51 protein-coding genes (1 of these 51 running past the window's edge) are annotated in these 57,671 nt (G+C 51.6%); 37 read left to right on the top strand and 14 right to left on the bottom strand.

Going from position 1 to position 57,671, the window contains the following annotated elements; translation table 11 throughout:
* From dsbD to OH31_RS06835, 7 genes are all read left to right on the top strand, one after another.
* Positions 1–1,680 carry the 3' portion of a protein-disulfide reductase DsbD gene (dsbD, locus tag OH31_RS06870; protein WP_024930144.1) on the top strand. 144 nt of this gene lie to the left of the window's left edge, so the window shows 1,680 of its 1,824 coding nt (coding positions 145–1,824); its start codon lies beyond the left edge, outside the window; it ends in the stop codon at positions 1,678–1,680.
* On the top strand, positions 1,673–2,206 hold the full coding sequence (locus OH31_RS06865; protein ID WP_024930143.1) for a TlpA disulfide reductase family protein: 534 nt from the start codon (positions 1,673–1,675) through the stop codon (positions 2,204–2,206). The genes dsbD and OH31_RS06865 overlap by 8 nt, the downstream gene beginning before the upstream one ends.
* Before the next feature lie 194 nt (positions 2,207–2,400).
* Positions 2,401–2,838 (top strand): type II 3-dehydroquinate dehydratase, encoded by a 438-nt coding sequence (gene aroQ, locus OH31_RS06860; protein ID WP_019880679.1) that lies wholly within the window; start codon positions 2,401–2,403, stop codon positions 2,836–2,838.
* A gap of 31 nt (positions 2,839–2,869) precedes the next feature.
* A complete protein-coding gene (accB, locus tag OH31_RS06855) occupies positions 2,870–3,322 on the top strand; it encodes an acetyl-CoA carboxylase biotin carboxyl carrier protein (protein ID WP_024930142.1) in 453 nt (150 codons plus the stop codon).
* A 125-nt stretch (positions 3,323–3,447) separates the two neighbouring features.
* Complete coding sequence (accC, locus tag OH31_RS06845) at positions 3,448–4,797, top strand: acetyl-CoA carboxylase biotin carboxylase subunit (protein WP_019880676.1); 1,350 nt, start codon at positions 3,448–3,450, stop codon at positions 4,795–4,797.
* 2 nt (positions 4,798–4,799) lie between these two features.
* Positions 4,800–5,702 carry a 50S ribosomal protein L11 methyltransferase gene (gene prmA / locus OH31_RS06840; RefSeq protein ID WP_024930141.1) on the top strand — a complete coding sequence of 301 codons (903 nt, stop codon included), beginning with the start codon at positions 4,800–4,802 and terminating at the stop codon, positions 5,700–5,702.
* Positions 5,693–6,562: a DUF3426 domain-containing protein gene (locus OH31_RS06835; protein ID WP_024930140.1), complete on the top strand. Its 870-nt coding sequence runs from the start codon at positions 5,693–5,695 to the stop codon at positions 6,560–6,562. Before prmA ends, OH31_RS06835 begins: the two co-directional genes overlap by 10 nt.
* A 12-nt stretch (positions 6,563–6,574) precedes the next feature.
* Here OH31_RS06835 and OH31_RS06830 read toward each other — a convergent pair whose 3' ends face one another.
* On the bottom strand, positions 6,575–7,480 hold the full coding sequence (locus OH31_RS06830; RefSeq protein ID WP_024930139.1) for a hydrogen peroxide-inducible genes activator: 906 nt from the start codon (positions 7,478–7,480) through the stop codon (positions 6,575–6,577).
* Positions 7,481–7,826: 346 nt separating this feature from the next.
* Here OH31_RS06830 and katG point away from each other — a divergent pair, with 346 nt between their 5' ends.
* The 4 genes from katG (at position 7,827) to mutY (ending at position 15,378) form a co-directional block, all read left to right on the top strand.
* The gene (gene katG / locus OH31_RS06825; protein ID WP_024930138.1) at positions 7,827–10,010 is read left to right on the top strand and encodes a catalase/peroxidase HPI; all 2,184 of its coding nucleotides are present in this window, start codon (positions 7,827–7,829) and stop codon (positions 10,008–10,010) included.
* An 814-nt stretch (positions 10,011–10,824) separates the two neighbouring features.
* The gene (locus tag OH31_RS06820; RefSeq protein ID WP_019880670.1) at positions 10,825–11,628 is read left to right on the top strand and encodes an undecaprenyl-diphosphate phosphatase; all 804 of its coding nucleotides are present in this window, start codon (positions 10,825–10,827) and stop codon (positions 11,626–11,628) included.
* A 19-nt stretch (positions 11,629–11,647) separates the two neighbouring features.
* Positions 11,648–14,338, top strand: coding sequence for an AsmA family protein (locus OH31_RS06815; RefSeq protein ID WP_024930137.1), 2,691 nt, complete (start codon positions 11,648–11,650; stop codon positions 14,336–14,338).
* 2 nt (positions 14,339–14,340) lie between these two features.
* On the top strand, positions 14,341–15,378 hold the full coding sequence (gene mutY / locus OH31_RS06810) for an A/G-specific adenine glycosylase (protein ID WP_024930136.1): 1,038 nt from the start codon (positions 14,341–14,343) through the stop codon (positions 15,376–15,378).
* Between the two features lie 8 nt (positions 15,379–15,386).
* On the opposite strand, the gene OH31_RS06805 is transcribed toward mutY, so the two are convergent.
* Positions 15,387–15,869 carry a hypothetical protein gene (locus OH31_RS06805; RefSeq protein WP_024930135.1) on the bottom strand — a complete coding sequence of 161 codons (483 nt, stop codon included), beginning with the start codon at positions 15,867–15,869 and terminating at the stop codon, positions 15,387–15,389.
* Positions 15,870–16,236: 367 nt separating this feature from the next.
* Here OH31_RS06805 and OH31_RS06800 point away from each other — a divergent pair, with 367 nt between their 5' ends.
* Positions 16,237–17,466: a porin gene (locus OH31_RS06800; RefSeq protein WP_024930134.1), complete on the top strand. Its 1,230-nt coding sequence runs from the start codon at positions 16,237–16,239 to the stop codon at positions 17,464–17,466.
* A gap of 94 nt (positions 17,467–17,560) precedes the next feature.
* Positions 17,561–18,232 carry a DUF6445 family protein gene (locus OH31_RS06795; protein ID WP_024930133.1) on the top strand — a complete coding sequence of 224 codons (672 nt, stop codon included), beginning with the start codon at positions 17,561–17,563 and terminating at the stop codon, positions 18,230–18,232.
* Here the strand turns inward: OH31_RS06795 and ntrC are convergent, their stop codons facing one another.
* The 4 genes from ntrC to glnA form a co-directional block, all read right to left on the bottom strand.
* On the bottom strand, positions 18,233–19,624 hold the full coding sequence (ntrC, locus tag OH31_RS06790) for a nitrogen regulation protein NR(I) (protein WP_024930132.1): 1,392 nt from the start codon (positions 19,622–19,624) through the stop codon (positions 18,233–18,235).
* Between the two features lie 19 nt (positions 19,625–19,643).
* Positions 19,644–20,744 (bottom strand): nitrogen regulation protein NR(II), encoded by a 1,101-nt coding sequence (gene glnL / locus OH31_RS06785; RefSeq protein ID WP_024930131.1) that lies wholly within the window; start codon positions 20,742–20,744, stop codon positions 19,644–19,646.
* Positions 20,745–20,853: 109 nt separating this feature from the next.
* Complete coding sequence (locus tag OH31_RS06780; RefSeq protein ID WP_024930130.1) at positions 20,854–21,345, bottom strand: DUF4124 domain-containing protein; 492 nt, start codon at positions 21,343–21,345, stop codon at positions 20,854–20,856.
* A 125-nt stretch (positions 21,346–21,470) separates the two neighbouring features.
* Entirely contained in the window at positions 21,471–22,880 is a 1,410-nt protein-coding gene (gene glnA / locus OH31_RS06775) for a type I glutamate--ammonia ligase (protein WP_024930129.1), read from the bottom strand.
* Between the two features lie 346 nt (positions 22,881–23,226).
* On the opposite strand from glnA, the gene OH31_RS06770 reads away from it, so the two are divergent.
* The 3 genes from OH31_RS06770 to mtgA are packed head-to-tail and all read left to right on the top strand — an operon-like array spanning position 23,227 to position 25,239.
* Positions 23,227–23,676: a rhodanese-like domain-containing protein gene (locus tag OH31_RS06770; RefSeq protein WP_024930128.1), complete on the top strand. Its 450-nt coding sequence runs from the start codon at positions 23,227–23,229 to the stop codon at positions 23,674–23,676.
* Positions 23,677–23,717: 41 nt separating this feature from the next.
* Positions 23,718–24,542: a shikimate dehydrogenase gene (gene aroE, locus OH31_RS06765; RefSeq protein WP_024930127.1), complete on the top strand. Its 825-nt coding sequence runs from the start codon at positions 23,718–23,720 to the stop codon at positions 24,540–24,542.
* A gap of 10 nt (positions 24,543–24,552) precedes the next feature.
* Entirely contained in the window at positions 24,553–25,239 is a 687-nt protein-coding gene (gene mtgA, locus OH31_RS06760) for a monofunctional biosynthetic peptidoglycan transglycosylase (RefSeq protein WP_024930126.1), read from the top strand.
* A 142-nt stretch (positions 25,240–25,381) separates the two neighbouring features.
* Here the strand turns inward: mtgA and uvrA are convergent, their stop codons facing one another.
* Positions 25,382–28,216 (bottom strand): excinuclease ABC subunit UvrA, encoded by a 2,835-nt coding sequence (gene uvrA, locus OH31_RS06755; protein ID WP_024930125.1) that lies wholly within the window; start codon positions 28,214–28,216, stop codon positions 25,382–25,384.
* 77 nt (positions 28,217–28,293) lie between these two features.
* On the opposite strand from uvrA, the gene OH31_RS06750 reads away from it, so the two are divergent.
* The 3 genes from OH31_RS06750 to OH31_RS06740 all read left to right on the top strand — a co-directional run bounded on the left by OH31_RS06750 (position 28,294) and on the right by OH31_RS06740 (position 30,910).
* Complete coding sequence (locus OH31_RS06750) at positions 28,294–29,685, top strand: MFS transporter (protein WP_024930124.1); 1,392 nt, start codon at positions 28,294–28,296, stop codon at positions 29,683–29,685.
* Positions 29,686–29,692: 7 nt separating this feature from the next.
* Positions 29,693–30,226, top strand: coding sequence for a single-stranded DNA-binding protein (locus tag OH31_RS06745; protein WP_024930123.1), 534 nt, complete (start codon positions 29,693–29,695; stop codon positions 30,224–30,226).
* 75 nt (positions 30,227–30,301) lie between these two features.
* On the top strand, positions 30,302–30,910 hold the full coding sequence (locus OH31_RS06740) for a hypothetical protein (protein WP_024930122.1): 609 nt from the start codon (positions 30,302–30,304) through the stop codon (positions 30,908–30,910).
* Here the strand turns inward: OH31_RS06740 and ribA are convergent.
* Genes ribA through OH31_RS06725 form a run of 3 tightly spaced genes read right to left on the bottom strand, consistent with a single transcriptional unit; the run spans position 30,907 to position 33,891 of the window.
* Positions 30,907–31,575 (bottom strand): GTP cyclohydrolase II, encoded by a 669-nt coding sequence (ribA, locus tag OH31_RS06735; protein ID WP_024930121.1) that lies wholly within the window; start codon positions 31,573–31,575, stop codon positions 30,907–30,909. The genes OH31_RS06740 and ribA overlap by 4 nt on opposite strands.
* Positions 31,562–32,677: a sigma-54-dependent Fis family transcriptional regulator gene (locus OH31_RS06730; RefSeq protein WP_036298856.1), complete on the bottom strand. Its 1,116-nt coding sequence runs from the start codon at positions 32,675–32,677 to the stop codon at positions 31,562–31,564. The genes ribA and OH31_RS06730 overlap by 14 nt, the downstream gene beginning before the upstream one ends.
* A gap of 5 nt (positions 32,678–32,682) precedes the next feature.
* On the bottom strand, positions 32,683–33,891 hold the full coding sequence (locus OH31_RS06725; RefSeq protein WP_019880623.1) for an acyl-CoA dehydrogenase family protein: 1,209 nt from the start codon (positions 33,889–33,891) through the stop codon (positions 32,683–32,685).
* Between the two features lie 381 nt (positions 33,892–34,272).
* Here OH31_RS06725 and ssuD point away from each other — a divergent pair, with 381 nt between their 5' ends.
* The 4 genes from ssuD to ribB are packed head-to-tail and all read left to right on the top strand — an operon-like array spanning position 34,273 to position 38,235.
* The gene (gene ssuD / locus OH31_RS06720) at positions 34,273–35,406 is read left to right on the top strand and encodes an FMNH2-dependent alkanesulfonate monooxygenase (protein WP_024930119.1); all 1,134 of its coding nucleotides are present in this window, start codon (positions 34,273–34,275) and stop codon (positions 35,404–35,406) included.
* 8 nt (positions 35,407–35,414) lie between these two features.
* Positions 35,415–36,635, top strand: coding sequence for an acyl-CoA dehydrogenase family protein (locus OH31_RS06715; protein ID WP_036298853.1), 1,221 nt, complete (start codon positions 35,415–35,417; stop codon positions 36,633–36,635).
* 19 nt (positions 36,636–36,654) lie between these two features.
* Positions 36,655–37,509, top strand: coding sequence for an amidohydrolase family protein (locus OH31_RS06710; protein ID WP_024930117.1), 855 nt, complete (start codon positions 36,655–36,657; stop codon positions 37,507–37,509).
* Between the two features lie 18 nt (positions 37,510–37,527).
* A complete protein-coding gene (gene ribB / locus OH31_RS06705) occupies positions 37,528–38,235 on the top strand; it encodes a 3,4-dihydroxy-2-butanone-4-phosphate synthase (RefSeq protein ID WP_024930116.1) in 708 nt (235 codons plus the stop codon).
* 74 nt (positions 38,236–38,309) lie between these two features.
* On the opposite strand, the gene OH31_RS06700 is transcribed toward ribB, so the two are convergent.
* Positions 38,310–39,542 carry an SfnB family sulfur acquisition oxidoreductase gene (locus OH31_RS06700; protein WP_019880616.1) on the bottom strand — a complete coding sequence of 411 codons (1,233 nt, stop codon included), beginning with the start codon at positions 39,540–39,542 and terminating at the stop codon, positions 38,310–38,312.
* A gap of 446 nt (positions 39,543–39,988) precedes the next feature.
* On the opposite strand from OH31_RS06700, the gene msuE reads away from it, so the two are divergent.
* From msuE to OH31_RS06655, 9 genes are all read left to right on the top strand, one after another.
* Positions 39,989–40,564: an FMN reductase gene (msuE, locus tag OH31_RS06695; RefSeq protein ID WP_242402219.1), complete on the top strand. Its 576-nt coding sequence runs from the start codon at positions 39,989–39,991 to the stop codon at positions 40,562–40,564.
* 40 nt (positions 40,565–40,604) lie between these two features.
* Entirely contained in the window at positions 40,605–41,693 is a 1,089-nt protein-coding gene (gene sfnG / locus OH31_RS06690; RefSeq protein ID WP_024930114.1) for a dimethylsulfone monooxygenase SfnG, read from the top strand.
* Between the two features lie 24 nt (positions 41,694–41,717).
* Entirely contained in the window at positions 41,718–42,872 is a 1,155-nt protein-coding gene (locus OH31_RS06685) for an AMP-binding protein (RefSeq protein ID WP_024930113.1), read from the top strand.
* Positions 42,869–43,657: an ABC transporter ATP-binding protein gene (locus OH31_RS06680; protein WP_024930112.1), complete on the top strand. Its 789-nt coding sequence runs from the start codon at positions 42,869–42,871 to the stop codon at positions 43,655–43,657. The genes OH31_RS06685 and OH31_RS06680 overlap by 4 nt, the downstream gene beginning before the upstream one ends.
* A 9-nt stretch (positions 43,658–43,666) precedes the next feature.
* The gene (locus OH31_RS06675) at positions 43,667–44,548 is read left to right on the top strand and encodes a branched-chain amino acid ABC transporter permease (RefSeq protein WP_019880611.1); all 882 of its coding nucleotides are present in this window, start codon (positions 43,667–43,669) and stop codon (positions 44,546–44,548) included.
* Positions 44,549–44,570: 22 nt separating this feature from the next.
* On the top strand, positions 44,571–45,638 hold the full coding sequence (locus OH31_RS06670; RefSeq protein ID WP_024930111.1) for a branched-chain amino acid ABC transporter permease: 1,068 nt from the start codon (positions 44,571–44,573) through the stop codon (positions 45,636–45,638).
* A gap of 114 nt (positions 45,639–45,752) precedes the next feature.
* On the top strand, positions 45,753–47,099 hold the full coding sequence (locus tag OH31_RS06665; protein ID WP_024930110.1) for an ABC transporter substrate-binding protein: 1,347 nt from the start codon (positions 45,753–45,755) through the stop codon (positions 47,097–47,099).
* A gap of 116 nt (positions 47,100–47,215) precedes the next feature.
* Positions 47,216–47,989 carry an ABC transporter ATP-binding protein gene (locus tag OH31_RS06660; RefSeq protein WP_036298850.1) on the top strand — a complete coding sequence of 258 codons (774 nt, stop codon included), beginning with the start codon at positions 47,216–47,218 and terminating at the stop codon, positions 47,987–47,989.
* Positions 47,990–48,138: 149 nt separating this feature from the next.
* Positions 48,139–48,705, top strand: a complete 567-nt coding sequence (locus tag OH31_RS06655; RefSeq protein WP_024930108.1) for a PEP-CTERM sorting domain-containing protein — start codon at positions 48,139–48,141, stop codon at positions 48,703–48,705.
* Between the two features lie 59 nt (positions 48,706–48,764).
* Here the strand turns inward: OH31_RS06655 and OH31_RS06650 are convergent, their stop codons facing one another.
* Positions 48,765–49,868 carry a porin gene (locus OH31_RS06650; RefSeq protein ID WP_024930107.1) on the bottom strand — a complete coding sequence of 368 codons (1,104 nt, stop codon included), beginning with the start codon at positions 49,866–49,868 and terminating at the stop codon, positions 48,765–48,767.
* Positions 49,869–50,219: 351 nt separating this feature from the next.
* On the opposite strand from OH31_RS06650, the gene OH31_RS06645 reads away from it, so the two are divergent.
* From OH31_RS06645 to OH31_RS06630, 4 genes are all read left to right on the top strand, one after another.
* Positions 50,220–51,488: an HlyD family secretion protein gene (locus OH31_RS06645; RefSeq protein ID WP_024930106.1), complete on the top strand. Its 1,269-nt coding sequence runs from the start codon at positions 50,220–50,222 to the stop codon at positions 51,486–51,488.
* A gap of 21 nt (positions 51,489–51,509) precedes the next feature.
* Positions 51,510–53,633 (top strand): peptidase domain-containing ABC transporter, encoded by a 2,124-nt coding sequence (locus OH31_RS06640; protein ID WP_024930105.1) that lies wholly within the window; start codon positions 51,510–51,512, stop codon positions 53,631–53,633.
* A complete protein-coding gene (locus tag OH31_RS06635) occupies positions 53,630–55,096 on the top strand; it encodes a TolC family protein (protein ID WP_036298847.1) in 1,467 nt (488 codons plus the stop codon). Before OH31_RS06640 ends, OH31_RS06635 begins: the two co-directional genes overlap by 4 nt.
* A 199-nt stretch (positions 55,097–55,295) precedes the next feature.
* Positions 55,296–55,529: a hypothetical protein gene (locus OH31_RS06630; RefSeq protein WP_024930103.1), complete on the top strand. Its 234-nt coding sequence runs from the start codon at positions 55,296–55,298 to the stop codon at positions 55,527–55,529.
* 67 nt (positions 55,530–55,596) lie between these two features.
* Here OH31_RS06630 and OH31_RS06625 read toward each other — a convergent pair whose 3' ends face one another.
* Both OH31_RS06625 and OH31_RS06620 read right to left on the bottom strand, forming a co-directional pair.
* A complete protein-coding gene (locus tag OH31_RS06625) occupies positions 55,597–55,959 on the bottom strand; it encodes a hypothetical protein (protein WP_019880599.1) in 363 nt (120 codons plus the stop codon).
* 72 nt (positions 55,960–56,031) lie between these two features.
* On the bottom strand, positions 56,032–56,988 hold the full coding sequence (locus tag OH31_RS06620; protein WP_036298844.1) for an L-threonylcarbamoyladenylate synthase: 957 nt from the start codon (positions 56,986–56,988) through the stop codon (positions 56,032–56,034).
* Between the two features lie 100 nt (positions 56,989–57,088).
* On the opposite strand from OH31_RS06620, the gene OH31_RS06615 reads away from it, so the two are divergent.
* Complete coding sequence (locus tag OH31_RS06615; RefSeq protein WP_019880596.1) at positions 57,089–57,412, top strand: cupin domain-containing protein; 324 nt, start codon at positions 57,089–57,091, stop codon at positions 57,410–57,412.
* Positions 57,413–57,671: the final 259 nt, after the last annotated feature.

Raw genomic sequence — 57,671 nt, 5'->3', positions numbered from 1 at the left:
GGCTTGGTAGATGCCAGCCATGCGCAGCTCAAGTTCACCGTGGCACCGGGACATTATTTATACCGTGAGCGCATACAACTGGTATTGCCTGACGGAGACACTGCCAAAATCACACTGCCTGCGGGCGAAACCAAGAATGACCCTAATTTTGGTGAGCAGCAGGTATTTCACCATGATACTTTAGCCGAGGTCACGTTTACGGGCGTCGCGCCTGATACGTTGCAGGTGCGCTATCAGGGCTGTAGTGAAAAAGGCTTGTGCTATCCACCGCAAACCAAATCACTGCCTTTGTCCAAGTCACCCTCCTTTGGAGCTGCGGTTCCCTCCGACAGCGCCACATCTGCTGCGTCAGGCGTTGCGCCTGTTGAAGAAGAGTTCTCCGGAAAACTATTATCTTCTGGCCGCTGGTGGCAGATTGTCGCGGGCTTTTTCGGGGCGGGCTTGTTGTTGGCATTGACGCCTTGTGTGTTCCCCATGATTCCTATTCTATCCGGGATTATTGTCGGTAAAAATGCGCATGTTTCGCGCGGTAAAGCCTTCACGCTGTCATTGGCCTATACCTTGGGCATGTGCCTGACTTATACGCTGGCAGGGGTTGCAGCTGGTTTGTCGGGGCAGTTATTGAGCAACGCCTTGCAAACGCCCGCCGCCTTGATCACCGGTGCGTTGATTTTTGTGGTGCTGTCCTTTTCGATGTTTGGCTTTTATGAGTTGAAGTTGCCAAGCGCGGTTGAGAATTACTTTTTTAACTGGAGCCACCGCTTTAAAGGCGGTCATTTGCTTAGCGACTTTCTGATGGGTGCTATTTCCGCACTGATTATTAGCCCGTGCGTGGCCGCGCCGTTGGCGGGTGCCTTGCTTTATATCAGCCAAACCCATGATGTCACGCTGGGCGCAGTGGCTTTGTTTTCACTTTCCTTAGGTATGGGCGTGCCATTGTTATTGATCGGCGCCTCTGCGGGCACATTATTGCCCAAAGCCGGGGAGTGGATGAATACGATTCGACGTTTGTTTGGTGTGCTAATGCTCGGTGTGGCGATCTGGGTCATCAGCCCGATTTTGCCGGTGGCGGCACAATTGGTGTTATGGGCGGCACTCTGTATTGTGCCAGCGATTTATTTGCGGGCAATTGATCCATTACCTGCCACGGCGGGCACGGTACAGCGCTTATTTAAAGGGTTTGCGGTCATCTTGCTGCTATATGGCATCGCCTTGCTCGTTGGCGCCTGGTCAGGGGCGCGCTCGCCGCTGCAACCATTGCAAGCCCTGATGGCAAGTTCGCCTGCCAGTGTGCAGCCATTGGCCTTTGAGCGCGTGCATAGCGTGCAAGCACTTGAGCAACGCTTGAAGGCTGCCCATGGCCAGCCGGTAATGCTGGATTTTTATGCTGACTGGTGTGTTTCGTGCAAAGAGTACGAGCAGTTCGTATTCAGCGATCCTGCCGTGCGGGCTGCATTGCAAGGCGTATTACTGTTGCAGGCCGATGTCACAGGCAATCGTGCCGAAGATGCGGCGTTATTGAAACAGTTTGCCTTATTCGGGCCGCCCGGCATCGTGTTTTTCAATGCCCGGGGTCAGGCCGTGCAGCCGGTCATTAAAGGCTATCAGGATGCTGAGCGCTTTGTGCGTACCGTCCGCGCGCTGAAGTTAAAGCCAGTGGAGGCTTCACCACATGCGTAATGTTGCCCGCGTGGTTATGACGGTTTTATTGATGGTGGTGCTTGGCAGCGGTTTTCGCTGGTTATATCTTAACCGCCACCAGTTTATGGCAACAGAATCCGCATTGCCGAGTGCAGCAGACATTGCGCCAGTATGGGCCACCACCCTGTTCGATCATGGCGGTAAAGCATATCCACTGGCGCAATATAAAGGCAAGCCGCTTATTTTGAACTTCTGGGCGACCTGGTGTGAGCCTTGCCGCGAAGAAATGCCGGAGATTTCTGCTTTGGCCAGTGCACATCCTCAGATTGCTGTATTGGGATTGGCGATTGATGAAGCGGCTGCCGTGCATGAGTTTATAGAAAGCACGCCAGTGAGCTATCCCCTACTGATAGCCGAGAATGAAGGCATGCCATTGGCTGAAGCATTGGGTAACCATAAAGGTGTGTTGCCTTATACGGTGGTGATCTCCGCGCAAGGTGAAGTGACGCAGATTTTCTTTGGCCGCGTCAATCGCCAAATGCTGCAAAATGCACTCAACTTGTAGTGGTTTGCTTACTTTTTTCTAGTGTACGCAGGCGGTCAAATCCCGCCTGTTCGCTGCAAAACTCCTTCAATTGTCGGCTAAATTAGCGACTTTCAATTTTCTTTAAACTGCGAATTTCTCTGGACAAAATGCAATAACTTCGGCAAACTTCGACGCCATGAAGGTTGTACTTTTCTCCATGAGAGGCGTGTGAAATGGGCACCAAATCCATCCTGGTGATTCACGGACCCAATTTAAATATGCTGGGCACCCGTGAGCCGCAGCATTATGGCAGTCAAACACTGGCAGACATTAATCAGCGTTTGCAAGATTTGGCGCGCGCTGATCAGGTGCGTCTGGATACTTTTCAAAGTAATTCTGAAGCCGAGATCATTGAGAAAATACACGCACTTTCCGTGAACCGCGTTGATTATGTCATTATCAATCCAGCGGCATTCACACATACCTCCGTTGCCATTCGTGATGCCCTTTCTGCGGTCAATGTGCCGTTTATTGAAGTGCATTTGTCGAATGTGCATGCACGCGAGTCATTCCGTCATCATTCTTATTTCAGCGATATTGCAACCGCAGTGATTTGCGGTTTGGGCGCAGAGGGATACTTCGCCGCATATCGTTACATCCAACAACTCTAATAACATTAAAACATTTACATTCGAGGCTTTTATGGATTTACGCAAACTCAAAAAACTGATTGATCTGGTAGAGGAATCGGGGATTTCCGAACTGGAACTGACCGAGGGTGAGGAAAAAGTACGTATTAGTCGCGCCATGGCGCCTGGCGTTGCGCCGGTCGCACAATATGTGGCTGCCCCCGCCCCGGTTGCGGCACCTGCTGCCGCGCCAGTTGCTGCGCCTGCCGCTGCCCCAGCTGAAGTGCTGGATGGCAAAGTGGTTAAATCACCGATGGTCGGTACTTTTTACCGCGCTTCATCCCCTGATGCCAAATCCTTTGTTGATGTTGGCAGCAGTGTGAGCACTGGCGATACTTTGTGCATTATTGAGGCGATGAAGCTGCTCAATGAAATTGAGAGCGAGTTCTCCGGCACGATTAAGAAGATTTTTGTTGAAAACGGTCAGCCAGTGGAATACGGCGAACCATTGTTCCTGATTGGTTAATCCGCTATGTTTGAAAAAAATCTGATTGCCAATCGCGGCGACCAGCTGCCTGCAGGCAGCACAGCAACGAAGTTAAATTGCGTCGTGGCTGCAAGCCACGCGGCTATTGAGACGCGGAGTTAATAATGTTTGAGAAGATACTGATTGCCAACCGCGGCGAAATAGCCTTGCGTGTGCAACGCGCCTGCCGTGAGCTGGGGATTAAAACGGTGGCGGTGCACTCTGAGGCCGACCGTGATGCTAAATATGTCAAATTGGCCGATGAGTCTGTGTGTATTGGCCCTGCGCCGTCAGCTAAAAGTTACCTGAATATTCCGGCAGTAATTAGTGCTGCAGAAGTGACTGATGCACAAGCGATTCACCCTGGTTATGGTTTTTTGTCTGAAAACGCAGACTTTGCCGAGCGTGTTGAACAAAGTGGTTTTGTGTTTATCGGCCCGCGTGCCGAAACCATCCGTTTGATGGGGGACAAGGTTTCCGCCAAAGATGCCATGAAAAAAGCGGGCGTGCCTTGTGTGCCAGGTTCTGATGGCGCCTTGAACGACGATCCGGCCGAAATCATGAAAACGGCCAAACGCATTGGCTATCCTGTCATTATTAAAGCCGCTGGTGGCGGTGGCGGTCGTGGCATGCGTGTGGTGCATACCGAAGCGGCGTTGCTGAATGCGGTGAATATGACTAAAGCCGAAGCACAAACGGCTTTTGGTAACCCCATGGTTTACATGGAAAAATTCCTCGAGAATCCGCGCCATATTGAAATCCAGATTCTGGCTGACCAGCATGGTAACGCGGTATACCTTGGTGACCGTGACTGTTCCATGCAGCGTCGTCATCAAAAAATCATCGAAGAAGCACCTTCGCCATTGTTAACGGAAAGAATCCGTGACAAGATTGGTGAGCGTTGTGCAGAGGCGTGTCGCAAGATTAAATATCGTGGCGCAGGTACTTTTGAGTTTTTGTACGAAAATGGTGAGTTCTATTTCATTGAAATGAACACACGTTTGCAGGTGGAGCATACCGTGACCGAAATGATCACGGGTATCGACCTGGTGCAACAACAGATCTTTATTGCTGCGGGTGAAAAGTTGCCGTTCCGTCAGCGCGATATTGTCTTGAATGGTCACGCCATTGAGTGCCGCATTAACGCTGAAGACCCGTACACTTTCGTGCCTTCCCCAGGCTTTATCAACCGCTTCCATATGCCTGGCGGCCCTGGCGTACGCATGGATACCCATGTCTATGGCGGTTATACCGTGCCACCACATTATGACTCCATGATCGGCAAGCTGATCACGCATGGTGCGACCCGCGAACAGGCGATTGCCAGAATGCGCGTGGCTTTGTCTGAGATGTATGTTGAAGGCATTAAAACCAATACTGCGCTGCATTCTGACCTGATGGCCGATTTGGCCTTCCAGCAAGGCGGCACCAGCATTCACTATCTGGAGCAGAAGCTGGGTATCAGCTCGAAATAATGTTGCATTGGCTGTTACTTAAAATTCAATCGACCGAGCCGCAGGCCGAGTCGCTTAGTGATGTGCTCATGGAGCATGGTGCATTGTCTGTCAGCATAGAAGATGCGCACGCCGACACGATGGCCGAGCAGGCCATTTTCGGCGAACCTGGCGACCCGCCACCGGGTATCTGGGAACAGAATATCGTCACTGCCATGCTGGATGCCGAGGCAGATGTGCAGGCGCTACTGGCGAATGTGCAGTCTGACTTGCAACTGGATGGCTTGAAGTACCAGGTGGAACAGATTGAAGAGCAGGACTGGGTGCGTGCGACACAGGCCCAGTTTGATCCGATCCGCGTGACCGATCAGTTGTGGATTGTGCCTTCATGGCATCAGGCGCCGAATGCCGATGCCATCAATATCGTGCTGGATCCAGGCCTGGCTTTTGGTACCGGTAGTCACCCAACCACGCATTTATGCCTGAGCTGGCTGGCACAATTGCCCAAGCCCTTATTGGCCAAGGCAAATGTGCTGGATTACGGCTGTGGCTCAGGCATTTTGGCCATTGCAGCTAAAAAGTTAGGCGCGCAGAGTGCCATCGGTGTTGATATTGACGGGCAAGCCGTGATTGCCAGCCGCGATAATGCGGCTAATAATCAGGTGGATGCCGTATTTTATGATTCTGCAGACTATCTGCATGAGCCATTTGATATTGTGGTGGCCAATATTCTCTCCAGTGCGCTGATGGTGTTGGCGCCAGTAATTGCCAAATCTTGCAAAAGTGGCGGCAAAGTTGCATTATCCGGCATATTGGATAGCCAGCAGGACATCTTGCTGGCACGTTACTCAGAGTGGTTTGATATGGATGCCCCCATCCAGCAAGATGGATGGGTCTTGCTGACGGGAAGCAGAAAATGTCCTTAATTACGGCCTGCCCGGCCTGCCAAACACAATTCGAAGTCACTGACGAACAATTGCAAGCCTATGCAGGCAAGGTGCGCTGTGGCGAATGCGACCATGTGTTTGATGCTGGCTCACATTTACTATCGTCATTGACGCCACTCTTACCGGCCGCCGATACGACTGAAGTGGCCAGCGATGCCGCCGTGTATTTTAAAGTGAGTGCCGAAGCGGCACAGAGCGACAATACTGCCGCAGTGCCAGATTTTTCGCTGCGACCAGACCTGCCATTAGACGATGTTTTGTCCACGCCATTGCACGCAGAGGGCGCGGATTCAGAACCTGTTATTCCGGCATTTTTACGTGATATCTCCCTTGCCGATGAGCGGCCAGTGCCCGTGGAAAGCGCTGCCAGTCAACGTGTGTTTCTCGCGCTAGCAGGCGCCCTGTTGTTACTGCTTGGCTTGCAATTAACTTATTTCTCGCGCACCAGTCTGGCGGCCACTTACCCGCAAACCAAACCGCTCTTGCTGGCATTGTGCAAGCCGCTGCATTGTGACATCAGTGTGCCGCGCGAGATTGCCCAGTTGACCATTGATGACGCTGATATTCAGGAGCATAAAGAGCGTCAGGGTGTGCTCATTTTTTCCAGTGTGCTGATGAATCATGGCAGCGTTGCGCAGGCTTACCCTACAGTAGAACTGACCCTGACCAATACCGCTGATGAGCCGGTGCTGCGTAAAACGCTCGTACCATCGGAGTATTTGCCTGCCTCGATCAAGGTTGCCGATGGACTGGCCCCGCAGCAAGAGCAAGCAGTGAAAACCTTGCTCGGCGTCGATGAAAAACTGGTCACCGGTTTCCGCGTCGCCATCGCCTACTAAGTACTCCCGTATTTAGCGGCGAGCAAGTTGCGCCTGCGTTGCACCCACTTCCATCATTACTTTTCCCAGTACCTCAATAGCGGCGGTGCGTACAAAGCTTTTACGCCAGGCCAAGGCAATGCGTCGGCTAGGCGCGGGTTTGCTAAACGGGATGACTCGAATCAGCGGATTTTGATAGCGCGATACGGTCGCCATGGCCGGTAAAACCGTGATCCCCAGGTTAGAGGCCACCATATTGCGTATGGTCTCCAGTGAATTCCCTTGTAATACCTCCCCTTTGCGGCTCAACTCCGGGCAGGCCTGCGTCACTTGGTTACTAAAACAATGGCCAGTATTCAACAATAGCACTTTCTCGTTACTTAACTCATCGGCATGAATGGTCTTGCGCGTCGCCCATGCGTGGCTCACCGGCACGACGACATTAAAATCTTCATCGTAAAGCGGGATGGTTTCAATGCCAGGCACATCAAATGGCAAAGCAATGACGGCGGCATCAATGACACCGTTTTTGAGTTGCTGCTCCAGGGTCGCGGTGATGTTTTCTTCGACTTCCAGCGGCATATGCGGCGCCGTTTTTATCAATGGCGGAATGATTTCCGGCAACAAGTAAGGCCCTACCGAGTGAATCATGCCCAGTTTAAACAGGCCATTCAGCGGGTCATTGCCATGTTTGGCCATGTCTTTGATTTTGGCCGCCTGCTCCAGCACGATATTCGCCTGTGCAATAATCTGCTCGCCGATCTCGGTGGGTGTGACCTCATTGCGGTTGCGTTCAAACAATGACACACCTAGTTCTTCTTCCAGCTTTTTAATACCCAGGCTCAGCGCGGGCTGGGTGACAAAACATTTTTCGGCTGCGCGGCGAAAATTACGTTCTTGTGCCACGGCTAACACAAACTTCAATTCAATCAGGGTCATGGCGGTGCTCTTATCAGGTGATGGCTGCTAGTGTAATTCTATTAATTTTATTAATCAATAATATCAAAACATACAATTATACAAATTAATATCGCTTGCCTAGAATGCAAGTCATGTACTCACTCGTACTTCATTCATAAGGAGAAAACATGTTGGCCTGGCTGTATACCGAACCCCCTGATTTGCAGGAAACATTGGCGGCTTACGCTGCCTGCTTTTAATCAGCAACAAGATTGCTTTGATCAATTGGACGATGAACTATTATCGCAATAATGAAGAAGTAGTATATTGATCATCTGGTCATCTCTGGAGCCTGGGTGATCATAATCAAAAAAGGAGCTTAAAAATGGAGAATAAACAACACGCGACCGGCAAGTGTCCTTTTAGCCATGGGGCAATTACCGCCAGCGGCCAATCCAATACCAATTGGTGGCCCAATGCTTTAAATCTGGATATATTGCATCAGCAAGATCGCAAGACCAATCCGCTGGGGGAAGCTTTTGATTATCGCCAGGCTGTCGCTACCCTCGATGTGGCGGCCGTGAAAAAAGACCTGCATGCGTTAATGACCGACAGCCAGGCATGGTGGCCAGCTGATTGGGGGCATTATGGTGGCTTAATGATTCGCCTGACCTGGCATGCTGCCGGGACTTATCGTGTAGCGGATGGCCGTGGCGGCGCTGGTACCGGTAACCAGCGTTTTGCGCCACTCAATAGCTGGCCGGATAACGTCAACCTCGACAAGGCGCGTCGCCTGTTATGGCCAGTGAAGAAGAAATATGGCAATAAACTGTCCTGGGCGGATTTGATTGCGCTGGCGGGCACTATTGCTTACGAGTCCATGGGCCTGAAAACGTTTGGTTTCGCTTTTGGCCGTGCCGATATCTGGCATCCGGAAAAAGATATTTACTGGGGTAACGAAAAAGAGTGGCTGGCCAAAACCGGTAGCGAAGGTAATCGTTATTCCGGCCAGCGCGATCTCGAAAACCCGCTTGCAGCGGTGATGATGGGCCTTATCTATGTCAATCCGGAAGGTGTGGATGGCAACCCTGATCCATTAAAAACAGCGCACGATATCCGTGAAACTTTTGCCCGCATGGCCATGAATGATGAAGAAACCGTGGCATTGACGGCAGGTGGTCATACGGTAGGCAAGGCACACGGCAACGGCCAGGCCAGCAATCTGGGTGCCGACCCTGAAGCCGCCGATGTGCATGAGCAAGGCCTGGGCTGGAACAACCACACGACACGTGGCATTGGCCGTGACTCAGTCACCAGTGGCATTGAAGGCGCCTGGACCACACACCCGACGCGTTGGGATAACGGCTATTTTGCCATGCTGTTTAACCACGAATGGGCGCTCAGCAAGAGCCCGGCTGGTGCATGGCAGTGGACGCCTGTGAGCATCAAGGAAGAAGACAAACCGGTCGATGTTGAAGATCCTAGCATCCGCTATAACCCGATTATGACCGATGCTGACATGGCCATGATTAAAGACCCGGCTTATCGTCAGATTTCGGAGCGTTTCCGTGATGACCAGGCATACTTTTCCGAGGTATTTGCCCGTGCCTGGTTCAAGTTGACGCACCGCGATATGGGGCCGAAAGCCCGTTATATTGGTCCAGATGTGCCGCAGGAAGACCTAATCTGGCAAGACCCGGTGCCTGCCGGCAATGCACTGAACGAGGCGGATGTCGCTGCGTTGAAAGCGCAAATCCTGGGTAGCGGCCTGACCACTGCAGAGCTGGTCGCCACCGCCTGGGACAGTGCCCGTACTTTCCGTGCGTCGGATTATCGTGGCGGTGCCAATGGGGCGCGTATTCGTCTGGCGCCGCAAAAAGACTGGGTAGGCAATGAGCCAGTCCGGTTACAGAAGGTGCTGGCTGTGCTGCAAGGGATTCAGCAAGCGTTTGGCAAACCAGTCAGTCTGGCCGACCTGATTGTACTGGCAGGCACTGCCGCAGTGGAGCAAGCAGCCAAGGCGGCAGGCATTGAGGTGAAAGTACCATTTGTTGCGGGTCGTGGCGATGCCACTGCCGAGCAGACCGATGCGGAGTCTTTTGATGTGCTGGAGCCAGTGCATGATGGTTACCGCAACTGGCTGAAAGCGGACTATGTGCCCAGCCCGGAAGATATGTTGCTCGACCGCACCCAATTGATGGGCCTGACGGCGCCAGAAATGACAGTGCTGATCGGCGGTCTGCGGGTACTGGATAGCAATTACGGCGGCAGTAAACATGGGGTATTTACCGATAGGCCAGGTGTGCTCAGTAACGACTTCTTTGTTAACCTGACTGATATGCGTTATACATGGGTGCCAACAGGGCAAAACCTGTATGAAGTACGTGACCGCAGCACGGGGGCAGTGAAGTGGACTGCGACACGTGTGGATCTGGTGTTCGGCTCCAACTCGATACTGCGTGCTTATGCAGAGCTGTATGCGCAAGACGATGCTAAACAGAAATTTGTGCAGGATTTTGTGGCTGCCTGGACCAAAGTCATGAATGCGGATCGGTTTGATCTGAAGTAATTGCTATTTTTGTAAAGCGAAAGCGCCTCGAGCAATCGAGGCGCTTTTTTATTTGCGGGAATCAGTCGGGAAAGTAATTCTTTGGGGCAGCTTTTTTTAGGAGGCAGGTTGCTTTTCGCCCTCTCGGCGACCATTCTTTCTTATGCTTGTCCATAAGAAAGAAGGCAAAGAACAAGACACCCCAGCTTCCGCTTTTTCCTTGCGCTACTCGGTTTGCCGGGCGGCAATCAAAAACTCGCTCCTTTGGAGCTCAAACAGTTGCTTGCCGAAAACTCCCGTCAACCCTGCGTTGCTCGGCGCGGCAGATGGGGACCCCGAACACCATGCGACTGCAACCATTAGCGAATTGAAGAAAAAAGAATCTGGTTTTTGAACCATCCAAACTAAATCAATGCAAGTTAGATGAGACAAATCCCATTCCATCACGCTGAGTAGCGGAGACAAAATAAGAGTAGAGGGAGCGACTGTTCGAATCCCGCGGTGGGCTGCGTAGTGTGCAGCCCGCTAGGTTGAGTTTCGTGACCGCTTATTTTGTTGAGCAACGCAAGGGAGCCGTAAGGCCGTGATGGCTGGGTGCCCTCCTCTTTGGTTACTTTCTGAGGGGCAAGCATCAGAAAGTGACTCGCCTACAGGCGAAAAGGAACCCTCCAGAAAACGAGCAACCTTTTATTCCCACCTCACTTCGTTTGGACTCCAGCCATACCGCAATAACGCAAAACGCTACATTTATGACTAAATATTTCACGGTATGACTGATCCTGCTAATTTTCCCAACACCCCGCAAGTCCTTTGCAGTGTCTGCTAGAATACAGCCATGGATATTTATTTGATGCTGAAGGCCGTGATCATGGGCCTGGTCGAAGGCGCGACCGAGTTTATTCCTGTCAGTAGTACTGGACATCTGATCATTACCGGGGAGTGGCTGGATTTTCTCTCTAAAGATAAACGCGATGTGTTTGAAATCATTATCCAGCTGGGCGCGATTCTGGCGGTCTGTGTGGAATACCGCCAGCGCCTTTGGAATACGGTGCAGCGCATTCAAACCGACACTAATGCTCAACATTTTGTACGCAACCTGATCATTGCTTTTTTACCTGCTGCGCTGATTGGCCTGGCGTTTCATCATCAGATTAAAGAACATTTGTTTTCCTCATTCACGGTGGGTATTGCGCTGGTCGTTGGCGGCGTACTAATTTTACTGATTGAAAAATTTGCGCCTGCAGGCAAAACGAGCGATGTTGACCAGATCACGGCCAAGCAAGCATTACAGATTGGTTTTGCCCAGTCGCTGGCCTTGTTCCCCGGCATGTCACGCTCAGGGGCTACCATCTTGGGTGGCATGTGTTTTGGCCTGAGTCGTCAGACCGCGACTGAGTTTTCATTCTTTCTGGCGTTGCCGATTATGTTTGCGGCGACCGGGCTGGATTTATACCAGGCGCGTGATTTGTTGTCTGCTGATGATGCGCTGATTTTCTTGATTGGCTTTGTGGTTTCGTTCCTGTCTGCGCTGGTGGTGATTCGTGCGTTGATCCGTTTCGTGGCCCAGCATTCATTTGCGGTGTTTGCCTGGTATCGCATCGTATTTGGTATTCTGATATTGGCCTTTTTTGCACATTAATCTGTTTAAGGTGTGAGTCATGAATCGTGCACTGTTTAAAAAAATTGCGTTAGGCATCGTTGCGCTGCTGGCGGTGCTGCTATTGGGGGTGGTTTACCTGGCGGTGACCTTTAATCCTAACGATTACAAGCCAACCGTGATTCAGTTGGTGAAAGACAAAAAACAGCGCACGCTGGATATCAAGGGTGACATCAAGCTCAGTTTCTGGCCAAAAATCGGTGCTGATTTAGGTGAAATCACTTTGTCCGAGCACCAGTCCGATAAACAATTTGCTGCCATTAAAAGCGCCAAAGTGGCGCTGGCGGTATTGCCCCTGCTCAAAAAAGAAATCGTGGTGGATACCGTTTACCTTGATGGTGCGCAGGTCAATGTGATTCAGCATGCCGATGGCAGCTTCAACTTTGATGATTTGCTGAGCAAGGAAGAGGAAGAGTCACAGCAGATTAATTTTGATGTGCAAGGCGTCAAAATCACTAACACCCAGGCCAGTTTTAGCAATGAAGGCACCGGGGCTAAATATAGTGTAGACCAGTTTAATCTGACCACCGGTCAGGTGGCGTTGAAAAAGCCGTTTGATGTGGCGACAGATTTTCACCTGGCGGCTAACCAGCCTGCCATCGATGCGAAAGCGGCGATCAAGGTCAATATCATGGTTGACCCGGAAGGTAAGCATTTTGTTGTTAAAGGCTTAGATGCACAATTCAAGGGTGCGCTGCTGGATGGGCAGGACGTCACAGTCACTGCGCAAGGCTCAGTGGATGTTGATGCGGCGAAAACGGCATTGGATGTATCTGGCCTGAAACTGGCCATGCAAGGGAACTTTAAAGGCGCTCAGCGCGATGTCGGCGTACAGGCGCCAGCTTTGAAAGTGAATCCAACGCTCATCAGTAGCGACAAAGTATTGCTGTCACTCAAGCAGAAAGATGCCAATGGCGATGTGGACTTGGCCGTGGTGCTGGCTGAATTAAAGGGTAATCAACAGGCAGTGGAAAGCAAAGGCATTACAGCGGATATTAATGTCAATGCGGGTGCGCGCAAAGTGGAAGGCCACTTCGCATCCCCGGTGAAAGCCAATCTGACCGACCTGATTTTTGAAGTACCTGCGTTGGCTGGCAAATTTGATATTAAAGACCCGGCTTTGCCTAATGGTGCCATGCAGGGCCAGTTCAAGCTGGCAGCTAATGCCAATGTGAAGCAAGAGCAGGTTAAAACCACGTTTGACTTGGCTCTGGCAGAAACCAAACTGAATGGTGATGTGAGTATCGCCGGTTTCAGTACGCCGCATATTGGTTTCAAGCTGCATGCTGATACTTTGAACTTGAACGCGCTGCTCGGTAATGCAGGTGGTAAAAAGGAGATTGCAGTCAGCAGCACTAAAGCCAGCACCAAAGCAGATAAACCTGCCGACCTGAGCGCGTTAAAAACCTTGTTCCTTGATGGCAGCATCAATATCGGCAAGATTTTATACAGTCCCTATACCTTGAGTGGCCTCAATGTTGGCATCAAAGCCGATGGACAAAAGCTCGCCTTGCAAGGCCTGGATGTCAAACTGGATGACACGCGTATTCAAGGCAATGTCGGGGTTAGCCAGTTCAGCAAGCCTTTATATACGTTTGACCTCAATATAGACAAGCTGGATTTGAATCGCTACTTGCCGCAATCGACGGCCAGCGCCAGTGAAAGCAAACCTGCTGAGAAAGCGGCCGATAAGGCTGAGCAACCGATTGATTTGTCTGCCTTGAAAGCACTGAATGCGCAGGGCAGTATCCGTGTGGGTTGGTTGAAATATGGCAAAACAGAAGCTAAAAACCTTAATATTGGTTTGAAAGCACAAGATGGGCTGGCGAGTCTGGATCCGCTCAATGTGGATGTCTATCAGGGCACGGTGCGCGGCGCAGTCAAGCTGGATGCCCGTGCGACCCCCGCGCTGGCGATTCAACAAAGCCTGCAAAATATCGCCGTCGGCCCGTTGTTGGTCGATACTATTAATAATGACATGCTGTCTGGCAACGGTAACTTGAATTTAAATGTGACAGCGCAAGGTAATACGGTGACGGCGCTAAAAAAGTCACTGGGCGGCTCGGTTGATTTGCGTATGGCTGAAGGCGCCGTGAAAGGCTTTGATCTGGCTGGCGCGATCCGGGACGCCAAAGGCAAGCTGAATGTGCTCAAAGGCCAGTCGGATGCCGATGCGGATAAAGGCAAAAAAACAGACTTTAGTGAGTTGACGGCAACGTTTAATATCAAAAACGGTGTTGCGCACAATGACGACCTGGCCATGAAGGCGCCGGTTTTTCGGTTGACCAAGGGCGAAAGCAAGGGCGATATCGATATTGGCAAAGAACAGATTAACTATCTGGCCAAGCCAACGCTGGTCAATTCGCTCAAAGGTCAGGGTGGTAAAGATGCCGAGCAGCTTGGTAGCGTGGGTGTGCCAGTTAAAATAACGGGCACTTTTGCCGCGCCTAAATTTGGTATCGATATGGCCGCGTTGGGGCAAGCATTGGCGAAATCCGTGGCACTGGATGCGATTACCGACAAACTTGGCGGCACGAAGGCCGACGCTTTAAAAGGATTGCTCAATGGCAAATCATCTAGCGATAGCGCGGGTGGTGATGCCTCCAAATCCGAAAGCGGGACAACAACGGAACCAGCCAAGCCTGCCGACCAGCTCAAGCAGAAGGCCTTGAAAAAGCTGTTGAACTTCTAGCTGTGAGTGAATTTGCCGAAAAACTGATTGCCTGGCAGCAGGTTCATGGTCGCCATGATTTGCCGTGGCAACAAACGCGTGATCCTTACGCCGTGTGGGTGTCTGAAATCATGCTGCAACAAACGCAGGTGTCGGCCGTCATCGGCTACTATGACCGCTTTATGCAGCGTTTTCCCACCATCGCCAGTCTGGCCGAGGCTGCGCAGGACGAGGTGATGCGTCATTGGAGTGGTTTGGGCTATTACTCCCGCGCACGTAACCTGCATCATGCTGCGCAGACTATCATGCGTGAGCATAGTGGTATTTTTCCAACAGATTTCGTTACTATCCAAACACTCAAGGGCATAGGCCGCTCAACGGCTGCCGCGATTAGTGTATTCGCTTTTAATCAGCGCCAGACCATTTTAGATGGCAATGTTAAGCGTGTGCTGGCCAGGTTGTATGCGGTAGATGGCTGGCCAGGCTTGCCCGAAGTTGAAAAAAAACTGTGGCAAATTGCTGAAGCGTTATTGCCTGATGATGGTTTGCCAGCGTATGTGCAAGGCTTAATGGACTTTGGTGCGACCTTCTGCACGCGCAGCAAGCCGCGGTGCGATGATTGCCCTATGCAGGATCAGTGTCAGGCATATCAACAACAGCGTGTGGCTCAGCTACCCGCCTCTAAACCGCGCAAAGCATTGCCAGAAAAGCAGGTCACCATGCTGATGATTGTGGATGCGGGTGAGATTTTGCTGGAGCGTCGGCCCAATCAGGGGATATGGGGAGGGTTATGGAGCCTGCCTGAATTATCTTCTACGCAAATAGCCGTGCCGCATGTGCAGGATAGCCTGGGATTGGAAACCGAAACACTCGAAGTGTTGCCAGTGTTGTGGCATACCTTTACACATTTCAAACTTGAAATTACGCCGCAACCATTACAGCTGACCGGGCGACGGCCTGCCCTCCCCCCTCATATGCAGTGGCTGACCTTCTCTGACGCGATTTCAGCGGCACTGCCAACGCCAGTGCGTACTTTAATTAAAGCGTTCAAACAGCCTTAGGCGGGTGCCTAGAGGTTTGCGAGTCGAAATACATGGGTGGCCAACTCGGCCTGATTGTTCTTGAGATGTTTTAATAAAGAAGGCGCGCTATCAGGTTTCACCAGCGCTTTTGTGTAAATCACAGGCAACTCAAAAATAGCGATTTCGCGCTCAACAATATTCAGGTTTGCATGTGCGGAGCCTTGAATCACATCCATGAGCTTGTCGTATACATTGTCCGTGACGCGGGTATAAGGGAATAAAATCCAGAAGTCAGTGCCTTCCCTGCCGACCAGGTCTGAACGTCTAAACGAACGCTGCAAATCGTGTGTCAAAGAAGAGAGCTGGCGCAATGCCTCAGGCGCGCCATAAGCCTCGCCCAGGCTGTTGTCATCCCCATAGGCAATTCTCACCAGGGCGACATTGAAGTCATCAGAGTGTCTGATCAGCACTTGGCAAATCCAGTCTAATGTATCTATAAAACGACTACATAACTGAATGTCAGAAATCATGAGAAGCCCCGGTTAGAATCATATATAAAGGTATGGACAGCAAAAGACACTGTTAAACATTGCTATCCTAGCAGAAACTTTTAGATAAATTCAGTTTGAACAGCCTAGTAAAACCGCTCCTTTTCATAACCTTGCAATTTCCAGAACTAGTCAGACTGTTGCAATTCTGCAACAAATCAAACTTGCGCTAAGCAATTTGACGTATTCACTTGCGCCAAAAGCCCTGCATTTGCAAAAATTGCTCTGACCTTGTTGGAAATGCTTTAGGTGATTCCGCAGGAGTTCTCGAGTATGAGCGTTTTTTGCGCTCATCTTAAAAAGCAATATCCTTACACAAGTTGTGAAAACAACATTTTTGGAGATTCGTATGAATACAAAATTGAACGTTGCAGTTGCAGCAGCTCTGTTCGCTGCCGCTACTGGCGCACAAGCTGGCATCACTATCCCAGCTGGTGACTGGACTCTGGACATTGGTGGCGTTGTTAACGCTTACTACACTCACACTAGCTTCAGCGGTGATGATTCAGCTGCTGGTGAATATGCAAACGGTGATAGCGTAAACAACATCACTACCGGTTTGTTGCCAAACTACCTGAGCGTTTCTGGTAAAACACGTCAGAACGACCTGGATGTTGGTTTCACAATCAGCATCAACCCAGGCGCGTCTACAACACGTGCTGGTATCCAAAACCAAGATGATGTTCGCGGTGGTAGCAACCAAGAAAACCGTCAAGCATTCTTGACATTCGGTGATGCTTCATGGGGTTCTATCAAGCTGGGTAAAGATCTGGGCATCTACGCTTCAGACGCTATCTTGAACGACCAAACTCTGTTGGGCGTTGGTTCTGCTGCTGGTTCTTTGGCTGGCAACACAACAACTTTGGGTCGTATCGGCCGTGGTTTCATCTATGCTGACTGGAAAGCACAAGTTGCTTACACATCACCAAACTGGAACGGTTTCCAATTCACAGCTGGTGTAACACAAGCTTGGAATGCATTGGCTGCTGATATCGGTACAGTTGGTTCAGCTGGTTCTAACCAACGTGGTGGTTCACAATCTGCTTACGAAGGTAAAGCTTCTTACGAGTGGACTGGTGACCTGGCAGGTAAAGTATGGGTTTCTGCAATCAGCCAAAAAGTTGCTGGCCTGAACACTGGCGTTACAACCTTTGGTGATGACCGTGCAACTGCATGGGATATCGGTACAAGCCTGAAATTTGCTGACTTCGGTCTGGTTGGTTACTACGGTCAAGGTAAAGGTATCGGCCAAACAGTTCAACTGTTGAACGGTTTCGATGCTAACGGCAAACGTCGTGATTCTGACAACTGGTACGTTCAAGGTTCATACACTATTCCTACTGTAGGTACTAAACTGGCTGCTTCTTATGGCCGTTCTACATTAGATGGCAATGGTGGCGAAGACCTGAGCGAGTTGAAAGCTAGCATGTGGACTGTTGGTGCTTACCACCCACTGACCAAGCACTTGAACTTGGTTGCTGAATACTCTGTAGCTAAAGACGATACAAGCTTCCGTACCGCTGCTGATACAGATCTGAAAGCAAAAACCATCTCTCTGGGTGCGATCCTGTTCTTCTAGTTTAATTGCAGTTTAACTGCTTAAATTAAAAGTCAGAAAAACGGCAACTTCGGTTGCCGTTTTTTATTGAGTAAATACATAGAAAGTTTTAGCTATGAAGCTTTACCCGGTGACAGTGATTTCCGATTTTTATGAGAATCCAGACGAAATCAGAAAATACGCTTTGGCGCAAAAATATACCTATTGTCATGAGATGAAAGATATCGAGTATGTTTTCCCAGGTAGTCGAACAAAAGAGCTTAGAGATTTAAGTCAGTCACTCTATGAGAAGGTGTGTAAAAAGCTCATTAGTGTGTTTCATATCCCTGAACATGATGTGATGCGTTGGCAAATAAACACCAGTTTTCAAATTGTTGAGGCGGGATATGGCCATGGCTTGATTCATCAGGATCAGAATACGGTATTTGCTGGTGTGCTTTATTTAACACCGGATGCGCCGCTTGATTCCGGAACGTCTTTATTCAGAAAGAATGCCAGCTACGATGAAGACTTATACTGGACGCAGATTAAAGAGAATGATGAGCGATTTAAACGCAAAGAGCCGATAGATTTTAGCTATCACAACATGTTTGATGAGGTTGTGCGTGTTAATAATGTCTATAACTCGTTAATTCTTTTTGAAGGTGACATTCACCACTGCGCCAATCAGTTTTTTGGAGAAACAAAACAAGATTCACGACTGGCGCAGGTGTTTTTTATTACTAAAATTGATGCAAATAAAGAAAGCTCTTTTCCATTGTTACGCGTGAAAAAGCAACCGCTTTAATTAGTCATCAATCCCGAGCTCTTGAATCTTACGCGTCAGCGTATTGCGCCCCATGCCTAACTGATTGGCTGCTTCAATGCGGCGGCCATCAGTATGCGCCAAGGCGCGGGTGATAAGGATGCGTTCAAACTCCTTGGTTTTTGCATCCAGGATATTGGTTTCACCTCGATTGAGCGCATCGGTAACTTCTTGAGCCAATGCTTCTTGCCAGGAGCCGCCTGTATTATGCTTGCCGGTGTCCTCTTTCAGTTCTGGCGGTAGATCATTCACGTCTACGTTCTGCCCAGGCGCCATGACGGTGAGCCAGTGACAGACGTTTTCCAGTTGGCGGACGTTACCGCTCCAATTCACTGACATCAGGTATTTGATGGCCGCTTGGGATAATTGTTTAGGCTCTACACCCAGCTGCTGAGCGCTGTGGGCGAGAAAATGCTTGGTCAGCAAGGGGATGTCTTCCCTGCGCTCGCGCAAGGGCGGCAGGCGCAGGCGGATGACGTTTAAACGGTGAAACAAGTCTTCACGGAACAGGCCTTGTTTAACGCGCTCTTCCAGATCCTGGTGCGTGGCCGCAATGACGCGCACATTGACCTTGATCGGCTGGTGACCGCCGACCCGGTAGAACTGGCCATCGGATAGCACGCGCAATAAACGTGTTTGCAAATCTGCAGGCATGTCACCGATTTCATCCAGAAATAAGGTGCCGTTGTCTGCCTGCTCAAAGCGCCCTCTTCTGGCCGCCGCGGCGCCGGTAAAAGCGCCGCGTTCGTGGCCAAACAATTCGGATTCCAGCAAGTCTTTAGGGATCGCTGCGGTGTTAATCGCGATAAATGGTTTGTCTGCGCGTGGGCTATGTCTATGCAATGCGCTCGCTACCAGCTCTTTACCACTGCCAGACTCACCATTGATGAGTACGGTGGAATGCGAGCGGCTCAAGCGACCAATCGCGCGGAAAACCTCTTGCATGGCTGGTGCCTGACCGATAATTTCTGGCGATGGGCCGGTGTCTTCGACGGCTTCAACCGATTGGCGCATGCTCTCTTCAACCGCACGTTTGATAATTTCAATGGCTTGGTCGACATCAAAAGGCTTGGCCAGATATTCAAAGGCGCCACCCTGAAAAGCAGCCACTGCACTTTCCAGGTCGGAGTAAGCGGTCATGATAATGACGGGAATATCCGGGAAGCGCTGTTTTACCTCTGACAGAAAGTCCAACCCGGAGCCGTTAGGCATGCGAATATCGCTGACAATCACTTGTGGTTGTTCGCGGTTTAAGGCATTCAGCGCTTCTGCAGGGGACGAGAAGGTTTTGAAATCAAAGTCTGTGCGTGCCAGTGCTTTTTCAAACACCCAGCGGATGGATTTGTCGTCGTCTAAGATCCAGATTGGTTTCATAGCTATTTCTCGTCAATTATTATGCTGATGATTTTAATTGCGTACTTTCAATCGGTAGCAATATATGAAAGGTTGTTTTGCCTGGCTGTGAATCGCAATCTATCATGCCATGGTGCTGCGTAATAAATGTTTGCGCCAGGGCAAGCCCCAGGCCTGTGCCGCCTTCGCGACCAGAAACCAGGGGGTAAAAAATACGTTCTTTAATGCCTGCCGGGATGCCGGGGCCGTTATCAATAATTTCAAGATGGATACCAACGCGGTAGCGTTTCCTGGCCAGTGTAATCTGGCGTTCTGCACGCGTGCGGAAGGTAATACTTGCGCTTTCCGTCTGGCTTTGTTGCATGGCTTGCGCGGCGTTGCGGGCGATATTCAGCACCGCCTGAATCAACTTTTCGCGGTCGCCTATCAGTTCAGGCAGGCTGGTATCGTAATCGCGAATGACGCGGATATGGTTGGGGGATTCCGCCAGCAATAAACTGCGTACGCGTTCCAATACTTCATGAATGTTGGTCGGCTCGTATTTAGGTACGCGATGGGGCGCCAGCAGTCTGTCCATCAAGCTATGCAGGCGATCAGCCTCTTTAATAATGACTTGCGTATATTCTTTCAGGCTGGCTTGTGGCAGTTCGAATTCAAGTAATTGCGCTGCGCCACGCAAACCGCCTAAGGGGTTGCGAATTTCATGTGCCAGATTGCGCAACAACTCTGAGTTGGCTTGCTGTTGAATCAGCATGCGCTCTTCGCGCGCAATGCGTAATTGCTGGTCCATTTGCACAAATTCCAGGATCAGCATGTCTTCTGGCGTTTGGTTGAACGTGGTTGAAATGGGCGTGACGGTACAAGTGACCGCCGTGGTGTGCCCGCGTTGTGTGGTCAGCGTGAACTCGTGTTCCCGAAAGGGACCTTGAGTTTGTATGGCATTGGTGACTGCCATTTGCAGAATCTCGCAATTCACGAATACATCGTGAATGTGCAGGCCGTGAATTTGGTTGGCGCTAAACGCGAACAGTATCTCTGCACTCGAGTTTGCATAGGTTACTTCCAGCTGGTTATTGAGCAGAATCACTGCTGTTGCAATGTGCTCTAAACCGCTAAACCCGTGGGGAGATTTTTGAACCATATCCTAAGCTTGTTAAAAAGAGTGAATCACGCCCTGTTTTAAAGCAAAAGCCAAGCCAATTCTAACTCAGGTGTCAAAAATGGTTTAAAGAATTCCCAAAATGGTGCGTTTACAGATTAAGTTCTTTGTTGAGTAGCTCGATGTTACGCTCATGGGCCTGAATTTCGGCTTCAATCACATGTAGTTTTTCATCGTATTTTGCGACGTTTCTAAAGGTTTTTCCATTGGCGCCTTTATAGACTTCGGGCGTATTTTGCGCCTCTTCGTAGAGCTGTTTTGCATGTTCAAGTGCTTGTTTTTCTTGCTCTAATTCACTCATGAGCAATTCGCGGCGTTTTTGGTCGCGCTGGTTTTGCGTCTGGTTATCCACTTTGGGGAAATTAGCCGGAGAGGGGGCTTTTGCGCTAGGTTTTTTTTCGCGTGCAACGGGAGGTGGCTCTGCCGTTTTTGGGCCGCTAATGACCAATTCTGCTTTGCTGTGACCTTCTGGCTTGATATTGGTGTAAGTGGTCACACCATTGCTGTCCGTATACTTGTATATATCCGCCAGGCAGCTGCTTGATACCAGTACAAAGGCGAGAACGTAAAAAAGTCTTTTCATGGCAATAGTTTAGAGTAGATTGTTGAGGTTATCAACGTGTCTTTACTGCAAAAGGTTGACGATGCTGAGTGTGCATAAAAAAACAGGGCAGCCTAAGCTGCCCTGTTTTGGTGCGTCTCTTGCGATTAGCAGGAGTAGTACAAACCAAACTCAACAGGGTGTGGTGTTTGACGCAATTTAGTCACTTCTTCCATTTTCAATGCGATGTAAGAGTCGATCCAGTCATCAGTGAATACACCACCGCGTGTCAGGAACTCGCGGTCTTTGTCCAGATACTCAAGCGCTTGCTCCAATGAAGAACACACGGTTGGGATCAATGCATCTTCTTCTGGTGGCAGATGGTACAAGTCTTTTGTCGCTGGTTCACCTGGGTGAATCTTGTTCTGAACGCCGTCCAGGCCAGCCATCAGCAAAGCTGAGAAAGCCAGGTATGGGTTGGCAATCGGGTCTGGGAAGCGCGCTTCAACACGGCGTGCTTTGTCTGAATGCACGAATGGAATACGGATCGCAGCAGAACGGTTCTTAGCAGAGTAAGCCAGTTTTACTGGTGCTTCGTAATGCGGTACCAAACGCTTGTAAGAGTTAGTGCCTGGGTTGGTGATCGCGTTCAATGCGCGAGCGTGTTTGATGATACCGCCGATGTAGTACAGGGCGAAATCGCTCAAACCAGCGTAGCCGTTACCTGCAAACAGGTTTTTGCCATCTTTCCATACGGATTGGTGTACGTGCATACCAGAACCGTTATCGCCAAACATTGGTTTAGGCATGAAGGTCGCAGTTTTGCCGTAAGCATGTGCTGTGTTTGTGACCACGTATTTCAGGATTTGTGTCCAGTCAGCACGTTGTACCAATGTTGCAAATTTAGTACCGATTTCACATTGACCAGCAGTCGCCACTTCGTGGTGATGCACTTCAACAGGCACGCCCAACTCTTCCAGTGTCATCACCATCGCAGAGCGGATGTCGTGCAATGAGTCGACTGGAGGCACTGGGAAGTAGCCGCCTTTAACGCCTGGACGGTGGCCTGTGTTGCCGCCTTCGAATTTTTCACCTGATGACCAGGCTGCTTCTTCGGAGTTGATCTTAACGAAGCTACCACCCATGGTGGCATCCCATTGTACGCTGTCAAAAATGAAGAACTCTGGCTCAGGACCGAAGTAGGCTGTGTCGCCCAGGCCGCTGGATTTCAGGTAGGCTTCTGCGCGTTTTGCCAGGCTACGTGGGTCGCGGTCGTAACCTTTACCATCTGTAGGGTCAACAACATCACAGGTTAAAACCAATGTTGGCTCGTCAAAAAACGGGTCAATGTATGCGGTGCTTGCATCAGGCATCAGTTGCATGTCAGAGGCTTGAATGCCTTTCCATCCAGCGATGGAAGAGCCGTCAAATGCATGGCCTTCAGTAAATTTATCTTCGTCGAAGTGAGAAACTGGCACAGTCACGTGCTGCTCTTTACCTCTGGTATCGGTAAAACGGAAATCAACAAATTTGATGTCGTTTTCTGCAACCAATTTCATTACGTTTGCAACGGACATTACATTCTCCTCAATGATCAAGGTCTAAATTTTAAGTTGCACACGCAAAAAGCGGGGCATGTTGCGGATGTCCCGTAACGTGAGCAAGTGTCAAACAATGGATAGTTGGAATTCAGCCGGATGACCGAATCCCAGGAAATCTCAATGTGTAATATTAGCAGGAAGCATGCCACGCCAAAATAACCATTTTGCATGGTTAAGGGGTATCTTACATAAAATTATAAAAACATCATGCACTATTTGTGTGCAATGCAACAAATTGAGCACCAAAATTGTGCATTGTGATTTTGACTTGCTTTCGCGGGTATACTCGCCGTTTTAGTCCTTGTGTGAATGAAGGTGTGATTTGGAAAGCGTAGAAAATATCTTAACTCAGGCCCATGCCCGCGCCTCACAAACTGGCTTGTCATATGCGGGTGCGGTGACGCCGCAAGAAGCCTACGCATTGATTAGCCAGAATAGCGAAGCGGTGTTGGTCGATGTACGCTCACGCGCGGAGTTGGAGTTGGTCGGGCGTGTGCCTGTTGCGACCCATGTAGAGTGGGCGTTTTACCCTGGCATGGTGGCAAATGCCGAGTTTGCTGCACAATTGCAAGCGCAAGTGGATAAATCACGCACGGTGATTTTTATGTGCCGTACAGGCGGACGCAGCCATAATGCGGCTCTGCTGGCACAGCAATTGGGCTATAGCAATGTTTACAATATGATTGAAGGCTTTGAGGGCGAGGCCAATGCGCTGAAGCAAAGAACCTTGATTAATGGCTGGAAGCATGCTGGCCTGCCGTGGACTAATTAACGCTGTATCAATCACTTTAGACAAATGAAGCTTTGCCGCGTATGACCGTTGAAAAGTATGCAGTGATTGGTCATCCAATCGAACATAGCAAATCGCCATTGATCCACCAGGCATTTGCACAGCAATTCAATAAAGCGATTGTTTACGAGAAGGTGCTGGCGCCTTTGGATGGCTTTGCTGCAACGATTGCGCGCTTGCAAGCCGACGGTTATGTGGGCGCCAATGTGACGGTGCCATTTAAGTTTGAGGCTTTTGATGCCTGCCAGGATTTATCTGCGCGGGCGCAGGCAGCAGGCGCGGTGAATACTTTAAGCTTCAAAGCTTCGCAGTTACTTGGTGACAATACGGACGGCTGCGGCCTGGTCAACGATATCCTCAAACATCAGCAAACGCGCCTGGCTGGCAAAACCATATTGTTGCTTGGTGCTGGTGGTGCTGCGCAAGGCGTGGTGTTGCCTTTGCTTGAACAGCAGCCATTACAACTGACAGTCGCCAATCGCAGCCTGGATAAAGCGCAGGCCATGGCGGATCGGTTTGCAGCAGACGCTGATCGTACAAAGGTCACATTGCAGGTGCAGACATTTGCCGACTTATCGCAAGGCTATGATGTGGTGATTAATGCTACCTCAGCCGGGTTAAACGATAGTGTGTTGCAAATTCCAGCACTGGTATTCCAGCAACATACGCTGGCCTACGACATGATGTATGGGCGTGACACGCCCTTTATGCAGCAGGCGCGGGCTGCAGGGGCGCGCGTGGCAGATGGCTTGGGCATGCTGGTAGAGCAGGCGGCCGAAGCATTTTATCTCTGGCATGGTTTGCGACCAGACACTGCTTCTGTGATCCAGTCTTTCCGTCAGTCCTAGGTTTCTCACAATGAAACAAGCCATTAAACTGTTTTTTGGCCTCTTGCTGCTGTGGGTTTGCCTTTACCAGGTGTGGGCGCTATTGCATATTGTATGGTGGATTGAGCATAACCCGACCTCCACCGCGTTTATGGAAGCACGCCTCGAAGTCATGCAGGAAAGTCACCCTGATGCAAAGTTGCAGCAGCAATGGGTGCCCTATGCAAAAATCAGTAACCACTTAAAGCGCGCTGTGATTGCTGCCGAAGACAGTAAGTTTGTCGATCACGAAGGATTTGACTGGGTGGGCATAGAAACTGCGTTCGAGAAAAACCTGGAAAAAGGCAAGATTGTGGCAGGTGGTTCCACCATTAGCCAGCAGCTGGCCAAAAACTTGTTTTTATCCGGCCACCGGACGCCGTGGCGCAAAGCCCAAGAGGCAGTCATCACCTTTATGCTAGAAAAGTTATTGACCAAGCGCCGTATTCTGGAAATTTACCTGAATGTGATTGAGTGGGGCGATGGTGTGTTTGGTGCCGAAGCGGCCTCGCGTCATTACTTTCATGGGAATGCCAGATCACTTGGACCAGCAGAGGCTGCCAGGTTGGCAGCCATGATCCCGAATCCACGCTTTTATGATGTACATCGCAACACACGTTACCTGAGTCGGCACGCTGGCACCATACAGGCGCGCATGCGATTGGTGAAAATACCCTAATTTTAAGGGCTTGTTTAAGCTATTAAACCCTTATACCGCCACATACAATGTTTTATATAAATATATGTATGTGGCTTTACCACATCCGTATTGGATGCACTGTCAAATGACGGCGTATCTCGGGGACCGGTTGCATGTTGACCTAGCCCTTGACAGCGAGATGTTTTAATAAGGGTATGAGGTAACGGCCAGTATAACTGGCCGTATTTTTTGCCAGTTCCTCAGGCGCGCCTACGCCAACCACCACACCGCCACCATCACCGCCCTCAGGGCCCATGTCAATCAGCCAGTCAGCCGTTTTAATCACATCTAGGTTGTGCTCAATAATCACCACTGTATTGCCTGAGTCACGCAGTCTATGAATCACATCCAGCAATAACTGGATATCGGCAAAATGCAAACCAGTAGTTGGTTCGTCCAGAATATACAGTGTACGGCCCGTATCGCGCTTGCTCAGCTCCAGTGACAACTTGACCCGTTGTGCTTCACCACCCGACAGCGTAGTGGCCGATTGCCCCAGCGTAATATAGCCCAGGCCCACATCCAGCAGTGTTTTCAGTTTGCGTTCTATGACCGGTTGCGCATTAAAAAACTGATGCGCCTGTTCCACGGTCATTGCCAACACCTGGTGGATGTTTTTGCCTTTAAACTGAATTTCCAGTGTTTCACGGTTATAGCGCTGACCTTTGCACACATCGCACGGCACATACACGTCCGGCAAAAAGTGCATTTCTACACGTAGTACACCATCGCCCTGGCACGCCTCGCAGCGACCACCTTTGACGTTGAATGAATAGCGGCCAGGGCCATAACCACGTGCACGACTTTCAGGCACGCTGGCAAACAAATCGCGAATAGGAGTGAACAGGCCGGTATACGTGGCCGGATTGGAGCGCGGGGTGCGACCAATCGGGCTTTGGTCAACATCAACCACTTTGTCAAAGAACTCCAGGCCGTCGATGCTTTCATGTGGCGCCGCTTCGGTGGTGCTGCCATACAAATGTGTTGCCACCACGCGATAGAGCGTGTCGTTGATCAGCGTGGATTTGCCACTACCGGAGACGCCGGTGACACAAGTGAGCAGTCCAACCGGGATTTCGACGCTGACATTTTTCAGGTTATTGCCGGTGGCATTGTTCAGTTTTATCCAACGCGCAGGGTCAGGTTGGGTGCGCGGCAATTTAAAGGTGATCTGTTTTTTACCGCTGATATATTGCCCGGTCAGCGAATTGGGATCAGCTTCAATTTCCGCTGGCGTGCCAAAAGAAACAATATTGCCGCCATGTTCACCAGCCCCAGGGCCAATGTCGACAACAAAGTCAGCCAGTTGAATCGCATCTTGATCATGTTCGACCACAATCACGCTATTGCCGATGTCGCGCAGGCGCTTCAAGGTTTCCAGTAAGCGGTCATTATCGCGCTGGTGCAAACCAATCGAAGGTTCGTCCAGCACATACATCACGCCGGTCAGGCCGCTACCAATTTGTGACGCCAGGCGGATACGCTGTGCTTCGCCGCCAGACAAGGTTTCTGCCGATCGCGACAATGACAAATAATCCAGGCCGACGTTGGTCAGAAATTTGAGGCGGTTTTCAATCTCTTTGACAATTTTGTCGGCAATGGCCAGCTTTTGGCCGCTGAGTTGCAGTGTTTCAAAAAAGTGCAGCGCCTGTTTTAGCGGCACTTCGCAAATCTGGTGGATGTTGCGGTCGCCGACTTTGACGTGACGCGCTTCACGGCGCAAACGTGTGCCTGCACAATCAGGGCAGCTGGTCGCGTTGATGTATTTGGCCAGCTCATCGCGTACTGCCGTTGAATCACTTTCGCGGTAGCGCCGTTGCAGGTTGTTGATAATGCCCTCAAAGGTGTGCGACTTGCTGAAAAACGTACCGCGTTCATTGAGGTATTTAAAGGTGATTTGTTCGCGGCCAGAGCCAAACAGCAGAATTTGCTGGGTGTCTTCCGGCAGATTCTCAAACGGCGCTTCCAGGTCAAAGCTGTAATGCTGGCTCAGGCTGGCCAGCATCTGGAAGTAAAACTGATTGCGTTTGTCCCAGCCTTTAATGGCGCCGCTGGCGAGTGACAAATGCGGAAAAGCTACCACGCGCTTGGGGTCAAAAAACGTGACCTGGCCGAGGCCGTCACATTTGGGGCAGGCACCCATGGGGTTGTTAAAGCTGAATAAGCGCGGCTCTAGCTCGACCAGTGAGTAATCACATACCGGGCAGGAGAATTTGGCTGAAAACAGATGTTCTTTTTCATTATCCATTTCCAGGGCAATCGCTTTGCCATCGGCCAGTCTCAGGGCGGTTTCGAATGACTCAGCAATGCGCTGTTTCATATCTTCGCGCACTTTGAGTCGGTCCACTACCACGTCCACACTGTGTTTGGTCGTTTTGGCCAGTTGCGGCAGGCTGTCCATTTCGTAGACCTTGCCATCAATACGCAAACGTACAAAGCCTTGTGCTTTGAGGGTGTCGAATAAATCGAGCTGCTCGCCTTTGCGGTTAGACACCACCGGCGCCAGAATCATCAATTTGGTGTCTTCGGGCAATTTGAGGATGCTGTCCACCATCTGGCTGACGGTTTGCGCTTCGAGTTTGATGCCATGATCCGGACACTCAGGGTCCCCGGCACGCGCATAGAGCAAACGCAGGTAGTCATGAATTTCAGTCACGGTGCCCACGGTAGAACGCGGGTTGTGCGAGGTGGATTTTTGTTCGATGGAAATCGCCGGCGATAAGCCTTCAATCAGGTCGACATCAGGTTTGTCCATGCGTGCCAGAAACTGGCGGGCATAGGCGGATAAACTTTCGACATAGCGGCGCTGCCCTTCTGCGTAGAGCGTATCAAAGGCCAGTGAAGATTTTCCGGAGCCGGAGAGGCCGGTCACCACCACCAGTTGGTTGCGCGGAATATCCAGATTGATGTTCTTCAGATTATGGGTGCGCGCCCCGCGAATTTTGATAAATTCCATGATACTTTCACGAACAGACAGCCAACCTGATAATATACGCAATTATTCAAAATTAAGCCAAGTTTTCTTACAGATTCATGCAGTTCTCCGAAAAAATGACCCGAATAGAAACGCGCGCCACGGCGGCCTTGGCGTCTATCTACGGGCTGCGTATGTTGGGCATGTTTTTGATCCTGCCTATTTTTGCGATTTATGCTGAAACTTTGCAGGGCGGGGATAACCACGCACTCATCGGCCTGGCACTTGGTGCCTATGGCTTTATGCAGGTGATTTTTCAGTTGCCATTTGGCATGGCATCTGACCGTTTTGGCCGCAAAAAGCTGATTTACCTGGGCTTGATCATGTTTGCGGTGGGCAGTGTGTTTGCCGCCACCGCGCAAGATATTTACATGGTGATTGTTGGCCGTGCGATTCAGGGTGCGGGCGCGATTTCTGCCGTGGTCACCGCGCTGGTGGCAGACTCCACACGTGAAGAACACCGTACACAAGCCATGGCCATGATAGGCGCCACCATCGGCGTCACATTTGCTGTGTCGTTGGTGGCAGGGCCGATTTTAAATCAATGGATAGGGGTGTCAGGCATTTTCTGGTTAACCGCCGTGTTATCTATTTTAGCCATTGGCGTGGTGAAATTTGCTGTGCCAGAGCCTTTGCATGCGCACTTTCACTCCGATGCGCAAGCCGCACCGGCCAAGATTCGTGAAGTGCTGCGTGACACCCAATTATTGCGCCTGAACTTTGGCACTTTTTGTCTGCATGGCGCACAAATGGCCATGTTTATGGTGGTGCCGTTTGCCATTAAGCACAGCACGGGTATGAATGAAAATACGCACTGGAAAATCTACCTGCCGGTATTGGTGCTGTCATTTATCCTCATGGTGCCTGCCATTATTTATGCCGAGAAAAAAGCCAAACTGAAACCGGTGTTTATCAGTGCAGTTGGCCTGATGTTGCTGACGCAAATCGCTTTTATGTTCAGCCTGAATAGCTTATGGGGCATTGTGGCGACGCTGTTCTCATACTTTGTTGCGTTTAATGTGCTCGAAGCCTCTTTGCCGTCGCTGATCTCAAAAATGGCGCCGGTGGCGGCCAAGGGCACAGCGATGGGCATCCACAATACTGCGCAATCATTTGGCATGTTTTTGGGCGCAGCGCTAGGCGGCTGGTTATCACACAGCTATGGCAGCCCCACCGTATTTGTCTTCTGTGCCGCCTTGATGGTGATCTGGTTTGGCCTGGCGCTGGGCATGCATGCGCCGCCCAGTGTCAAAACAAAAATGTTTCATATACAAGGGTATAATGACGAGCAAGCCGCCATCCTGGTGCAGGATATCCGTGCCATGGAAGGCGTGTATGAAGTGGTCGCCATTCCTTCAGAAACCATGCTCATGGTAAAATTGGAAAATCAGCGCAGCAAAGAATTTCAGGCGGCATTGTCGCAAGCAATCATGAATAGAATAGGGGAGTAGTGACACCATGGCATCAGTCAATAAAGTGATTTTGATGGGTAATCTGGGGCGTGACCCGGAAGTGCGCTATATGCCAAACGGCGAAGCCGTGGCTAACTTCAGCATCGCCACCACCGAAAACTGGAAAGACAAATCCGGCGTACGCCAGGAAAAAACTGAATGGCATAACATTGTCATGTATCGCCGTTTAGCCGAAATCGCGGGTGAATACCTGAAAAAAGGCCGCCCGGTGTATGTCGAAGGCCGTTTGCAAACCCGCAAATGGGAAAAAGATGGCGTCACCCGTTACAGCACCGAGATTGTGGCTGACCAGATGCAAATGCTGGGTACTGGCCGCGAAGGTGGCAGCGCGCCTTATGAAGGCGGCGATATGGAACAGGGCGGTGGAGGCATGGACGATTACAACCAGGCACCTGCGCGTCAGCCAGCCATGGGTGGCGGTAATAATGCGGGCGGTGGTAACCGTAATGCATTCCAGCCAGCACCAGCGAGTAAGCCAGCCGGTAATTTTGACGATTTTGATGACGATATCCCGTTTTAATCAGTCATTTTTAGCGCTAACATCCAAAGCCCGAGCTATATGTTCGGGCTTTTTAATTTCTGGCAGGTGGGCGCGATGCGTTTAAAACAGCAAAGATTGATTTGGCGATTGTTTGGTGTGGTATGGCTGGTATTGGTGATGATAAATGCGGCACAGGCGCGCCCGGTCAAGCAATCACCATTGCCACCACCGTTGACCACCAAACAGGAAATGAGCGCACATACCGATGATCTGCGCACGCTGATGCAGCAGTTATATACCGAATACCCGGATGAGTTGGCTAAAAGCACCCAAGTGGGGCCACGTGAAATGACCGAGTGGGTATTTGATGGCAAAGCTAACTGGAAGTTTGAGGGCATCCACCGCTTGCAAGGCACTGACGCAATTAGCCTGGTATTTGATCCGGCTTTTACCGGCGACCATATCATGGCATTGGTGGTGGGCCTGGAAACATTGCTGTTTACAGCGTATGGTAGCCAAAATGAATTTGAGATACCGCCTGAGCGTGATGGGCCAAGGCTTGCCAAGCTGCAATGTCAGCTGCGGTCTGTGCAATTGCGCTTGCAGGCTAACACACAGGCAGGCACGCTTTTGAGCCAGTCCTTTGCACGGCAACAGGTTGATCAGGCGCTCAGCGGCGTGTTGCAGCGGCTGCAAGCGCAGCATTTAGCAATATGCAGCTAGTTTTTGGGCGGTGAATGGCTATCTATCAACGCCAGTTGATGACCCAGTTTATGTTTCTTGGTGGCGAGGTAGGCAGCACTTTGCGGATTACCTGCCACTTCTAGCGGCACAACGGCTTCAACCGTTAGTCCCCAATCGGACATGGCTTGTGATTTGTCAGGGTTGTTACTGAGCAAGCGAATCGAGGCGACCTGTAAATGCTGCAATATGCCAACCGCGATATCATATTCACGCTGGTCAACTGGCAGGCCTAGCGCCACATTGGCCTCTACCGTATCCAGCCCTTGTTCTTGCAAGGCATAGGCGCGCACTTTGTTGCTGAGCCCTATGCCGCGCCCTTCATGCCCGCGTAAATAGACAATCACGCCTTTACCCTGTTGCTGTATCAGTCGCTGCGCCTGTTTGAACTGCTCGCCACAATCACAACGTTGTGAGCCAAACACGTCACCAGTCAGGCACTCCGAGTGAATACGTGTCAGCACCGAAGATTGCCCGCCAACCTCTCCCAGCACCAATGCGATATGCTCTATGCCGCTTTTGTGGTCGATAAATGCGTGTAGTTGATAGTGGCCATAGTCTGTAGGCAGGCTGGCAACCGCCTGTGGCGTGATTCGTGCACGTAAGTCCGCAGGCACAGGCTTGAGCGCAAGGTTACTTGAGGGCATTGATCGCTCCCATTTTGATCAACTTGGCGCGCAACACATTGCGGCTTAAGCCCAGCAGTTTGGCGGTTTGCACCTGGTTATGATGGCAGTGGTGGTAGGCGGCGCGCACCAGGGTATCTTCAAAATAGTCGTAAAGCTGGGCTTTGCCGGACTCAAACAGTTGCTGCAAGGCTTCCTCCAGTAAGTCGGGTGCATGACTACCGGCCTGTGGCGTGTGCTCCTGCTTCGGTCTGTGCAGCGAGATGGAGGATAAATGTAAGTCTTCACTACGCACCAGGTTGTTGCGGCAAATTAGCAGCGAGTGATGAATCACGTTTTCCAGTTCGCGGATATTGCCAGGCCAGCTGTGTTGCACCAGCTTCTGTTTGGCCGAGTCATCCAGGCGGATCTCTGCGTAACCCAGGCGGCGTGTATATTCGCTGACAAAATACTCAGCCAGCGGCAAGATATCGCCTGGACGGTTTCTTAAGGTAGGCAATTCCAGGTGGGCGACACGCAGGCGGTAAAACAGGTCTTCGCGGAAATTACCGGCCTGTACGGCTTCTTCCAGGCGGACATTGGTGGCGGCGACCAGGCGGACGTCAATTGGCGTTGACTTTCTGGCACCCAGGCGCACTACCTCGCGCTCTTGTAACACGCGCAGCAGTTTGACCTGGATGCTCAGGGGCAAGTCGCCGATTTCATCTAAAAATAGCGTACCGCCGTTGGCGGCTTCAAACCAGCCGGCCTTGGCGACAAATGCACCGGTAAAAGCGCCTTTTTCATGCCCAAATAATTCGCTTTCGACCAGGGTGTCAGAAAAGGCGCCGCAGTTGACGGCGACAAAGGGTTTACCTTTGCGCTTGCTTAAGGCATGCACATGGCGTGCAATGAGTTCTTTGCCGGTGCCGGTTTCGCCGATGATGAGTACATTCGCATCGCTGGGCGCAATTTGCTGGATGCGACTGAGCAAAGCAATGGATTTAGGATCCTCAAACACTTGTGCTGTGGCACGAATAGACGTAGTGAGCGCGCGGGAGTTGGGCAGCGTGAGTAGCTTCTTCTCATTCTCGCCGTAGTCCAATTCACTCGCCTGATCCAGATTCTCGATAAATTTGTCCATAATATTCATGAGTAAAATGTAGGGTTAGGGAAGCTACCGGTCAGCGCCCATTCACCCAGCTCCTTAATTTTGTAATCTAGTGGATCGTGCAGCGTATGCGTTCTCAAGTTGCGCCAGTGCCGGTCCAGCCGCAGTCCGGCATGCGTGGCGCGGGAGCCTGCCACTTCAAACATCCGGCTGGTGATGTCCAGCCCGGTGCGGGTTGCCAGGACCTTGGCGGCACTGATACTGGTTGCCAGCAAGCCGCGATCTTCCTCGGTGAGAGCCAGACCCTTGGCCCAGGCGATATCCAGTTTTTCTGCCGCCTGATTAGTCAGTGCACGCGTTGCTTCCAGGCCGACCCAAAATTCGCCGTAATGGGCGAGGATGTAAGGGTCCTGGCTGGTGATATCAACATTGGCATTCTTCCATGGCCGGGCTTCGCGCAAGGTGTAGTGTTGCGCGTCGTTAAAAGCGCCTTCGGCAATACCGAGGTAGATATTGGTCAATATGAGTTGCGCGATCAGCGGCCGCAAGCAGGCAAACGGATTGCTGAGTGGCCCGGGCTCGGTGAGTAGCTCGTTTTCTTCCACCCTGACTTTTTCAAAGTTCACGCTGCCGCTGTCGGTTTGGCGTTGGCCGATATTGTCCCAGTCATCGAGGATGGTCACGCCGGTACGCAGGGTCGGGATGGCGGCAATCACCAGCTGACCATCCGTCTTTTTAATGGCAGAAGCAATCAGCATCTCGGAGTCCATGGCGCCCGAGCAAAAGCTTTTTTTGCCTGAGAATTCATGCCAATGGTCATAACTTTTGCACAGCGTACGCTCATCCAGCGGATTGAGCGCATTGCCCCAAAACCAGTTGGATTGCGCGGTTTGCTCGTACCAGCGCTCCCATTGGTCGGGCCGGGAGAAGAGGCGTACCGTTGCCAGCATCAGATGTTGAAAGCCATAGACATGCGCAATCGAGCTGTCTACTTTGGCAAACTCTCTGACCACTTGCAGCGTCTCTTGCCAGTTGGCGCCGTAGCCGCCGTACTGGCGTGGGATGATCAATGACAGCAGGCCGCTGTTGCGGATCGCATCCCGTTCCAGTTTTGGCGTACCGCCCTGATGATCCCGTTCCACGGCGGTCAGCGAAAACGATTCTGCCAGTTGCTTGGCTACCGCCAATGCATGCTGGCCTTCATTGAGGCGTGCCGTTGGCGGAATTGCAAAAGTATTTATATTCAAAAGTAATATCCATCTGGTTGCATATGCTTAATAGTTCAGCAGGATTTGTGCCAACTCCGGCAGGGGCCGTGAATCACTACTTCTATGGCATCAATTGCCGGATAAATGTAAAAATAATTCTTATAAATCATATGGTTGAGAAAATGTTGAATGGTTTTCCGGCCGCATCGTTTTTTGCCGGACAGCGATCTCCGTCACCCTGTTGCTGAATAATCAGCACACATGCTGCTGATACAGCAGCACCCGCAGAAAATATGCTGATTATTCAGCAACAGCATTCGGTGTCTTTGTAAGTGACTGAATCTAATGATTTTTATTTGTGGCATGCTCTTTGCACTAGGCTTTCCATGTATGCAGCATGAATAGAAGGAAACACACAACATGGAAATATTCTGGTTTTTACCCACGCACGGTGACCAGCGTTATCTTGGCACCAGCACAGGTGCCAGACCGGCAACACTCTCTTATTTAAAGCAGATTGCACAGGCAGCAGACCGCCTGGGTTACGGCGGGGTGCTGGTGCCCTCCGGGCGCTCTTGCGAGGATGCCTGGGTGATTTCCTCGGCCTTGATCAATGAAACCAGACAGCTCAAATTTTTGGTCGCGACGCGGCCCGGCTTTATTTCACCGGTGGTATCTGCGCGCATGGCATCGACGCTGGATCGCATTTCCGGCGGGCGTTTGCTGATTAATGTGGTGGCGGGCGGTGACCCGGTAGAGCAGCAGGCGGAAGGCAGCTTCCTGGATCATGATGCCCGCTATGTCGAGGCAGAAGAATTCCTGTCTATCTGGCGGTCGGTATTGACTGAAGACGCCGTCGATTATGAAGGCGAGTATTTACGCGTCAAAGGTGCGAGTTTACCGACCGGCAGCCTGCAAAAGCCTTATCCGCCGCTGTTTATTGGCGGGGCCTCTGAGGCGGCGATTCAGCTCAGTAGCAAGCATATTGATGTGCATTTGACCTGGGGTGAGCCGCCAGCAGCTGTGGCCGAAAAAATCAGGGTCATTCGTGCGGCGGCTGCAGCACAAGGCCGTAGCATCCGTTTTGGTATCCGCTTGCATGTGATTGTGCGCGAGACCAGCGAACAAGCCTGGCAAGCGGCTGACGAACTGATTTCGCATGTTACCGATGACACCATTGCTGCGGCACAGGCAGCCGTCGCCAATTTTGATTCGGTGGCGCAAAAACGGATGACCGAGTTACACCATGGCCGGCGTGACAAACTCGAGGTCTCACCCAACTTGTGGGCTGGGGTAGGGCTGGTGCGGGGCGGGGCGGGCACGGCGCTGGTGGGTAATCCACAAGAGGTGGCTGACAGGATTAAAGAATATCAGGCACTGGGCATTGATTATTTTATTTTCTCTGGCTATCCGCACCTGGAGGAGTCTTATCGCGTGGCTGAATTGCTGTTTCCCTTATTGCCTGTTCACCAGCAGGCCAGCGCCGAAGTCAGTATCAATACCAATATGACGGGGCCGTTTGGTGCGGCCAAACCGGTCAAGCATGCGGCATAGGAGGGATGATGACTCTGGCACTGAATTCACGCCTGGACGACGTTGAGGCATCACATGGCATTGTGTTTGGCGGCACGCCACGCGAGCGGGCCAAACAGCTTTGCGACTATCTGGCAGAAACCGCGATTGAGCGCGATGCCGCAGGCGGTACACCGTATGAACAGCGTCAGGCGGTACGGGATAGCGGGCTGTTGAAGTTGCTGATACCGAAAACCTATGGCGGCCTAGGCGGCAGCTGGCAGGAAATCTACAGCATTATTCGCCAGATCGCGCGTGTGGATAGCTCAATCGCCCAGGTACTCGCGTTCCAGTTTTTGATGCTGACCTCGATTCGCCTATACGGTAGTGAGGTGCAATGGCAGCACTATTTCAAGCTGACTGCCGCGCAAAACCTGTGGTGGGGCAATGCATTGAACCCTTTGGATAACCGCACCGTGGCACGTAAAGCGGCGGCTGGCTATGTGTTTACCGGGCAAAAGAGCTTTTGCTCCGGTTCTATGGATTCTGACTACCTGATTGTGTCGGCCATTGAAGAAGGCACAGGCAAGTTTCTGGTGGCCGCGGTGCCGACTGATCGTAGCGGCATCCAGCTCAATGGTGATTGGGACAATATCGGCCAACGGCAGACAGACAGTGGCAGCGCTGAATTTAACCAGCTGCGGGTGGAAGACAGCGAATTGCTGATGAACCCTGGCCCGTTGAGCTCGCCATTTGCCAGCCTGCGTTCGTTGGTAGCGCAACTGATTTTTACCAATATTTATCTCGGCATTGCCGAAGGCGCGCTGGCAGAAGGTGCGAAATATACGCGTAGCAGCAGCCGGGTCTGGTCAGGCTCACTGGCACAGACCATACACGAAGACCCGTTTACCTTGCTGCATTACGGCGAGTTCTGGGCCAGCTTGCATGCGTCGGCCGTGCTGGCAGATCATGCGGCAGGCTTACTCGATCACGCCTGGCAGCAAACTTTGGGCCTGGATGAGTTGACCCGTGGCGAACTGGCCTTGGCGGTGTTCTCGGCCAAGGTCAACGCGACGCGTGCCGGGCTGGATGTCACTACGCGCGTGTTTGAAGTGGCAGGCGCCCGGGCCACCACTGCCAAGCTGCGCATGGACCGCTTCTGGCGCAATTTGCGCGTGTATACCCTGCATGACCCGGTGGATTACAAACTCAAGGATTTAGGGGATTGGGCACTTAACGGTCAGTACCCCACACCGAGTTTCTACGCCTAACGCATACTAAAGAAAGTTTATGAAACAAAAAATTATCGATCTACGCAACCGTCCTGCGTTTCTGCATGACTTTTTTGGCGCTACGCCCAACACCCCTGCTTATGACACTGCTAAATGGCTCAACCAGCGTGTGGGTTCGCTTGAACCCGAGCATTTTCGCCGCTCATATACGGTAGAAGGCTATTTGCAGGAGATCGACCAGGCCGGGATTGATTTTGCCGTGGTGGTGGGGCGTGAGACGCCAGACCTGACCATAGATGACCAGCAGATTGCCGACCTGGTCAAACACAGTCCCAAACTGGTGGGCCTGGGTTCGGTGGATATTGAAAGCCGTGGCATAGACAGTGCCTTGGCCGCCATTGAAAAAGCCGTCAACCATTACGGTTTCAAGGCCATTAATATCGAACCCGGCTTTGGCAAACCGGCACGCCAGGTCGATGACCTCATTTTTAACCCGGTCTACGAGGCTTGCCAGCAGCATGGCGTACCCGTGTGCGTGATGTCCGGCCCCACCACGCCAGACCTGGACTACGCGCACCCGAACGCGGTGGCCAGGCTGGCCAGGAAATACCCCAACCTCAACATTATTTGTTTCCACGGTTATTACCCGTATGTGAATGAAATTGTCGGTGCGGCGTTCCGTTATCCAAACCTGTACCTGGTGCCCGATATGTATATTTTCCAGCCTGGCGCCGAATTATATGTACAGGCGGCGAACCAGTTTCTGGGAGATCAGTTACTGTTCGGCACCTCTTATCCTTTCAGGCCGATGAAGCAAACCATAGATGACTTTGCCGCATTGGGCTTTAAAGATGCGGTGCTGGAAAAAGTGTTTTATCAGAATGCCGCACGGTTATTAAACCTCAGCGTTTAGGATTTAAAGGAAAGCAGCATGTTACAAAAAACAGAACAGTTTGATGCAGTCACCGATGCGGTCGAGGCCATCGCCAATGGCGAGTTTGTGATTGTGGTGGATGATACCGACCGTGAAAATGAAGGTGATCTGATTATTGCCGCTGAAAAAATTACCACCGAAAAAATGGCGTTTCTGGTCAGGAATAGTAGCGGCCTGGTCTGCGTGGGCATGTCCGCGCCACGTTTACAGGCGCTGGATTTACCACAAATGGTGACGCATAACGCCGACCCATTCAGGACAGCGTTTACCGTCAGTGTCGATTACAAATATGGTACCACCAGTGGTATTTCCGCCGCTGACCGTGCACTGACTTTGCGGGCATTGGCAGACCCGTCCAGCCAGGCCAGCGACTTTCATCGGCCCGGGCATATTTTCCCCTTGCGTGCTCGCTTGGGTGGCGTGCTGGAGCGGCCAGGGCATACCGAAGCTGCGCATGACCTGGCCGCGATGGCCGGTTTGCAACCGGTGGGGGTGTTGTGCGAAATCGTCAATGACGATGGCAGCATGGCCAGGCGCCCAGACTTGCTGCGCTTTGCCAAACAGCACGGCTTAAAGATGATTACGATTGCCGATATGATTGTTTACCGTGAGCGGCAATTGCAGGTGGCCTATCCACGCCAGCCTGTGCGCCCTGTTAGGCAACAAAGCACATTGCTCGATGCAGCCATGGTGTATAGCGGTTAAATCAACGATTGATCAATACAACAAAGCCCTCATGCGAGGGCTTTGTTTTTACTGTAGCTAGTTTAAGTCTATGCTTAAATCCACGGATGACGAGGCGGTTTGACCTGGTTCAGGCTGTAATTGCCCACGGCATGATATTTCCAGCGTACCGGGTCATGCAGCGTATGGGTACGGGCATTGCGCCAGTGGCGGTCCAGGTTGTACTCACCCAGCGTAGAACGTGTACCGGCCAGTTCAAACAGTTTGCTACCTGCCAGCAGCGCGGTTTCGGTACTCAATACCTTGGCTTCTGCCACGGCAATGGAGGCTTCTGCCACGGTGTCTTCATTCGGGTTGCGCTGGGCTTCGTCTATGTACTCGCCGGCGCGAGCCAATAAAGCCTCGGTGGCATGCAAGCGAATCTGCAAATCGCCAATGTCTTTAATGGTATGTGGATCTTCGTAACCATGCTCCAGGTCAGTATCAATCCACGGGCGGGTATGGTTACGAACAAAATGCAGCGTATCCTTGAACGCGGCGCGCGCAATGCCAGTATCTACCGCGGCCTGGATAATCTGCGCCACCGGGCCCATGGCAGTGGGGCGGTCAAATGCCAAATGGTGTGGCAACACATACTCGCTGGGCACAAAGATATTTTCCAGCAGGGTGGTACCGCTGGCCGTCGTGCGTTGACCAAAACTGGACCAGTCATCAATGATCGTCAGGCCTTCTGCACCGGCCGGTACAAAAGCCACCACGGTATTGTCGTGCTCATCTTTGGCCACTACCGGTACCCAGTCAGCCAGCAAAGCGCCAGAAGAATAGAATTTTTTGCCGTTTAAGAAGTAGCCGCTGTTGGTAGGTGTCAGTTTGGTTTTGACATCATTGACACTACGGGTGCCAATTTCAGAAAACGCATTGCCAAAGCGTACGCCTTGCAGCACCAGCTCATAAAAATACTTTTTCTGGAAATCCGTGCCGTCCAGGCGCAGGCCTTCCACCATATACAAGTGGTTTTGCGGAATCTGCCCGATGCTGGGATCGGCTTCTGCCACCGTAGCAATGACTTCAGCCAGGGTTTTGTTCGACACAAACGCGCCGCCATATTCTTTCGGCACAGTAATGCCCCACAGGCCGCTGCTGGAGAATAAATCCAGTTCCTTGCGCGGCAGGCGTCTTTCCTTGTCGCGTATTGCCGCTTCTTTGGCGATTTCACTCGCGACTTGTTTGGCCACGGCAATCGCTTCGGCGTCACTGGTGATCACGTGCGCCGGTTGGCGCGGCGGGTGCTCGGGCAAATGCGCAATCTTGCTTGCATGTGCAGTCATATTGAATCCTTGTCAAAGTAAAGGTTGGGAATAAAGGCGCAGTGTTTCCATTAAAAAGCGGCTGCGCGTTGCCTTACTGCATTGCATTTAATATGCCACTTGTTAAGTGTTTGAATTTAAAAGATAAGGTTGGGTTGTGGGTTTTTGCACGCCTCTATAGAAACAGTTTTCTGCTGAATGCCTGCTGATTAATCAGCAACTGCACGTTGCTGCCAGGTCATTTCAGATCGGCTTGACTGCTGCATTTTGAGAAAAGTTGCTGATATATCAGCAGTGCATCAGCAAAACTAGCCTGAATTCAACACGTTGAAAATCACAAAAAACATCATAAGTGTTTGATATTTATAATTAATTTAATCTGGCATGGATGCTGCTAATAGTATTAGTGAGCTGGCCTGCCTGCGATTGAACACACAAAGCGGCAGCAGCAACCTTAATTAGGAGTCATGATGAGCCGTCCGTTAAAAGTCACTGCCGTTTCCGGCAGCTATAAGTTGCCTTCCAGAACCGCTGCACTGGTGGAAGCAATCACCCAAAAACTGGGGCAGCAATTGCCTATTGATCTGCATGTGATCGAGTTAAGTGAAATAGGCAGCAGTCTGGTCGCTTCTTACGACCCCAAAGCGCTGCCAGTGAAAGTGCAAAAAGATATCCAGGCCATTGAAACGGCTGACCTGCTCGTTGTGGCGACGCCGGTCTACCGCGCGTCTTATACCGGCTTATTCAAACACTTGTTCGACCTGGTTGATTATGAGGCCTTGGTCGATGTGCCGGTATTACTGGCGGCGACCGGTGGCAGTGAGCGCCATGCCTTGATCATTGATCATGAACTGCGCCCATTGTTCAGCTTCTTCCAGGCGCTGACCTTGCCGATTGGTGTCTATGCCACCGAAGCAGATTTTGAAAACTATCAGGTGAAAAGCGAGGCGGTCACTGCCCGTATTGCATTGGCGGTGGAGCGTGCCTTGCCATTGCTCAAGCATAGAGAGCTTGTGAATAAAGACCGTTTGCTGGCGGTATAAGCCACGCGATGATTTGCCGAACATTATTTGGAGAGCGATGATGAGTACAGAAAATATTAAATTTGCCTACTGGGTGCCTAACGTTAGCGGTGGCCTGGTGGTTAGCAATATCGAACAGCGCACCAGCTGGGATATCGACTACAACCGCAGGCTGGCACAAATTGCCGAGAATGCCGGGTTTGAATATGCCTTGAGCCAGATCCGTTTTACGGCGGGCTATGGCGCCGAGTTCCAGCATGAGTCAGTGTCTTTTTCGCATGCCTTGCTGGCGGCGACGACCAAATTGAAAGTGATTGCGGCTATTTTGCCTGGTCCGTGGAACCCGGTGCTGGCGGCCAAGCAACTGGCGACGATTGATATCCTGACCGAAGGCCGTGTGGCGGTTAATATCGTGTCTGGCTGGTTCCGTGGCGAATTCACTGCCATAGGTGAGCACTGGCTGGATCATGACGAGCGCTATCGCCGTTCCAAAGAGTTTATCGAGGCGCTCAAAGGTATCTGGACGCAAGATAACTTCACTTACCGTGGCGACTTTTACCGTTTCAGCAACTACAGCCTGAAGCCAAAACCATTGCAACAACCCCATCCTGAAATCTTCCAGGGCGGCAGCTCACGTGCGGCGCGCGACATGGCGGCCAGTGTCTCTGACTGGTATTTCACCAATGGTAATACGGTCGAAGGCATCAAGGCGCAGGTAGATGATATCCGTGCCAAAGCCGCGGCCAACAATCACCAGGTCAAAATCGGCGTCAATGCCTTTGTGATTGCGCGTGATACCGAAGAAGAAGCCAAAGCAGTACTGGCAGAGATCATCGCCAAGGCCAACCCTGACGCGGTCAATGCGTTTGGCCATGAGGTCAAGAATGCCGGTGCCTCCAGCCCGGAGAAAGAGGGTAATTGGGCGAAGTCGACCTTTGAGGACCTGGTGCAATACAACGATGGCTTTAAAACCAACCTGATCGGCACACCGCAGCAAATTGCAGAACGTATTGTCGCCCTGAAAGCAGTGGGCGTGGACCTGATCCTGTCCGGCTTTTTGCACTTTCAGGAAGAAGTGGCCTACTTCGGTGAGAAAGTGTTGCCGCTGGTGCGTGCGCTGGAAGCCAAGAAACTGGCCAAAGCTGCTTGATCAATCTTGAAAAGAAATCGTCATATGGCCGCTGATACATTACCGAACTGGCTAGCATCGCAGGCAGTGCAGCGGCCTGCTGGCGTGGCGATTCGTCACAAACAACTGGGAATCTGGCAGGAAAGTAGCTGGCAGTCAGTGCACGGCGCGGTATTGCTCGCCGCCCGCTTTTTGCAGCACAGGGGATTCGGCAAGGGCGATACGCTGGTGTTGCTCAGTGAGCCGCGGCCAGAGGCCTTGTTGTTATCTTTAGCTGCGCATTATCTGGGCGGTGTCTCTGCGCCGCTAGATGCTGCTTATCCGCAACCACAGTTGCTGGATTTGTTGCATACGCTGCGGCCGAAGTTTGTGTTTGCCGAAGGGCAAGCGCAAGTGGATCAGGTGTTTGAGGCCAAACCGGATGTGCAACTGGTGATTTATGCCGATGCCCGTGGCCTGGCGGCTTACCAGCATCCGGCGTTGTGTGCTTACGACCAGGTTGTGGCAGGAGATATCCCCGATTTACCTATCACTGCAGCTGCGAATGATATTGCCTTTCGCTTTTATCGCTTAAGTGCGCAGTATCAATTGGAATATCGCGAATTAAGCCATGCCGAGCTATTGAACAATGGCCGTCAACTGGTGGCGCATGAAGCGTTGACTGATCAGGAGCAGGCGCTGGCAGCCCGTGCGTTTGCGGCGAGTGGTCATGCCAGGTATTTGCTGTCACCCTGGTTGCTGGCCGGGTTTACGTTGAATTTTCCGGAAAACCTGGCGACCAGGGATACCGACAGGCGCGAATTGGGGCCGACGTTGGTGGCGGGGACTGCGGCGACCTATCAGCGACTGTATACACTGACACAGTCACGCTGGCCGCTGCCAAACAGCTGGCAATTTTCCTTCGTGGCGTGGGCATTGCGGCTATCGCAACAACGCGTGCCAGTGCTCGCCACGCTGGCACAGTGGCTGGTGATCTTACCTTTGCAGGATGTGCTTGGGTTGCGGCGTACACGGGTGCCCTTATTGGTGGGGGAGCCGTTATCGGCAGAGGCTGCGCAGTTTTTCCAGGCCATTGGCATCCAGGTGCGTGATTGGCCGGAAGAGTTGCCATGGCAGACCAGCCAGATTCAAGTGATTCCGCGTCAGCAGCATGCGCTTGAAGACTATTTTGGTTTAAAAGCACTGAGAGCCGCGCTATGACAGCCGCATCACCATTACTTGCCCTGGACCGTATTTCACTGTCGTTCAAGGGCGTGAAAGCCATCACCAACATCAGTTTCGCCGTGAAGAAGGGCGAAATCTGCGCCCTGATCGGGCCCAATGGCGCCGGTAAAAGCTCATTGCTGAATGTGATTAACGGCGTTTACAAAGCCGATGAGGGACGCATTACTTACCAGGGCGAATCGCGCACCACCATGCATCCGCAATGGGCGGCCAAGCGTGGCGTCGCGCGCACATTTCAGAACATTGCCTTGTTCAAGGGCATGTCGGTGCTGGATAACGTATTGACCGGTACCAACCTCAAAGTTAAAAGCAGTTGGCTGGAGCAAGTGTTCAATGTGGGTCGTGCCCCGGCAGACACGCTGCGCCAGCGTCAAAAAGCAGAACGGGTGATTGCCTTCCTCAAATTGCAGCCCTGGCGCAATAGCATTGTCGGCGCCTTGCCCTATGGCTTGCAAAAGCGGGTAGAGCTGGCGCGCGCACTGGCTGCCGAGCCTGAATTATTACTGCTGGACGAGCCGATGGCCGGCATGAATGCGGACGAAAAGGCCGAAATGAGCCGCTTTATTATTGAGACCCGACGCGAGTTTGGCACCACGATTGTCCTCATTGAGCATGATATCGGCGTGGTGATGTCGCTGTCGGATCATGTGGTGGTGCTTGATTACGGCAAGAAGATCGGTGACGGCACGCCGGACGAAGTGCGCGTCAACCCCGAAGTCATCGCCGCCTATCTGGGTACCAAACACGGCCAGGCCGCTTAAGGATAAAGCATGAGTTTCTTTTTTGAGGTGTTGACGGGTGGCTTGCTGGCCGGTGTCATGTATTCGCTGGTGGCGATCGGTTTTGTGCTGATTTACAAAGCTTCCGGTGTATTCAACTTTGCCCAGGGTTCCATGGTGCTGTTCGCCGCATTGACCTTTGTCAGCTTGCTGGAACGTGGTGTGCCCTTCTGGGGCGCGTTTGTGATCACGCTGATCACCATGGGTGTGCTGGCCTGGCTCATAGAGCTGCTGGTCTTGCGCAAACTGGTTAATCGCTCGCCCATCACCTTGTTTATGGCCACACTGGGTTTGAGCTATATCGTCGAAGGCCTGGCGCAAGCCGTATGGGGCGCACAAGTACATGCGCTGGATATCGGCATTGACGATGAGCCGTATGAGGTTTTTGGCATCTTGCTGTCGCAGTTTGATTTGTTTGCCGCGGCGATTGCTGGTGGCTTGGTGGTGTTGCTGGGCCTTTTGTTTAATAAAACCCGGGTGGGCATCGCCTTGCGTGCCGTGGCTGACGACCAGTTGGCCGCATTGGCGGTGGGCATACACCTGCAGCGCCTATGGCTCATTGTGTGGGCGGTGGCTGGATTTGTCGGCCTGGTGGCTGGCATGTTGTGGGGTGCGCGTGTGGGTGTGCAATTTTCGCTGTCGCTGATTGTATTGAAGGCGCTGCCAGTGTTGATTATTGGTGGCTTTACCTCGATTGAAGGCGCCATCGTTGGCGGCCTGATTGTCGGCGCCTCTGAAAAATTGGCCGAAGTCTTTATCGGCCCGCTCATTGGCGGCGGCATTGAAAACTGGTTCCCTTATATGCTGGCCATGCTGTTTCTGCTGGTCAGGCCGTATGGGCTGTTTGGCGACAAAGCCATTGAACGAGTGTAAACAGGGCGTGGGTATAGACACTATGTTGTATCAAGAATCTGGACAGTTCATCACCGATTACCGGCTGGATAAGCGTTTTTTCCGGCTCAAACAGGAGCGCTGGGCGTTTGCGGCGTTGCTGGCGTTCGCCTTCCTGGTTGTTCCCTTCATCGGCAATGATTACTGGTTTAGCGCCATCCTCATTCCGTTTCTGGTGCTGTCGCTGGCAGGCTTGGGCCTCAACCTGCTCACCGGCTATGCCGGGCAGTTGTCATTGGGCTCAGCCGCGTTTATGGCGGTGGGTGCTTTTGCCACCTACAACGCGCATTTGCGCATTGAGGGCTTGCCATTGCTGGCCAGCCTGATCGTGGGCGGTTTGGCTGCAGGCAGTGTTGGCCTGTTGTTTGGTTTCCCCAGTTTGCGCATCAAGGGTTTTTACCTGATTGTCTCTACCTTGGCCGCACAGTTTTTTGTGCTGTGGGTGTTTACCAATTTCCCCTGGTTTTCCAATCACTCCTCTTCCGGCGTGATCACTGCACCACCATTACACATATTCGGCGTCGATTTGAGTTCGCCAGTGGGCCGCTATTTGCTGACATTGACCGTGGTGCTGGCGTTGGGCTTGCTGGCAAAAACTATCGTTAGCGGTGAGCTGGGCAGAAAGTGGATGGCGGTACGCGATATGGATACCGCCACCGCCGTCATCGGGATTTCGGTGCCAAAAACAAAACTGCTGGCGTTTGCCATCAGCTCGTTTTACCTCGGTATTGCCGGTTCGCTGTGGGCATTCACTTACCTGGGCACCGTTGAACCACATGGATTTGACTTGTCGCGCTCATTCCAGATCCTGTTCATTATTATTATCGGTGGCATGGGCAGCATCCTCGGTAATTTCCTCGGCGCAGCGTTTATCGTGTTATTCCCTATCCTGCTTTCCAATCTGTCATCCGGCCTGCTGGCGGGGGCGATAGACCCTGGTCAACTGGAAAATTTTCAGAAGATGATTTTCGGCGCGCTGATTATCTTTTTCCTGATCAAAGAGCCCAATGGTTTGGCCAAGGTCTGGCAAACCATCAAGCAACGCTTGCGCGTGTGGCCACTGCGTTTCTAGGTCGTTCATTGCATTAAGGAGATTTTTTTATGTGTTGAACGTGCCTATTAGACATTTTTATATAACTAAAAACGATTAGTAACTGTTTTCATATTTTTAATAAGGAGTTTTAGAGTGAAATTTCTCGGTAAACATCGCTGGCTGTGGCTGGCATTAGGATTGGCGGTCAGCAGTGTGAGTACGCAAGTGCAAGCGGCCAATGAGCAATATTTTCCCTTACAAAGTTACCGTATCGGCCCCTATGCGGCAGGGGGATCCGGTTTCTTTGGCGGCTTTATTGACTACCTGCAATACGTCAATGCCAAAGACGGTGGCGTCAATGGTGTGAAATTCACCTGGAGTGAATGCGAAACCGAATATGTGGTAGAAAAAGGCGTGGAGTGCTACGAGCGCCTGAAAAAAGGCCTGAATGGCGCGCCGGCCGCAGCGACCAACCCGCTGTCAGTGGGCATTGCCTATGCGACGCTGGAGCGCTCCACCGCTGACAAATTGCCGCTGATCACCATTAACCATGGCCGTACCGACTCCACCGATGGCAGCGTATTTCCTTATGCTTTCCCGCTGCAACTCAACCCTTACAGTGAAGTGTCGGCGATTGTGAACTACATCGCCCAGCAGTCTGGTGGTCTGGACAAACTCAAAGGCAAGAAGATCGTCACGCTGTATCACGGCTCACCTTATGGTAAGGAAACCAGCCCGATTCTGGAGTTGCTGGCCAAGAAATACGGCTTTGAATTGACCTTGCTTGAAGTGCCGCATCCGGGCAATGAGCAGCAATCACAATGGCTGAGTATTCGTCGCATTAAACCGGACTGGGTGATTTTGCGTGGCTGGGGTGTGATGAACCCGGTGGCGTTGAAAACTGCGCAAAAAACCGGTTTTCCGGCTGACCATATCATCGGCAACATCTGGAGTAACTCGGAAGACGACGCGGCGCCTGCAGGCAATGCCGCCAAAGGCTTTATCTCAATTACTACGCATCCTTCCGGTACCAGCTTCCCGGTATTGCAAGGGATCAATCAGTATGTGATCAAAGCCGGTAAAGGCAATCTGCAAGATCCTAAACGTTTCGGCAATGTGTATTACAACCTGGGTGTGGTTAATGGCATCCTCAACGTCGAAGCCGTACGTGTAGCGCAAGCCAAGTTCGGCAAGCGTCCACTGACCGGTGAAGAGGTGCGCTGGGGCATTGAGAATATCAAGCTGGATGATGCGCGTTTGAAAGAACTGGGTGCCCTGGGCCTGGTACAGCCATTGAAACTCAGTTGCGCCGACCATGAAGGCGGCGGCGCGGTGCGCTTCCAGCAATGGGATGGCAGCAAGTGGAAAGTGATTTCAGAGTGGGTACAGGCTGACCGCCAGTTGTTGCGCCCGATTATTGAAAAGTCTTCACACGAGTATGCCAAGGAAAAAGGCATCACCCCGCGTGATTGCAGCAAAGAAGAAGTCGCTGCCAAATAAATTGCTTGGCAACGTTTAAAACAGGCATGCACATCGCTTAGGCGGTGTGCATTTGCAGTTTGATGCCGTGGGCACTGTGCATAGATTGCCGACGCGATCGAATTGAGGAGATTGTGATGTCACAAGCACATGAAAAATTAAATCTGGCGAGTGAGCCGCTGTTGCAACTGGATGATATTGAAGTGATCTATGAAAAGGTCATTTTTGCCATCAAACATATTTCACTGCAAGTCGGGCCGCAGTCTATTGTTGCGTTGCTGGGTGCCAATGGCGCCGGTAAAAGCACTATCCTGAAAGCGATTTCCGGCCTGGCACCGGCGCAACGCGGAGAAATCGTGCAAGGCAAGATTGCCTATGGCGGCAAGGAGATCACCCAAGCCACACCAGGCCAGTTGGTGGCACAAGGCCTGGTGCAGGTGCTGGAGGGCAGGCATTGCTTCGGGCATTTAACCGTGGAAGAAAACCTGCTGACCGGCGCATTTATCCGCCGGCCATCGAGTAAGGCACTGGCACAGGATCTGGAAAGGGTCTATGCCTTTTTCCCGCGCCTCAAATTGCTGCGCAAAAACTATGCGGGATATACCTCAGGCGGCGAACAGCAGATGGTCGCCATCGGCCGTGCCCTGATGGCTAACCCGAAGCTGATTTTGCTCGATGAGCCGTCTATGGGCCTGGCACCACAGATTGTCGAAGAAATTTTTGAGATTGTGCATCAGCTACAGCAGACGCAAGGCCTGAGTTTCCTGCTGGCCGAGCAGAATGCCACCGTGGCATTACGCTATGCCAACTATGCTTATGTGTTGGAGAGTGGTCATATCACCCATCACGGCGATGCACAGACGATTGCCAGCAGCCAGGCGCTCAGCGACTCTTATTTGGGTGGCCGTTAATGTATGACGCATTCGACGTGGCTGGTTTTTGTACAAGTAATGCTGTCTTAAGGCATGACCCATTCAGGTAGTTACAATTTAGTAATAAATTGTGTAACATATTTGTTGCAATTATATAAAACTAACTGTAAATATTTTGGGAGCTTTCGATGCTAAAACAACTTGCTGGTGCTTTTTCATTTATTGCAATCACGTCCTTCATGACGCCGGTGGCCATGGCTTATGACTTTGATGGTACCGCATTGAGTAGTCCGGACGCTGTAGACTATTCATTTAATGCGGCTGCGACGGCTGCGACCGTTTCATTTGACCTGATTGGTTACGCAACGCTGGATGGGTTTCCTGATAACAATTACGAAGACTATTTCACCCTGTCAGTGAACGGCAGCGCTGTGTTTTCCGCGAGCTTTAACCTGGGCGGTGATGGTGGTCCAATCACGATTACTCAAGGTGACGCAAGCTACGTGTCAAATTATGTCTACAACGGTTTTAATAACGGCGGCTCGTTGACCATAACACTGCCAGTGACTTTGGTGTTAGGTAGCAACAACCTGACTTTCAGCTATGCCAGCGCCATTCCACAAGGGTTGGGAGATGAGGGCTGGGGTGTTAAAAACCTGTCCGTGACCACTGTGCCTGAGCCAGAGTCTTATGGCTTGTTGATGGCTGGTTTAGGCCTGGCAGGCTTTGCCGCAAGAAGAAAAGCTGGTAAATAAGTATTGCAGCAGTGTAAAAAACGGCCTTGCAGGCCGTTTTTTATTGCCTGAACAAAGGCTTAGAAGAAGTGTGCTACATGGAAAATGGCTTTAATGCCGTCAATATCCGGCAAGTTGTTGCGATTTTCCCTGAAGTAGAACACATCAATACGCTTGTTGCTGTCGCCGTCGATTAAATAGCCCACACCCACATCAATGCGTTTGCGGTCCAGGCCAGTGGTGTCATTGTTGAATTCCTGGTAAATCACTTTAGGCTGGAATTTGCCTATGCCCACTTTGTCAGCAAAGGTATAGCTGCCGTTGATGAAAAAGCCTTTGGCTTCTGGCAATACGGTGTCACCGGTATTGTCGTTATCGTAGTTGTAATATGAGGCCTCCGCGCCAAGCACGGCGCCATTACTCAACGGTTTTTCCAGACGCGCATCCAGGTTCCAATACTTGGAATCGCCTTTATTCAAAATCGTGCCGGTGCCATCTTTCTGGTAGCGATACGAACCGCCAACCGACAGGATGGACTTTTTGCCGTCGTAGCTGGATAGGTTGTAAAAGCCTGGCTCAGTATCCCAGAAGTTATATTGCAAACGCGTCGCGTAAGACAGGTTGTCAGCCTGGTTAGAGCCGCCCTGACGACCATTGGTCGCCGAGACGTAGTATTTAAAGGCATTGCTGCTGTCTGAACCAAAGAACACGGCGCCATTGTCACGGCCGCCAAACTGGTAAGAGCCTTGCTCGGCAATCGGGAAGTCAAAGGTGGTCGAATACATGGGCGCAACGGCAGAAGCGCGGCTGGCGGCTGGCAAAAAGCGGCCAATCCAGAAGTTGGCGTAATTGTTGAACTCCAGGCCCAGGTGACCATCCAGTAACTCTATTTTGTCGTCTGCCGTATTGCGGGCAAAGTTAAATTCAAACGAGACGTTTTCGTGCAGTTTGCCGTTGGTGTATAAACGCGCTTCTTCCACTTCAAAGTCATTAGAACGGTCTTTACCACTGGGGGCGGCGTCTTTAATCGAGCTAAAGCTGACGCGTGAGGCAATACCAATATTAATGAACTGGTTGTCATTGCGCTGTATGGTGGCTTCGGCAAATGCCTGGTTGCTTAGGAGTGCCAGGCTGGTTAATAGCGAGATCTGGCGCAGGCGGTGAGATGTTGGTTTGTTTTTCATGTATTCACTCTGTATTAGTCATGTATGTATCAATGGATATAAGTAATCTTCAGTCACGCACAGGTGGGATGAGGTCACGTTACAGAGTGTCTTATTGCAGAATGTGTGCCACAAAAATAAGTAATATAAATCAATGGCTTGTTATGTTTTGTGCGTATTTATGATGCTGGTTTATCCGCAGGGTGCTGTTCGCCTGCCTTGCAATCAGCATGTGCGCTGCATGGTGTCGGCGCGATGTTTTGCTTAACATAGATTGACATTGAATTTGCCTGGCCCCTATAATCCGCTGGTTTGTTAATAAATATTATCTCAATTTACCAGGTGTAATCGCCGTCACTGGCATCTACCGTCATGGCCAATCAGCCTTTATTCCGTCACGCCGCGCTCAACGCACAAAAAAACCATTGGCTGGGCACTATCTTGTTGGTGCGTCCTGTCAGTTACCTGTTGCTCACCGGGCTGGCCATTGTCTTTGCGTTGATGGTGGTGCTGTTTATGGCGTGTGCGACTTACACCAAGCGCAGTACGGTCATGGGGCAACTGGTGCCAGAAACTGGCTTGCTGAAAGTCTATGCGCCGCAATTAGGGCTGGTGGTTGAAAGAAAAGTGCAGGAAGGGCAGTTGGTCAAACAAGGCGATATTCTGTTTGTATTGTCCAGTGAGCGTTACTCTGATGGGCAGGGCTCAGTGCAGGCGTCCATCAGTGCGCAACACGCGCAACAGCGTCAATCCTTGCGGGATGAAATCGTCAAAACCCGGCTGCAACAGCATGATGAACAACAAGCATTGCAGTCGCGCTTGTTGGGGATTGAAGAAGAGTTAACCCGGCTGGAAGCGCAATATAAAGCGCAGCAGACGCGCGTGACATTGAGCGAAGAGGCTTATCAGCGCTATCAGGGGTTGCTGGAAAAAAACTATATTTCGCGAGAGCAAACGCAGCAAAAACAAGAGGAGTGGATAGAGCAGTCTTCGCGGCTGGCATCCATGGCGCGTGAGCAAGTACGCATGCAACGCGATGCGCTTGCCCGTCAGGACGAGTTGTCCAGCGTACGTGCCAAACATCAAAACCAGATTGCGCAGCTGGAACGCAGTGTGTCCAGTGTCAATCAACAGCTGACAGAAAGCGAAGCCAAGCGTCGCCTGGTGATTCGCGCGCCCGAGTCCGGCACGGCAACGGCAGTGGTTGCCAGTGTGGGTACGGCGGTTGAAGGTAGCCGGCCGCTGCTGAGTATTGTGCCGCGCGGCGCCAGGCTGGAAGCACAGTTGTTTGCGCCCAGCCGTGCCGTGGGGTTTGTGCGGCCTGGTGTGCCGGTGCGTTTGCGTTACCAGGCGTATCCCTACCAGAAATTTGGCCAGGCCACCGGTCGAGTGGTGTCAGTCTCCAGGACGGCGTTGCCAGCCAGTGAGATTTTTACCATGGGCAATCCGTCTGGCAATAATCAAAACAGCGAGCCTTATTACCGTATTTCAGTCGCGCTAGACCAGCAAGCCATCGTCGCTTATGGCGTCAAGCAGCCTTTGCAGCCAGGCATGTTGCTGGATGCTGACGTCATGCTCGAGCGTCGGCGCTTGTATGAGTGGGTGCTGGAGCCATTAATCAGTTTGACTGGCAAGCTGTAGCCATGGAAATGAAAGTGAGTCATGTCTTTTCTTAGTCAGCTGTCGTTTGGCCTGGGGCGTACACTGCCCATCACGCTACAAACCGAGGCCAGCGAGTGTGGCTTGGCCTGCCTGGTCATGGTGTCGAATTACCATGGTTTTCGTACTGACCTGGCGACCATGCGCCGATTGTTCCTGATCTCAATCAAGGGCACGACCCTCAGTCACCTGATGGGCATGGCACAAGCCGTGGGTTTTACCACGCGCCCGGTCAAGCTGGAGCTCGAAGATCTTAAAGATTTGCGTCGGCCGTGCATTTTGCATTGGAATTTCAACCACTTTGTGGTGTTGAAAGAGGTGGGTGCGCGCCATGTGGTGATTCATGACCCGGCCATGGGCATACGCAAATTGAGCTTTGATGAAGTCTCTGCCGCATTCACTGGCGTGGCATTGGAGTTGTGGCCGAATCCTGGTTTCAAGCAGGTGACCTTTAAGCAAAGTGTGAAATTGCGTGACATGATGGGGCATGTCACCGGTCTTTACCGTTCGCTTGGGCAGGTGTTGCTGTTAGCGCTGGCGTTGGAGGTGTTTGCGCTGGTGTCGCCGTTTTATATGCAATGGGTCGTTGACCATGCGCTGGTGTCGGCAGACCGGGATTTGCTCACCACGCTGGCACTTGGCTTTGGCCTGCTGGTTTTTATGCAGCAGGCCATTAGCACGGTGCGCGCCTGGGTCATCATGCATATGTCTACTACGCTCAATGTGCAGTGGCGGGCCAATTTATTTGCGCACTTGATCCGCTTGCCGGTCGACTTTTTTGAAAAGCGGCATCTGGGGGATGTGGTGTCGCGCTTTGGCGCTATTGATCAAATCCAGCATACGCTGACCAGCACCTTTGTCGAAGCCATCCTGGATGGTGTCTTGACGGTGGCGACCTTGGCCATGATGTTTTTGTATAGCCCGACCATGGCCTGGATCGCCATCGGTGCCATGCTGTTGTATGGCCTGGGGCGCTGGGCCTGGTTTCGGCCCTTGCGCAATGCGACCGAAGAGCAAATTGTGCATGCCGCCAAACAGCAAACCCATTTTATTGAAACCGTGCGCGGTGTGCGTGCGCTTAAATTATTTCAGCGATTAGATGAGCGCAGGAATAGCTGGTTAGGCTTGTTTGTCGAGCAAGTGAATGCTGACTTACGTACGCAAAAGTTGCAGGTGATGTATCGTTTGCTGAATGGTTTGTTGTTCGGTGTGGAACGTATCCTCATTATCTGGCTGGGGGCCAAACTGGTGATGGATGGTGCGTTCACGATTGGGGTTTTGCTGGCTTTTATTGCCTATAAAGACCAGTTTGTGACGCGCGTGAGTGGCTTGATTGATCGTATGGTTGAGATGCGTATGTTGCATTTGCAAGGCGAGCGCCTGGCGGATATTGCCCTGGCCGAGCAAGAACCTGAAGTCGTGGAAACCATAAGCAAGCAGGAGATTCAGAATTTGCCTGCCAATATTGTGATTCAGGGCCTGCGTTACCGTTATGCCGATGGCGAGCCCTGGGTGCTGGATGGTGTGGACCTGGAGATTGCTGAAGGGGAGTCGGTGGCCATTGTCGGCCCTTCCGGTTGCGGTAAGTCGACCTTGATGAGCATTATGCTCGGGCTGCGCCCCTTTAAAGAAGGGCAGATATTGGTGGGCGGGCAACCGTTGTCCAAACTGGGCTTGTCGCATCTGCGTAATATGGTCGGTACGGTGATGCAGGACGATGCGCTGTTTGCAGGCTCCATTGCTGACAATATTGCATTTTTCGATCAGCAGGTTGATCTGGCGTGGGTGGAGGAGTGCGCGCGCAAGGCGGCGGTACACGAAGAAATTGTCGCCATGCCCATGGGCTTTAATACCCTGATCGGCGATATGGGCGCAGCGCTGTCTGGCGGGCAAAAACAACGTATCCTGCTGGCGCGCGCGCTATATAAAAGGCCCAAAATCCTGTTCCTGGACGAAGCGACCAGCCACTTGGATGTGGCGCGCGAATCGATGGTCAACCAGGCCATACAAGCGCTCGATATGACACGCGTGATTATCGCGCACCGGCCGGAGACCATCGCTTCAGCCAAGCGCGTGATTGTGATGGCGGCGGGCAAAGTCCATATGACGGCGGTCGCAGGCACATGAATGTATCTCTGCGCCTGGCGTTGTCATTATGTTGGGCGTTGGGGGTTGTATTGCCATTCAGCGCTGTGGCATTGCAATTGACCGACTTTACCGAGTTTCAGGGGCGCGTCGCTGGTAGCCCGGCCAAAGAAATGCTAATGACAGCGGCTGAATCTGAATTAGCCCCCTGTGCCGCGGCCTTGCCGCAACGGCCGCTGACGCTGCTTGATGTGGTTGAGCAGGCCTTGTGTAATAGTCCACGTAGCGCGGAGGCCTGGTCGATTGCCAAAGCGCAGGCCGCGCAAGTGGCGGTACAAAAATCCAATTATTTACCGCGCGTCAATGTCACGGCAGGCGCAGCCAAAGTGAGAAATCACGTTGAAAACTCATTATTTTCTTCGCTCGATCAGGACAATAACATCACCAATCGCACGGCCAGTTTGCGCTTGAGCTGGTTGCTAGCGGACCTGGGACAGCGCGCTGCCAAGCTGGGGCAGGCGCAGGCCCTGTTAAATGCCGCCAATGCTGCGCATGATGCCGCCTTGCAAGAGGTGTTTATCACAGCGGCTCAGGCTTATTTTGACAATTTGACCACGCAGGCCACCTTGACTGCTTTTGAGGATGCGGAGTCACTGGCCAAGGAGAGCCTCGCCGCAGCGACGGCCAAATTCAAGGCAGGTGTGGGTTTGCTCACTGACCAGTTGCAGGCGCAAACGGCTTACGCCCAAGCTAGGCTGGACAGAATTAAAGCCGAAGGCGACCTAAAAAATGCCCACGGCACTTTGTCTGCCGCCATGGGTTTAATGGCCAATACCCCGTTTCAGCTGTTAAAACGCAGCCAACCGCTGGAACAGGCGGATTTTCTTAACCGGGTGGATGTGCTGATCCAGCAGGCCACAGAATCGCATCCGGCTATTCTTGCCGCGAAAGCAAAAGTGCTGGCTGCCGAAGAAAATATTAAAGGCGTGCGGGCAGAAGGCTTGCCAACACTAAACTTCAATACTGAATTGAGTCGTTCGGATCAGATGGGTTATCAGCAACTGGCAAACTTTCCGGCCAGTAATGTCTATTCAACGACGGCCACCATAGGTTTGCAGCTGAATATGCCTTTATTTGAAGGGTTTTCGCGCAGTTATCAGGTGCAGTCTGCCGAGGCTGAGCGTCAAACGCGCGTGGCTGAGCTGAATCGCATCATGCAGCAAGTCTCACTGGAGGTCTGGAAAAGTTATCACGCCTTGATGTCAGAGCGTGAAAATCTGCGCGCGACGGAGGAGCTCATACGTCACGCGCAAGAGGCATTTAAGGTCGCGCAAGGGCGCTACCAGGCTGGGGTGGGCAATATGATTGAGTTGTTGAATGCGCAAAATGCGGTTTCCGGTGCCAGGCAGCAGCATATCAAGTCGCTGGCGGCCTTACGTGCAGCCAGATTAAAACTCGCTGCCAATATGGGTAATGTCGGCTTGTGGGCCATTGTTGAACCTTAAATATAACGATGGATTAACTTGTTTACGTAATTGTTAATTTTAGTTAATATTATGTTGCCGTGATGTAGCTGGTATGCAGAGATGTCACCGCCCGAATTATCTTGAATAAAGGTGGTGGTGGGCGCTGGTTAACGGTGCAGTCGTCAAGGACTGCATGGGTTAGGCAGGGCACATTAATAACGCAAATGAGGAGAAGTAAATGGCAATTCAAAGCTTGAAAAAGGTTGAAGTTGAAGCGGTTTCTGGCGGTGCGGGCTTCGACCTGTCCGGTTTGCTGGGTGGCATTCCGTTGTTGGGTGGTTTGCTGGGCGGTGCGACCGGTTCTACCGGCGGTACTGTCAACGGCCTGGTCAGTACGCTGTCAGCGATTCCATTGGTTGGTCCAATTTTAGGCACCGTGCTTGGCCTGTTTGGCGGCTTGGTCAGCATTTAACAGACTCGGTTTCCCCTCCGATGTATTTGCCCTGCTTTTGCAGGGCTTTTTTTCTGCCAAAAGCTACTTACTTTTTGGTCTCAGCAGGTTTGCAGTTTTTGAGATGCAAATGATCGCTGTCATCCAGCGTGGTTTGCTCACCGTTCAGGCGCAAATCCATGGTGCCGTAGTGATAAAGCTGCTTATCACTCGCATCTCTCGCCAGGCCAATTTCATGGTCAGGCAGCATGACCCAGGCTTCGTCACCGTTTGCGGATAGTTTCAGGCCAAAAGACTGATAATTCTCGCATTGGTAATGAATAGCTTCTTTGCCGTAACGCGGCACTTCCTTGGTGCCTTTGTCAAACATGCTGGGAAACTCAAAGCTGGCGCAGCCAAATAACAAGGCAGAGACGGCAGCGATCATCAAATGTTGATAGGTGTTTTTCATTGTGTGTATCTTGTTCTAATAAGAGGCTATAAATAAATATGCACCATATTGTGCCAGTCATGCCTCACAGACTCAATCGTTTTGGTCGTGTGGATGGTAGGCCGCACGCTGCAAGCGGTCACGCAAGGCGTCCCATTCTGGAGTGGCGGGTGGCGATTCAATCAGGATAACCTCCGCTTGTGCGGCATCCTGTGTATGTAGTGCGGCGTAGAGTTGTTCTGCCGCCTGCGCAGGGTCATTTGGCAGGTAAACATCTTTATCTGTCACTCGTTCAGCATTGCTAAATAACAAAGCAGCGGCGGCTGGCCTGGTTTGGGCATAGCGCAACATGGCTGGGATTGACGCAAATAGCAGGCAAGGTGTGCGTGGCGAATAATGCAGCAAATGCTGTCCGGGGACCTTCGGCGTTTGTGCCGCGTGCTGGGTGGCCGGTTTGCCTGCAATCGCGGCGATCGCTGCGGCCTCTATCATGCCTGGGCGCAATAATTGCCACTCGTCTCCATGCACGCTGACAATGGTTGACTCGATCCCCACCTGGCAGGCACCGCCATCCAACACCGGAATATCATTACCCAGGCCAGACTCCACATGCTCAGCCGTGGTGGGGCTCAACTGTGTATATTTATTGGCAGACGGGGCAGCCAGCCCCAGGCCGCTGTCGTGTAGCAGGGCAAGCGCCACAGGGTGTGCCGGCACGCGCAAGGCCACGGTTGGTTCGCCAGCACGTACGGTTTGCGATACCTCAGCGCGCGCTGGTAATACTAATGTCAACGGTCCTGGCCAGAATGCTTGTGCCAGTTGTTGCGCCAATGGCGGAAACTCACTTGCCCAGTCAGTCACTTGCACTGTACTGGCAATATGGACAATCAGCGGGTTATTGGCCGGGCGCTGTTTCGTCGCATATATTTTGGCAATGGCCGATTCATTGCGCGCATCAGCAGCCAATCCATATACCGTTTCTGTAGGGATGGCGACCACCTCACCACGCTTTAACAGTTCAATCGCCTTCGCCGGGCTGATACGCATCATGCACTCTGATTTTGTAAAAATTCTATTTTACTATCGAAAACCATGCGTACTACAGCATCGCTTCCTATAAAATGCGCGCTTCAGTCTAAGGAGCAGCAAGATGCAAATTCAAGTTCAACATAATCCTGCCGAAACACAATTAAAGGAGCTTGGTGTTGCCAAGTGGCCCACCTGGCAAAAAGAAGTGTCTGTTTTTGACTGGACATTCCATGAGCAAGAGCAGGCATATATATTAGAAGGCGAATGTGTGGTCACCCCAATAGGTGGCGCACCTGTGAGTTTTGGCAAGGGTGACTTCGTCACCTTCCCGGCGGGGCTTAAAGTCAGCTGGGAAGTGAAGCAGCCTTTGCATAAGCATTATCATCTGGATGGCAATGTCTTGACGCAAACCTGGTTGCGACTCAAAGCAGCTTTCAAGAAGTAATCATCAATTTGTAACAGAATTGTAATAGTGGCGAATGGGGGGTTGACCGCAATCCCCATCGCTGTAGAATGCGCGGCTTCCTTAAACGAAACGACATGTTTAGTTATCAGGAAGTGCCTTTAGCGGGGTGAGTTGATAGTAATTTGAAACGAGTGTTTAAATTGCTGTTGACGAAGTAAAAAACCTCTGTATAATGCGCACCTCGTTACGAAATAACGGTAACGAAAACGGCTTAGAAGCTGACTGTTCTTTAAAAATT

This window comes from Methylophilus sp. OH31 (assembly GCF_000576615.1).
Taxonomy (GTDB): Bacteria; Pseudomonadota; Gammaproteobacteria; order Burkholderiales; family Methylophilaceae; genus Methylophilus.
This window is presented reverse-complemented; position numbering and strand designations above follow the sequence as displayed.

Coding starts and splice junctions, on each gene's coding strand:
- ntrC (WP_024930132.1), bottom strand. CDS start 19,624: ATGAAACCAATCTGGATCTTAGACGACGACAAATCCATCCGCTGGGTG.
- ribA (WP_024930121.1), bottom strand. CDS start 31,575: ATGCCCTCAAGTAACCTTGCGCTCAAGCCTGTGCCTGCGGACTTACGT.
- glnL (WP_024930131.1), bottom strand. CDS start 20,744: ATGGTTCAAAAATCTCCCCACGGGTTTAGCGGTTTAGAGCACATTGCA.
- ssuD (WP_024930119.1), top strand. CDS start 34,273: ATGGAAATATTCTGGTTTTTACCCACGCACGGTGACCAGCGTTATCTT.
- OH31_RS06630 (WP_024930103.1), top strand. CDS start 55,296: ATGGCAATTCAAAGCTTGAAAAAGGTTGAAGTTGAAGCGGTTTCTGGC.
- sfnG (WP_024930114.1), top strand. CDS start 40,605: ATGAGTACAGAAAATATTAAATTTGCCTACTGGGTGCCTAACGTTAGC.
- OH31_RS06670 (WP_024930111.1), top strand. CDS start 44,571: ATGTTGTATCAAGAATCTGGACAGTTCATCACCGATTACCGGCTGGAT.
- uvrA (WP_024930125.1), bottom strand. CDS start 28,216: ATGGAATTTATCAAAATTCGCGGGGCGCGCACCCATAATCTGAAGAAC.
- OH31_RS06780 (WP_024930130.1), bottom strand. CDS start 21,345: ATGAAAAGACTTTTTTACGTTCTCGCCTTTGTACTGGTATCAAGCAGC.
- accB (WP_024930142.1), top strand. CDS start 2,870: ATGGATTTACGCAAACTCAAAAAACTGATTGATCTGGTAGAGGAATCG.
- OH31_RS06620 (WP_036298844.1), bottom strand. CDS start 56,988: ATGATGCGTATCAGCCCGGCGAAGGCGATTGAACTGTTAAAGCGTGGT.
- OH31_RS06660 (WP_036298850.1), top strand. CDS start 47,216: ATGTCACAAGCACATGAAAAATTAAATCTGGCGAGTGAGCCGCTGTTG.
- mtgA (WP_024930126.1), top strand. CDS start 24,553: ATGAAACAAGCCATTAAACTGTTTTTTGGCCTCTTGCTGCTGTGGGTT.
- OH31_RS06715 (WP_036298853.1), top strand. CDS start 35,415: ATGACTCTGGCACTGAATTCACGCCTGGACGACGTTGAGGCATCACAT.
- OH31_RS06635 (WP_036298847.1), top strand. CDS start 53,630: ATGAATGTATCTCTGCGCCTGGCGTTGTCATTATGTTGGGCGTTGGGG.
- OH31_RS06685 (WP_024930113.1), top strand. CDS start 41,718: ATGGCCGCTGATACATTACCGAACTGGCTAGCATCGCAGGCAGTGCAG.
- OH31_RS06835 (WP_024930140.1), top strand. CDS start 5,693: ATGTCCTTAATTACGGCCTGCCCGGCCTGCCAAACACAATTCGAAGTC.
- OH31_RS06650 (WP_024930107.1), bottom strand. CDS start 49,868: ATGAAAAACAAACCAACATCTCACCGCCTGCGCCAGATCTCGCTATTA.
- aroE (WP_024930127.1), top strand. CDS start 23,718: ATGACCGTTGAAAAGTATGCAGTGATTGGTCATCCAATCGAACATAGC.
- OH31_RS06865 (WP_024930143.1), top strand. CDS start 1,673: ATGCGTAATGTTGCCCGCGTGGTTATGACGGTTTTATTGATGGTGGTG.
- OH31_RS06710 (WP_024930117.1), top strand. CDS start 36,655: ATGAAACAAAAAATTATCGATCTACGCAACCGTCCTGCGTTTCTGCAT.
- msuE (WP_242402219.1), top strand. CDS start 39,989: ATGATGAGCCGTCCGTTAAAAGTCACTGCCGTTTCCGGCAGCTATAAG.
- OH31_RS06640 (WP_024930105.1), top strand. CDS start 51,510: ATGTCTTTTCTTAGTCAGCTGTCGTTTGGCCTGGGGCGTACACTGCCC.
- OH31_RS06740 (WP_024930122.1), top strand. CDS start 30,302: ATGCGTTTAAAACAGCAAAGATTGATTTGGCGATTGTTTGGTGTGGTA.
- OH31_RS06820 (WP_019880670.1), top strand. CDS start 10,825: ATGGATATTTATTTGATGCTGAAGGCCGTGATCATGGGCCTGGTCGAA.
- OH31_RS06655 (WP_024930108.1), top strand. CDS start 48,139: ATGCTAAAACAACTTGCTGGTGCTTTTTCATTTATTGCAATCACGTCC.
- OH31_RS06830 (WP_024930139.1), bottom strand. CDS start 7,480: ATGACCCTGATTGAATTGAAGTTTGTGTTAGCCGTGGCACAAGAACGT.
- ribB (WP_024930116.1), top strand. CDS start 37,528: ATGTTACAAAAAACAGAACAGTTTGATGCAGTCACCGATGCGGTCGAG.
- OH31_RS06800 (WP_024930134.1), top strand. CDS start 16,237: ATGAATACAAAATTGAACGTTGCAGTTGCAGCAGCTCTGTTCGCTGCC.
- OH31_RS06675 (WP_019880611.1), top strand. CDS start 43,667: ATGAGTTTCTTTTTTGAGGTGTTGACGGGTGGCTTGCTGGCCGGTGTC.
- OH31_RS06625 (WP_019880599.1), bottom strand. CDS start 55,959: ATGAAAAACACCTATCAACATTTGATGATCGCTGCCGTCTCTGCCTTG.
- OH31_RS06680 (WP_024930112.1), top strand. CDS start 42,869: ATGACAGCCGCATCACCATTACTTGCCCTGGACCGTATTTCACTGTCG.
- OH31_RS06615 (WP_019880596.1), top strand. CDS start 57,089: ATGCAAATTCAAGTTCAACATAATCCTGCCGAAACACAATTAAAGGAG.
- aroQ (WP_019880679.1), top strand. CDS start 2,401: ATGGGCACCAAATCCATCCTGGTGATTCACGGACCCAATTTAAATATG.
- OH31_RS06750 (WP_024930124.1), top strand. CDS start 28,294: ATGCAGTTCTCCGAAAAAATGACCCGAATAGAAACGCGCGCCACGGCG.
- katG (WP_024930138.1), top strand. CDS start 7,827: ATGGAGAATAAACAACACGCGACCGGCAAGTGTCCTTTTAGCCATGGG.
- OH31_RS06645 (WP_024930106.1), top strand. CDS start 50,220: ATGGCCAATCAGCCTTTATTCCGTCACGCCGCGCTCAACGCACAAAAA.
- OH31_RS06730 (WP_036298856.1), bottom strand. CDS start 32,677: ATGGACAAATTTATCGAGAATCTGGATCAGGCGAGTGAATTGGACTAC.
- glnA (WP_024930129.1), bottom strand. CDS start 22,880: ATGTCCGTTGCAAACGTAATGAAATTGGTTGCAGAAAACGACATCAAA.
- OH31_RS06805 (WP_024930135.1), bottom strand. CDS start 15,869: ATGATTTCTGACATTCAGTTATGTAGTCGTTTTATAGATACATTAGAC.
- OH31_RS06815 (WP_024930137.1), top strand. CDS start 11,648: ATGAATCGTGCACTGTTTAAAAAAATTGCGTTAGGCATCGTTGCGCTG.
- OH31_RS06795 (WP_024930133.1), top strand. CDS start 17,561: ATGAAGCTTTACCCGGTGACAGTGATTTCCGATTTTTATGAGAATCCA.
- OH31_RS06700 (WP_019880616.1), bottom strand. CDS start 39,542: ATGACTGCACATGCAAGCAAGATTGCGCATTTGCCCGAGCACCCGCCG.
- OH31_RS06745 (WP_024930123.1), top strand. CDS start 29,693: ATGGCATCAGTCAATAAAGTGATTTTGATGGGTAATCTGGGGCGTGAC.
- accC (WP_019880676.1), top strand. CDS start 3,448: ATGTTTGAGAAGATACTGATTGCCAACCGCGGCGAAATAGCCTTGCGT.